Source organism: Streptomyces sp. NPDC001351, assembly GCF_042896045.1.
Lineage (GTDB): Bacteria > Actinomycetota > Actinomycetes > Streptomycetales > Streptomycetaceae > Streptomyces.
Genome location: NZ_JBIAWS010000001.1, coordinates 1 through 55,860 on the forward strand (window position 1 = coordinate 1; position 55,860 = coordinate 55,860).

Annotated in this window: 50 protein-coding genes (1 of these 50 only partly in view); 25 read left to right on the forward strand and 25 right to left on the reverse strand. The window is 70.8% G+C overall.

What is annotated here, in order from left to right:
- Positions 1-300: 300 nt before the first annotated feature.
- On the reverse strand, positions 301-810 hold the full coding sequence (locus ACFY1U_RS00005; protein WP_390691851.1) for a MarR family winged helix-turn-helix transcriptional regulator: 510 nt from the start codon (positions 808-810) through the stop codon (positions 301-303).
- Positions 811-964: 154 nt separating this feature from the next.
- On the opposite strand from ACFY1U_RS00005, the gene ACFY1U_RS00010 reads away from it, so the two are divergent.
- Genes ACFY1U_RS00010 through ACFY1U_RS00020 form a run of 3 tightly spaced genes read left to right on the forward strand, consistent with a single transcriptional unit; the run spans position 965 to position 3,762 of the window.
- Positions 965-1,897, forward strand: coding sequence for an EamA family transporter (locus ACFY1U_RS00010; protein WP_390691852.1), 933 nt, complete (start codon positions 965-967; stop codon positions 1,895-1,897).
- A 35-nt stretch (positions 1,898-1,932) separates the two neighbouring features.
- Complete coding sequence (locus tag ACFY1U_RS00015) at positions 1,933-2,826, forward strand: DMT family transporter (RefSeq protein ID WP_390691853.1); 894 nt, start codon at positions 1,933-1,935, stop codon at positions 2,824-2,826.
- Positions 2,827-2,835: 9 nt separating this feature from the next.
- On the forward strand, positions 2,836-3,762 hold the full coding sequence (locus tag ACFY1U_RS00020; RefSeq protein WP_390691854.1) for a LysR substrate-binding domain-containing protein: 927 nt from the start codon (positions 2,836-2,838) through the stop codon (positions 3,760-3,762).
- On the opposite strand, the gene ACFY1U_RS00025 is transcribed toward ACFY1U_RS00020, so the two are convergent.
- Positions 3,752-4,657, reverse strand: a complete 906-nt coding sequence (locus ACFY1U_RS00025; protein ID WP_390691855.1) for an SDR family oxidoreductase — start codon at positions 4,655-4,657, stop codon at positions 3,752-3,754. The genes ACFY1U_RS00020 and ACFY1U_RS00025 overlap by 11 nt on opposite strands.
- A 129-nt stretch (positions 4,658-4,786) precedes the next feature.
- Here ACFY1U_RS00025 and ACFY1U_RS00030 point away from each other — a divergent pair, with 129 nt between their 5' ends.
- The 3 genes from ACFY1U_RS00030 (at position 4,787) to ACFY1U_RS00040 (ending at position 7,916) form a co-directional block, all read left to right on the forward strand.
- Positions 4,787-5,674 (forward strand): LysR family transcriptional regulator, encoded by an 888-nt coding sequence (locus ACFY1U_RS00030; protein ID WP_390691856.1) that lies wholly within the window; start codon positions 4,787-4,789, stop codon positions 5,672-5,674.
- 85 nt (positions 5,675-5,759) lie between these two features.
- On the forward strand, positions 5,760-7,082 hold the full coding sequence (locus ACFY1U_RS00035) for a sigma-70 family RNA polymerase sigma factor (RefSeq protein WP_390691857.1): 1,323 nt from the start codon (positions 5,760-5,762) through the stop codon (positions 7,080-7,082).
- A 75-nt stretch (positions 7,083-7,157) separates the two neighbouring features.
- Complete coding sequence (locus ACFY1U_RS00040; protein ID WP_390691858.1) at positions 7,158-7,916, forward strand: SDR family NAD(P)-dependent oxidoreductase; 759 nt, start codon at positions 7,158-7,160, stop codon at positions 7,914-7,916.
- Between the two features lie 87 nt (positions 7,917-8,003).
- Here ACFY1U_RS00040 and pepN (ACFY1U_RS00045) read toward each other — a convergent pair whose 3' ends face one another.
- Positions 8,004-10,574, reverse strand: a complete 2,571-nt coding sequence (pepN, locus tag ACFY1U_RS00045; protein ID WP_390691859.1) for an aminopeptidase N — start codon at positions 10,572-10,574, stop codon at positions 8,004-8,006.
- A 157-nt stretch (positions 10,575-10,731) separates the two neighbouring features.
- Here pepN (ACFY1U_RS00045) and ACFY1U_RS00050 point away from each other — a divergent pair, with 157 nt between their 5' ends.
- Positions 10,732-11,202: a DUF1203 domain-containing protein gene (locus ACFY1U_RS00050; RefSeq protein ID WP_390691860.1), complete on the forward strand. Its 471-nt coding sequence runs from the start codon at positions 10,732-10,734 to the stop codon at positions 11,200-11,202.
- Here ACFY1U_RS00050 and ACFY1U_RS00055 read toward each other — a convergent pair.
- Positions 11,199-12,215: an aspartate-semialdehyde dehydrogenase gene (locus tag ACFY1U_RS00055; RefSeq protein WP_390691861.1), complete on the reverse strand. Its 1,017-nt coding sequence runs from the start codon at positions 12,213-12,215 to the stop codon at positions 11,199-11,201. The two genes, ACFY1U_RS00050 and ACFY1U_RS00055, sit on opposite strands and share 4 nt — an antisense overlap.
- A 307-nt stretch (positions 12,216-12,522) precedes the next feature.
- Here ACFY1U_RS00055 and ACFY1U_RS00060 point away from each other — a divergent pair, with 307 nt between their 5' ends.
- Positions 12,523-13,050 (forward strand): sigma-70 family RNA polymerase sigma factor, encoded by a 528-nt coding sequence (locus ACFY1U_RS00060; RefSeq protein ID WP_390691862.1) that lies wholly within the window; start codon positions 12,523-12,525, stop codon positions 13,048-13,050.
- A gap of 1 nt (position 13,051) precedes the next feature.
- The gene (locus ACFY1U_RS00065) at positions 13,052-13,777 is read left to right on the forward strand and encodes a hypothetical protein (RefSeq protein WP_390691863.1); all 726 of its coding nucleotides are present in this window, start codon (positions 13,052-13,054) and stop codon (positions 13,775-13,777) included.
- A 66-nt stretch (positions 13,778-13,843) separates the two neighbouring features.
- Here the strand turns inward: ACFY1U_RS00065 and ACFY1U_RS00070 are convergent, their stop codons facing one another.
- On the reverse strand, positions 13,844-17,146 hold the full coding sequence (locus ACFY1U_RS00070) for a S8 family serine peptidase (RefSeq protein WP_390691864.1): 3,303 nt from the start codon (positions 17,144-17,146) through the stop codon (positions 13,844-13,846).
- Positions 17,147-17,329: 183 nt separating this feature from the next.
- Between ACFY1U_RS00070 and ACFY1U_RS00075 the strand changes: the two genes are divergently transcribed.
- The 3 genes from ACFY1U_RS00075 to ACFY1U_RS00085 all read left to right on the forward strand — a co-directional run bounded on the left by ACFY1U_RS00075 (position 17,330) and on the right by ACFY1U_RS00085 (position 21,038).
- A complete protein-coding gene (locus tag ACFY1U_RS00075; RefSeq protein ID WP_390691865.1) occupies positions 17,330-17,797 on the forward strand; it encodes an NUDIX hydrolase in 468 nt (155 codons plus the stop codon).
- 212 nt (positions 17,798-18,009) lie between these two features.
- Complete coding sequence (locus ACFY1U_RS00080; protein ID WP_390691866.1) at positions 18,010-19,761, forward strand: TIGR03767 family metallophosphoesterase; 1,752 nt, start codon at positions 18,010-18,012, stop codon at positions 19,759-19,761.
- Positions 19,762-19,880: 119 nt separating this feature from the next.
- Positions 19,881-21,038: a serine hydrolase domain-containing protein gene (locus tag ACFY1U_RS00085; protein ID WP_390691867.1), complete on the forward strand. Its 1,158-nt coding sequence runs from the start codon at positions 19,881-19,883 to the stop codon at positions 21,036-21,038.
- Here ACFY1U_RS00085 and ACFY1U_RS00090 read toward each other — a convergent pair.
- Positions 21,026-22,444 carry a PLP-dependent aminotransferase family protein gene (locus ACFY1U_RS00090; RefSeq protein ID WP_390691868.1) on the reverse strand — a complete coding sequence of 473 codons (1,419 nt, stop codon included), beginning with the start codon at positions 22,442-22,444 and terminating at the stop codon, positions 21,026-21,028. The two genes, ACFY1U_RS00085 and ACFY1U_RS00090, sit on opposite strands and share 13 nt — an antisense overlap.
- A gap of 46 nt (positions 22,445-22,490) precedes the next feature.
- On the opposite strand from ACFY1U_RS00090, the gene ACFY1U_RS00095 reads away from it, so the two are divergent.
- Together ACFY1U_RS00095 and ACFY1U_RS00100 are read left to right on the forward strand one after the other, a co-directional pair.
- Positions 22,491-22,733: a hypothetical protein gene (locus tag ACFY1U_RS00095; protein ID WP_390691869.1), complete on the forward strand. Its 243-nt coding sequence runs from the start codon at positions 22,491-22,493 to the stop codon at positions 22,731-22,733.
- Between the two features lie 73 nt (positions 22,734-22,806).
- Positions 22,807-23,991: a glycosyltransferase gene (locus ACFY1U_RS00100; protein WP_390692811.1), complete on the forward strand. Its 1,185-nt coding sequence runs from the start codon at positions 22,807-22,809 to the stop codon at positions 23,989-23,991.
- A 273-nt stretch (positions 23,992-24,264) separates the two neighbouring features.
- On the opposite strand, the gene ACFY1U_RS00105 is transcribed toward ACFY1U_RS00100, so the two are convergent.
- The gene (locus ACFY1U_RS00105; RefSeq protein ID WP_390691870.1) at positions 24,265-25,311 is read right to left on the reverse strand and encodes a hypothetical protein; all 1,047 of its coding nucleotides are present in this window, start codon (positions 25,309-25,311) and stop codon (positions 24,265-24,267) included.
- 213 nt (positions 25,312-25,524) lie between these two features.
- Positions 25,525-28,101, reverse strand: a complete 2,577-nt coding sequence (pepN, locus tag ACFY1U_RS00110; protein WP_390691871.1) for an aminopeptidase N — start codon at positions 28,099-28,101, stop codon at positions 25,525-25,527.
- A 150-nt stretch (positions 28,102-28,251) separates the two neighbouring features.
- Here pepN (ACFY1U_RS00110) and ACFY1U_RS00115 point away from each other — a divergent pair, with 150 nt between their 5' ends.
- Entirely contained in the window at positions 28,252-28,914 is a 663-nt protein-coding gene (locus ACFY1U_RS00115) for a DsbA family protein (protein WP_390691872.1), read from the forward strand.
- Between the two features lie 63 nt (positions 28,915-28,977).
- Here the strand turns inward: ACFY1U_RS00115 and ACFY1U_RS00120 are convergent, their stop codons facing one another.
- The 4 genes from ACFY1U_RS00120 to ACFY1U_RS00135 all read right to left on the reverse strand — a co-directional run bounded on the left by ACFY1U_RS00120 (position 28,978) and on the right by ACFY1U_RS00135 (position 32,704).
- Positions 28,978-29,208: a hypothetical protein gene (locus ACFY1U_RS00120; RefSeq protein ID WP_390691873.1), complete on the reverse strand. Its 231-nt coding sequence runs from the start codon at positions 29,206-29,208 to the stop codon at positions 28,978-28,980.
- A gap of 67 nt (positions 29,209-29,275) precedes the next feature.
- Positions 29,276-30,700 (reverse strand): FGGY family carbohydrate kinase, encoded by a 1,425-nt coding sequence (locus ACFY1U_RS00125; protein WP_390691874.1) that lies wholly within the window; start codon positions 30,698-30,700, stop codon positions 29,276-29,278.
- 101 nt (positions 30,701-30,801) lie between these two features.
- A complete protein-coding gene (locus tag ACFY1U_RS00130) occupies positions 30,802-31,824 on the reverse strand; it encodes a 2-hydroxyacid dehydrogenase (protein WP_390691875.1) in 1,023 nt (340 codons plus the stop codon).
- Between the two features lie 43 nt (positions 31,825-31,867).
- Positions 31,868-32,704, reverse strand: a complete 837-nt coding sequence (locus ACFY1U_RS00135; RefSeq protein WP_390691876.1) for a DeoR/GlpR family DNA-binding transcription regulator — start codon at positions 32,702-32,704, stop codon at positions 31,868-31,870.
- Between the two features lie 285 nt (positions 32,705-32,989).
- Between ACFY1U_RS00135 and ACFY1U_RS00140 the strand changes: the two genes are divergently transcribed.
- Together ACFY1U_RS00140 and ACFY1U_RS00145 are read left to right on the forward strand one after the other, a co-directional pair.
- On the forward strand, positions 32,990-34,438 hold the full coding sequence (locus ACFY1U_RS00140; protein WP_390691877.1) for an FGGY-family carbohydrate kinase: 1,449 nt from the start codon (positions 32,990-32,992) through the stop codon (positions 34,436-34,438).
- Positions 34,435-35,049, forward strand: coding sequence for a histidine phosphatase family protein (locus ACFY1U_RS00145; protein ID WP_390691878.1), 615 nt, complete (start codon positions 34,435-34,437; stop codon positions 35,047-35,049). Before ACFY1U_RS00140 ends, ACFY1U_RS00145 begins: the two co-directional genes overlap by 4 nt.
- Before the next feature lie 159 nt (positions 35,050-35,208).
- Here the strand turns inward: ACFY1U_RS00145 and ACFY1U_RS00150 are convergent, their stop codons facing one another.
- The 3 genes from ACFY1U_RS00150 to ACFY1U_RS00160 form a co-directional block, all read right to left on the reverse strand.
- A complete protein-coding gene (locus ACFY1U_RS00150; protein WP_390691879.1) occupies positions 35,209-36,486 on the reverse strand; it encodes a VanZ family protein in 1,278 nt (425 codons plus the stop codon).
- 87 nt (positions 36,487-36,573) lie between these two features.
- Complete coding sequence (locus ACFY1U_RS00155; RefSeq protein WP_390691880.1) at positions 36,574-36,981, reverse strand: hypothetical protein; 408 nt, start codon at positions 36,979-36,981, stop codon at positions 36,574-36,576.
- 190 nt (positions 36,982-37,171) lie between these two features.
- Complete coding sequence (locus ACFY1U_RS00160; RefSeq protein ID WP_390691881.1) at positions 37,172-37,576, reverse strand: ATP-binding protein; 405 nt, start codon at positions 37,574-37,576, stop codon at positions 37,172-37,174.
- 211 nt (positions 37,577-37,787) lie between these two features.
- Between ACFY1U_RS00160 and ACFY1U_RS00165 the strand changes: the two genes are divergently transcribed.
- Together ACFY1U_RS00165 and ACFY1U_RS00170 are read left to right on the forward strand one after the other, a co-directional pair.
- Positions 37,788-38,669 carry a helix-turn-helix domain-containing protein gene (locus ACFY1U_RS00165; RefSeq protein ID WP_390691882.1) on the forward strand — a complete coding sequence of 294 codons (882 nt, stop codon included), beginning with the start codon at positions 37,788-37,790 and terminating at the stop codon, positions 38,667-38,669.
- Complete coding sequence (locus ACFY1U_RS00170) at positions 38,666-38,872, forward strand: DUF397 domain-containing protein (protein ID WP_390691883.1); 207 nt, start codon at positions 38,666-38,668, stop codon at positions 38,870-38,872. The genes ACFY1U_RS00165 and ACFY1U_RS00170 overlap by 4 nt, the downstream gene beginning before the upstream one ends.
- Positions 38,873-39,012: 140 nt before the next feature.
- Here the strand turns inward: ACFY1U_RS00170 and ACFY1U_RS00175 are convergent, their stop codons facing one another.
- The 7 genes from ACFY1U_RS00175 to ACFY1U_RS00205 form a co-directional block, all read right to left on the reverse strand.
- Complete coding sequence (locus ACFY1U_RS00175; RefSeq protein ID WP_390691884.1) at positions 39,013-39,654, reverse strand: superoxide dismutase; 642 nt, start codon at positions 39,652-39,654, stop codon at positions 39,013-39,015.
- A 212-nt stretch (positions 39,655-39,866) separates the two neighbouring features.
- On the reverse strand, positions 39,867-40,763 hold the full coding sequence (locus ACFY1U_RS00180; RefSeq protein ID WP_390691885.1) for a TauD/TfdA dioxygenase family protein: 897 nt from the start codon (positions 40,761-40,763) through the stop codon (positions 39,867-39,869).
- 15 nt (positions 40,764-40,778) lie between these two features.
- Entirely contained in the window at positions 40,779-42,119 is a 1,341-nt protein-coding gene (locus tag ACFY1U_RS00185) for an LLM class flavin-dependent oxidoreductase (RefSeq protein WP_390691886.1), read from the reverse strand.
- A gap of 121 nt (positions 42,120-42,240) precedes the next feature.
- Positions 42,241-42,957 carry an ABC transporter ATP-binding protein gene (locus tag ACFY1U_RS00190; RefSeq protein ID WP_390691887.1) on the reverse strand — a complete coding sequence of 239 codons (717 nt, stop codon included), beginning with the start codon at positions 42,955-42,957 and terminating at the stop codon, positions 42,241-42,243.
- Positions 42,933-43,784: an ABC transporter permease gene (locus ACFY1U_RS00195; RefSeq protein ID WP_390691888.1), complete on the reverse strand. Its 852-nt coding sequence runs from the start codon at positions 43,782-43,784 to the stop codon at positions 42,933-42,935. Before ACFY1U_RS00195 ends, ACFY1U_RS00190 begins: the two co-directional genes overlap by 25 nt.
- Positions 43,781-44,848 (reverse strand): ABC transporter substrate-binding protein, encoded by a 1,068-nt coding sequence (locus ACFY1U_RS00200; RefSeq protein WP_390691889.1) that lies wholly within the window; start codon positions 44,846-44,848, stop codon positions 43,781-43,783. The genes ACFY1U_RS00195 and ACFY1U_RS00200 overlap by 4 nt, the downstream gene beginning before the upstream one ends.
- Before the next feature lie 245 nt (positions 44,849-45,093).
- Positions 45,094-46,260 (reverse strand): ROK family protein, encoded by a 1,167-nt coding sequence (locus tag ACFY1U_RS00205; protein ID WP_390691890.1) that lies wholly within the window; start codon positions 46,258-46,260, stop codon positions 45,094-45,096.
- Between the two features lie 423 nt (positions 46,261-46,683).
- Here ACFY1U_RS00205 and ACFY1U_RS00210 point away from each other — a divergent pair, with 423 nt between their 5' ends.
- On the forward strand, positions 46,684-47,262 hold the full coding sequence (locus ACFY1U_RS00210; protein WP_390691892.1) for a biotin transporter BioY: 579 nt from the start codon (positions 46,684-46,686) through the stop codon (positions 47,260-47,262).
- Here ACFY1U_RS00210 and ACFY1U_RS00215 read toward each other — a convergent pair.
- Together ACFY1U_RS00215 and ACFY1U_RS00220 are read right to left on the reverse strand one after the other, a co-directional pair.
- Positions 47,246-48,580, reverse strand: coding sequence for an FAD-binding oxidoreductase (locus tag ACFY1U_RS00215; protein ID WP_390691893.1), 1,335 nt, complete (start codon positions 48,578-48,580; stop codon positions 47,246-47,248). The two genes, ACFY1U_RS00210 and ACFY1U_RS00215, sit on opposite strands and share 17 nt — an antisense overlap.
- Positions 48,581-48,670: 90 nt before the next feature.
- Positions 48,671-49,402, reverse strand: a complete 732-nt coding sequence (locus tag ACFY1U_RS00220; RefSeq protein WP_390691894.1) for an LPXTG cell wall anchor domain-containing protein — start codon at positions 49,400-49,402, stop codon at positions 48,671-48,673.
- 259 nt (positions 49,403-49,661) lie between these two features.
- On the opposite strand from ACFY1U_RS00220, the gene ACFY1U_RS00225 reads away from it, so the two are divergent.
- From ACFY1U_RS00225 to ACFY1U_RS00235, 3 genes are all read left to right on the forward strand, one after another.
- Positions 49,662-51,650, forward strand: coding sequence for a protein kinase (locus tag ACFY1U_RS00225; protein ID WP_390691895.1), 1,989 nt, complete (start codon positions 49,662-49,664; stop codon positions 51,648-51,650).
- A 54-nt stretch (positions 51,651-51,704) separates the two neighbouring features.
- Positions 51,705-52,190 (forward strand): ribose-5-phosphate isomerase, encoded by a 486-nt coding sequence (locus tag ACFY1U_RS00230; protein ID WP_390691896.1) that lies wholly within the window; start codon positions 51,705-51,707, stop codon positions 52,188-52,190.
- Between the two features lie 94 nt (positions 52,191-52,284).
- Positions 52,285-53,094 carry an Fpg/Nei family DNA glycosylase gene (locus ACFY1U_RS00235; RefSeq protein ID WP_390691897.1) on the forward strand — a complete coding sequence of 270 codons (810 nt, stop codon included), beginning with the start codon at positions 52,285-52,287 and terminating at the stop codon, positions 53,092-53,094.
- A 7-nt stretch (positions 53,095-53,101) separates the two neighbouring features.
- Here ACFY1U_RS00235 and ACFY1U_RS00240 read toward each other — a convergent pair whose 3' ends face one another.
- Entirely contained in the window at positions 53,102-54,331 is a 1,230-nt protein-coding gene (locus ACFY1U_RS00240) for a GNAT family N-acetyltransferase (RefSeq protein ID WP_390691898.1), read from the reverse strand.
- Between the two features lie 162 nt (positions 54,332-54,493).
- Here ACFY1U_RS00240 and ACFY1U_RS00245 point away from each other — a divergent pair, with 162 nt between their 5' ends.
- Positions 54,494-55,684 carry a PP2C family protein-serine/threonine phosphatase gene (locus ACFY1U_RS00245; protein WP_390691899.1) on the forward strand — a complete coding sequence of 397 codons (1,191 nt, stop codon included), beginning with the start codon at positions 54,494-54,496 and terminating at the stop codon, positions 55,682-55,684.
- Positions 55,685-55,688: 4 nt separating this feature from the next.
- Positions 55,689-55,860, forward strand: the 5' end (the start) of a protein-coding gene (locus tag ACFY1U_RS00250; protein WP_390691900.1) for an HD domain-containing protein. 296 nt of this gene lie beyond the right edge of the window; the window shows 172 of its 468 coding nt (coding positions 1-172); the start codon lies at positions 55,689-55,691; its stop codon lies off the right edge, out of view.

Consider the following 55,860-nt stretch of genomic DNA (forward strand, 5'->3'; position numbering starts at 1 on the left):
GCCGCCTTCGCATGGATGAGGTTGCCGATGTTGTCGGGCAGCAGCCCGCCGATGTTCCCGATGTCGCCGAGCCCGGGGATGTCGACGCCGCCCCCCCCCCCCCCCCCCCCCCCCCCCCCCCCCCCCCGGGGGGGGGCCCCCCCCCCCCCCCGGGCGGCCCCCCCCCCCCCCCCCCGCTGTGTTCTCACGGGTTCGGCGGCCCGGCGGCGGGCGGCCCTCCCCGGGGTACTGACCACCCCCGAGGCCGACGAGGACCAGGTGCCCGCAAGGACCGGTGGAAGCGGTGGCCCGGTACGTGGGCTAGTGCTCGGCCTCCTGCGCCCCCGCCAGCAACTCCCGTAGCAGGTCGGCCAGTTGGCCGGCCTGTTCGTCATTCATGGTGGACAGCGCCGCGGTCTGGACGGCCAGGCCCGCGCCGACCGCCTCGTCGATGACCGTCAGCCCTTTCTCGGTGAGCGTCACCTGGAGGGCCCGGCGGTCGTGCGGGTCGGGGGAGCGGCGCAGCAGGCCCGCGCGTTCCAGTTTGTCCAGGCGGCCGGTCATGCCGCCCGTGGTGAGCATCAGGGCCGCCGAGAGCTGGCGCGGCGAGAGGGTGTACGGCTCTCCCGAGCGGCGCAGGGTCGCCAGCACGTCGAACTCGCCGCGTGAGATGCCGTGCGGGGCGTACGCCTTCTCCATGCGGTCGCCCATGGTGCGGGAGAGGCGGTAGATCCGCCCGAAGACCTCCATCGCCCTGGTGTCGAGGTCCGGTCGCACCTCCGCCCACTGCTCGATGATCGCGTCGACGGCGTCCTTGCGCTGTGCACTCATGTCCCGAGTATCCGCATCAGCAGAGTCACTCGCAAGAAAGTAGCTTGACGGAAAGTTGCTTAGCGCTAAGCTAATCACTGCCAAGTCAATCGGCGACAGGCTGCCCCTGATCCGCACGGAACGCCACCTTCCGTCACTCCGAAGGGACCCGGTCATGAATCGGACCGCGACCGTCCTGCTCACCGCCCTCGCCCCCGTCTCCTGGGGCACCACCTACGCCGTCACCACCCAGTTCCTCCCGGCCGACCGTCCCCTGTTCACCGCTCTGGCGCGGGCCCTGCCCGCCGGTCTGCTGCTGCTGGCCGTCACCCGGGTGCTGCCGCGCGGTGCCTGGTGGTGGAGGGCGGCCGTGCTCGGTGCGCTGAACATCGGTGCCTTCTTCCCGCTGCTGTTCCTGTCCGCGTACCGGCTGCCCGGCGGCATGGCGGCCGTCGTCGGCTCGGTCGGGCCGCTGTTCGTGGTCGGGCTGTCGGCGCTGCTGCTGGGGCAGCGGCCGACGGGGCGGGCGCTGACCGCCGGGGTCGTGGCGGCGTTCGGCGTGAGTCTCGTCGTCCTGAAGGCGGCCGGAGCGCTCGACGCCGTCGGTGTGCTGGCCGCCCTCGCCTCGTCGGCGTCGATGTCCACCGGCACGGTGCTGACCAAGAAGTGGGGGCGACCGGAGGGTGTGGGCCCGCTGGCGCTCACCGGCTGGCAGTTGACGGCCGGCGGGCTGCTCATCGCCCCGCTCGCCCTCCTCGTCGAGGGCGCCCCGCCCGCGCTCGACGCCCGCGCGATCGGCGGCTATCTCTACCTCGCCCTCGCCAACACGGCCGTCGCCTACTGGCTCTGGTTCCGCGGCATCGGCCGCCTCACCGCCACCCAGGTCACCTTCCTCGGCCCGCTCTCCCCGCTGACCGCGGCGGTGGTCGGCTGGGCGGTCCTCGGTCAGGCGCTCACCCCGGTCCAGCTCGCGGGCATGGCGCTGGCGTTCGGCGCGACGGTGGCGGGGCAGGCGACGAGGCCCGCTCGCCCTCGATCGTTCAGTTCTGCTGAAATGAATGGTCGAAAAGATTCGATGGACCTGACAGGTGTGTCCCTGCGACGGTAGATCGACCGAGATCACCCGTCGCCGAAAGGACCTCCGTGGCCGTCGCCCTCGACCGGACCGCCCCCACTGTCACCACCCGCTCGCTGCGAGGACTCGCCCTCGCCGCCCTCGCCACTGTCGTCTGGTCCGGCAGCTTCGTCACCTCTCGGGCGCTGCACGACAGCGTGCCGCCGGTGCAGCAGGCGTTCTGGCGGTGGGTGGTCGCGCTGGTCTCTGTGGCGCCCTTCGGGGCGCGACGGGCCTGGCGGCAGCGGGAGCTGGTACGACGTCACCTCGGGTTCGTGCTGCTGGCCTCGCTCCTCGGGGTCACCGTCTACAACACCCTGGTCAACCAGGCCGCGCTGACCGTCCCGGCCGCCAACATGGGCATGATCATGGCCGCCTCGCCCGTGCTGATGGCGGCGTTCGAGCGGGTGGGCGGAGGGCGGCTGGGAGCGCGCCGGGTCACGGGGCTGGCGACGGCCTGCGGGGGCGTCGTACTGCTGATGGGCGGGGGAGCCGGACTTGCCGCGGGGGACCTCTGGATGGTCACCGCCGCCTGCTGCTTCGGCTCGTACAGTGCGCTGCTGCGGCGCAGGCCGGCCGGACTCGGCGGTACGGCCTTCCTGTTCACGGCCTTCCTGTTCGGCACCGGCCTGCTGCTGCCCGCCCAGGCCGTGAGCGTGGCGGCGCAGGGTGCCTTCACCCCGACGCCCGGGACCGTCCTCCCGCTCCTCTACGTCGGCGTCGCCTCCTCCGCCGTCGCGTTCTTCGCCTGGAACAAGGCGATCGGCCTGGTCGGTGCGGCCCGGGCGGGAGCGGTCTACCACCTGCAGCCGGTGTGCGTGGCCCTGCTGTCCTGGGCGGTGCTCGGGGAGCAGGTCGGCCGGACGCAGGCCCTGAGCATGGCGCTGATCCTCGGCGGGGTGGTGCTGGGCGCCGCCGTATAGGTTGCCGCCATGGTCGAGTGGGACATCCGGAAGCTGCAGATCCTGCGGACGCTCAGGGAGCGGGAGACGGTCACCGCGACCGCCGAGGCGCTGCGGATGACGCCCTCCGCGGTGTCCCAGCAGCTGACCAACCTGGCCAGGCAGCTCGGGGTGCCCCTGCTGGAGGCGCAGGGGCGGCGGGTGCGGCTGACGGACGCGGCGCGGCTGGTGCTGCGGCACGCGGAGGCCGTGTTCGAGCAACTGGAGCGCGCCGACGCCGAGTTGGCGGCCTACACGCAGGGCGAGGCCGGCGAGGTGCGGGTCGGCGCCTTCTCCACGGCCGTACCGGCTCTGGTCGTACCTGCCGTACGGGCGCTGCGCACCCGGCACCCCGGCGTGACCGTACGGGTGCGGGAGGCGGAGGCGGGGGAGGCGTACGAGCTGCTGGCCGCAGGCGACGTCGACCTCGCGCTCTCCCTCGCCGCCCAGGCCCCGACCGCCGCCGACCCCCGCTTCACCCGTGTCCCGCTGCTCGCCGACCCCCTCGACCTGGCCCTGCCCCGCGACCACCCGCTCGCTGCCGCCGAAGGGCTGCGGCTGGCCGACCTCGCCGGGGAGCCGTGGATCTTCGGCGGCAGCGGGCCCTGGTCGGACATCACCCGCGGGGCCTGCGAGGCGGCCGGGTTCAGCCCCGTGCAGGGCCATTCGGCGGCCGGGTGGACCGCGATCCTGGCGATGGTGGAGGCCGGCATGGGCGTCGCGCTGGTGCCCCGCATGGCGGTCGTGGGGAGGGAGGGCGTCGCGATGCGGCAGCTGACGGAGGACCGGCCCCGACGGCACGTGGTGGCGGCCGTCCGGAAAGGGGCGGGGGAAGGAGCGGCCGTCGGGCGGGTGCTCGGGGCCTTGCGGGAGGTGGCGGGGGAGCTCTCCGAGGGGGCGCGGGCCGTCACGCGCTGAAGTAGTGCCCCTCCTCCAGGTCCTCGATCAGGCCGGGTCCCGTCGGCTCCCAGCCGAGCCACTTGCGGGTCAGCGTGTTCGAGGCCGGAACGTCGAGGCCGACGACGTGCGCCAGCCAGCCGAAGTGGGCGGGCGCCTCCTCGGCGGTGATGCTCCTGACCGGGACGTCCAGGTGGCGGCCGATGACGGCGGCGATGTCCCGGAACCGGACGCTCTCCTCGCCCACGGCGTGCAGACGGGTGCCGGCGGGCGCCGACTCCAGGGCGAGGCGGACCACACGTGCCGCGTCCGTGCGGTGCACGGCCGGCCAGCGGTTGGCGCCGTCTTCGACGTACGCCGCGAAGCCCTTCTCGCGGGCGGTGGCGATCAGCATCGAGACGAAGCCCTTGTCCCCCCGGCCGTGCACGGTCGGGGAGAACCGGACGGCCGCCGACCTGACCCCGCGGTCGGCCAGCGCCACGGCCGCGTCCTCGCTGCGCGCGCGGACCGCCCCGAACGACTCCGGCGGGGCCGTGTCCTCCTCGGTGTTGAGCCTTCCCGGCTGCAGCAGCGCCGTACCGGAGGACATCACGAAGGGCTTGTCCGAGCCCTCCAGCGCCGCCCCGATCGCCTCGACGGCCCGCAGGTCGGCCGCGCACGCGGCGGCGAAGTCGAAGGTTCCCGAGAAGTCGTGGATGAACGCGAGGTGGGCGACGGCGTCGGCCGCGGCCGCCCCCTCGGCGAGACCTGCCGGGTCGGCGAGGTCCCCGCGACGCACCTCGGCTCCGGCGGCCCGCAGGGCCTCGGCGGAGGCGTCGGAGCGGGCCAGCCCTGTGACCCGGTGCCCGGCGTCGAGGAGTTCGCGGACGACCGCGGAGCCGATGAAACCGGTCGCGCCCGTGACGAATACGCGCATGGTGCAGCCCTTCGAAGGTGGTGAGTGGATGTGCCTCCATCCTCCGAAGGACACGGTGGCCGCGTCCAAAGCCTGTTCCGCATCGAGCAATACGGTTCGGGCATCACCGCAGGTGAGTAAGGTGGATGCATGGCTGACCTCGACCTCCGTCTGGTCCGGTACTTCACCGCCGTGGCCGAACACCGCCACTTCGGGCGTGCCGCCGAGGCCCTGCACATCACCCAGCCGTCCCTGAGCCGGCAGATCGCGGCCCTGGAACAGCAGCTCGGCGCCCGGCTGCTGGACCGCACCCCGCGCGGCACCCGGCTCACCGAGGCCGGTGAGGTGTTCCTGCCGCGTGCGCGGGCGTTGCTGGGCGCCGCCGAGCAGGCGGCCGCGGAGACCAGGGCCGCCGCCGAGCCCAGCCGGTTCACCGTCGGCTTCACCAGCGGTCTGATCGTCACCGCGGCCGTGCGCGAGCTACGGCGCCGGCATCCGGACGCCGACGTACGCAGCCGGCATCTGCGCTGGGACGGGGCGCGCGCCGCGCTGCTCGAACGCCGGGTGGACGCCGTGGTGACCCGGCTGCCCTTCGCCACCGACCAGTTGGAGGTGACCGTCCTCTACGACGAGCCCAGGGCCGTGGTGGTCCCCGTCGATCACCGCCTGGCCGGCAAGGAGTCCGTCACCGTCGACGACATCGCGGACGAGCCGATGCCCCGGATCACCGGCGCCGACCCCGCCTGGGCGTCCTTCTGGCGCCTGGAACCCCGGCCGGACGGCCGCCCCGTGCCCGACGGCCCGGAGATCCTGGACCTGGAGGACAAGTTCGAGGTCGTCGCCGCCGGGGAGGCCCTGGTCATCACGGCCTACCCGACCGGCGTCCGGCTGCGCCCCGACCTCACCGCGATCCCGCTGCACGGCGTGGCACCCAGCCAGGTCGCCCTCGCCACCCGCGCCGGGGACCGCAGCCGACTGGTGTCCGCGTTCCGCAAGGTCGCCCGCACCCACCTCACCCGGCCGTCCGAACCGGCGTGACCGGAGGCCCCCCGGGGCCCCCGTATCGCGATAGCGTCACACCGTCCCCGCGTGACGCAATGCCTTCACCACCCCGGAGGTGCCCGTGGTCGCCGACACCTGTGCCAACTGCGGCAAACCGCTCCCCGCACGGGCGGGCCGCACCGGCCGCAGCTCCGTGTACTGCTCGGCCGCCTGCCGGCAGAAGGCATACCGGGAGCGGCAGGGAACGGGGACGGGGGCCAGTGTGCAGGGCCTGATCGACGACATCGGGCGGCAGGTCCAGGAACTCACACCGCAGCCGCCGTCGGTCCTGTACTCCGGGGTGGCCGACCTGTCGGCCGCCGTGGCGCGTTTGCGGCGGGTCGCCCGGACCGCCCGCGACACCGCGAAGGAACACCCGAGGCCCACCGAGCCCTCCGTAACACGGAAGGCCGTTACGGAAATCCCCCTCACGGAAGCCGACTTCGCCACCCTCACCGAGTCCCACCGCCGGGAGATCCACGTCCACTGCTACCGCATGACGGGCTCCTACGACGACGCCGAGGACCTGGTGCAGGAGACCTTCCTGCGGGCCTGGCGGGCCCGGGAGTCCTTCGAGGGGCGCGCCGGCGCCCGCACCTGGCTGTACCGCATCGCCACCAACGCCTGCCTGGACTTCCAGCGCCGCACCGCCCGCCGCCCGCAGCGCTACGAGCCCATCCCCGGCATGAACCACGGCACCGGCGAGGCACCCGCACGCATCACCTGGCTGCAGCCCTACCCGGACGACGAACTGCCCACGGCCGAGGAGGACCGGCCGGACGTCGCCGCGGTCTCCCGCGAGACCCTGGAGCTGGTCTTCCTCACCGCCATCCAGCACCTCCCGCCCCGCCAGCGGGCCGTACTGATCCTGCGGGACGTGCTCGGCCTCACCGCCGCCGAGACCGCGGAGGCCCTCGACCTGACCGTGGCCTCCGCCAACAGCGCCCTGCAGCGCGCCCGGCCCACCCTCCGTGACCATCTGCCCGGGCAGCGCGCCGAGTGGAGCGCGGGCGAGCCGACGGAAGCCCAACGCACCGTACTGCAGCGGTACATGACCGCCGCCGAGCAGCTCGACTTCGCCGCGATGACCGACCTGCTCAGCAAGGACGTCACGCTCACCATGCCGCCCAACCCGTTCTGGTTCACCGGCCGGGACGCCCTCGTCGAGTTCCTGCGCCCCACCCTCGACCCCGCGTCCCCCATGTTCTTCGGCCACTGGCGCCATCTGCCCGCCCGCGCCAACGGGCAGCTCGCGGCGGGCGGTTACGTCCGCAGACCCGGTACGCACGTTCACCGCGCCCAGGTCCTCGACGTCCTGCGCTTCGACGCCGACGACCGGATCGTGGAGATCACGTCCTTCGAACCGCATCTGTTCCCGGCCTTCGGACTGCCGCTGCGGCTGTGAGGACCGATGAGTGATCGGGGCGCGGTGCGTCTGTATGACCGACCGATACGGAACACCTCCACCGAGGAGATCACCATGCTGCTCACCGACAAGACCGCGATCATCTACGGCGCCGGCGGCTCGATCGGCGGTGCGGTCGCCCGCGCCTTCGCCGCCGAGGGCGCACGCGTCCACCTGGTCGGACGGACCCGGGAAACGCTGGAGGCCGTGGCCGCCGACATCAAGGACGCCGAGGTCGCCGTCGTGGACGCCCTCGACGAGGCGGCCGTCGAAGAGCACCTCGCGGGCGTCGGGGACGTCGACATCTCGTTCAACCTCGTCACCCGCGGCGATGTGCAGGGCGCCCCGCTCACCGACATGCCCGTGGACGACTTCCTGCGGCCGTTGCTGGACGGCGTCCGCGCCAACTTCATCACCGCGCGTGGCGCCGCCCGCCGGATGGCCGAGCGCGGCTCCGGCGTGATCCTCACCCTCAACAGCGGCTCCGCGCACGGCAGTCCGATGATGGGCGGCACGGGACCCGCCGATGCCGCCATCGACACCCTCGTCCGCAACCTGGCCCTGGAGTGCGGCCCGCGTGGGGTGCGCGCCGTGGGCCTGTGGGCGGCCGGCGTACCCGAGACCTTCACCGTCGAGAAGCTCTCCGCGGTCAACCCGGCGATCGACGAAGCGGCCGTCCAGGGGATCGTCGACAACCTCGCCGGAATGCGGATGACCCGCCGCAACCCGACCCTCGCCGAGGTGGCCGCCACCGCGGTCTTCCTCGCCTCCGACCACGCGGCCGGCATCACCGGCACGTTCGTCAACGTGACGGGCGGGATGGTCGTGCGCTGAGCGCAGGAACGAGAACCTGAGCGCGGACACGAGGAAGGGCGCCCGGTGTGACACCGGGCGCCCTCGTTCTCGTACTGCTCGGGGCGACTACGCCTGTGCGTCCGCCGCCTGCGCCTTCAGCGCGCGCTCCACTCCCGACCGGGACTCGGAGACCAGGCGCCGCAGGGCCGCGCTGGGCTCGGCGGAGGCGAGCCAGGCGTCCGTCCGGTCCAGGGTCTCCTGCGACACCTGGACGGACGGGTAGAGACCGACCACGATCTGCTGGGCGATCTCGTGCGAGCGGGCGTCCCAGATGTCCTTGACCACCTCGAAGTACTTCTCGGCGTACGGGGCGAGCAGCTCGCGCTGGTCGGTCTGGACGAAGCCGCCGATGACCGCCTCCTGGACGGCGTTCGGCAGCTTGTCGGACTCCACGACCTGCGCCCAGACCTCCGCCTTCGCCTCCACGGTCGGCCGGGCAGCACGGGCGCTGGCCGCATGGCGCTCACCCGCGGCGGTCCTGTCCCGCTCGTACTCGCCGGCGATCTCCGCCTCGTCGTAGCGGCCCACCGCGGCCAGCCGCTGCACGAACGCCCAGCGCAGCTCGGTGTCGACGACCAGACCCTCGATCGTCTGCGAACCGTCGAGCAGCGCCTCCAGCAGGTCCAGCTGCTCGGGTGTCCTGGCGGTCGCCGCGAACGCCCGCGCCCAGGCCAGCTGGTGGTCGCTGCCCGGCTCGGCCGCGCGCAGGTGGGCCAGCGTGGCGTCGGTCCAGCGGGTGAGCAGGGCCTCGCGGGCCGCCGGGTCGGCGTACAGGTCGATCGCCAGCTTCACCTGGCGGTGCAGCGACTGCACGACACCGATGTCGGACTCCTTGCCGATGCCCGACAGGACCAGCGAGAGGTAGTCGCGGGTGGCGAGCTCCGCGTCCCGGGTCATGTCCCAGGCCGACGCCCAGCACAGGGCGCGGGGCAGGGACGACGCGAAGTCGCCGAGGTGCTCGGTGACGAACGCCAGGGACTCCTCGTCGAGGCGGACCTTGGCGTACGACAGGTCGTCGTCGTTGAGCAGCACGACGGCCGGGCGGCGCCTGCCGACCAGCTGCGGTACGGCGGTCAGCTCGCCGTCGACGTCCAGCTCGACGCGCTCGTCACGGACCAGCTTGCCGCTGTCCTCGTCGAGCTCGTACAGGCCCACCGCGATGCGGTGCGGGCGGAGCGTCGGCTCGCCCTTGGCGCCCGCGGGGAGCGCCGGGGCCTCCTGGCGGATGGCGAAGGAGGTGACGACACCGGCGGCGTCCGTCTCGATCTCGGGCCGCAGGACGTTGATGCCCGCCGTCTGCAGCCATTTCTCCGACCAGTTCTTCAGATCGCGCCCGGAGGTCTCCTCCAGCGCGCCCAGCAGGTCGGACAGGCGGGTGTTGCCGTACGCGTGACGCTTGAAGTACGCCTGCACACCACCGAAGAACTCGTCCATGCCGACGTACGCGACCAGCTGCTTCAGGACGCTGGCGCCCTTGGCGTAGGTGATGCCGTCGAAGTTGACCAGGACGTCGTCCAGGTCGTTGATCTCGGCCATGATCGGGTGGGTGGAGGGCAGCTGGTCCTGCCGGTAGGCCCACGTCTTCATGGAGTTGGCGAAGGTCGTCCACGAGTGCGGCCAGCGGGACTCCGGGTGGTACGACTGGCATGCGATCGACGTGTACGTGGCGAACGACTCGTTCAGCCACAGGTCGTTCCACCACTCCATGGTGACCAGGTCGCCGAACCACATGTGCGCCAGCTCGTGCAGGATGGTCTCCGCGCGCAGCTCGTACGACGCGTCGGTGACCTTGGAACGGAACACGTACTGGTCCCGGATGGTCACCGCACCCGCGTTCTCCATCGCGCCCGCGTTGAACTCCGGCACGAACAGCTGGTCGTACTTCTTGAACGGGTACGCGTAGTCGAACTTCTCCTGGAACCACTCGAAGCCCTGCCGGGTGACCTCGAAGATCGCGTCGGAGTCGAGGAACTCGGCGAGCGAGGGCCGGCAGTAGATGCCGAGCGGCACGCTCTGCCCGTCCTTCTCGTACACGCTGTGCACGGAGTGGTACGGGCCCACGATCAGCGCGGTGATGTAGCTGGAGATCCGCGGCGTCGGCTCGAAGACCCAGGTGTCGTCCTTGGGCTCGGGCGTCGGCGAGTTGGAGATGACGGTCCAGCCGGAGGGGGCCTTCACCGTGAACTGGAAGGTCGCCTTGAGGTCGGGCTGCTCGAACGACGCGAACACGCGACGGGCGTCCGGGACCTCGAACTGGGTGTAGAGATAGGCCTGCTGGTCCACCGGGTCGACGAAGCGGTGCAGCCCCTCACCCGTGTTGGTGTACGCGCAGTCGGCGACGACCCGCAGGATGTTACGGCCCTCGAGCAGTCCCGGAAGGGCGATCCGCGAGTCCTTGAAGACCTCGGCGGGGTCGAGGCTGTCGCCGTTCAGCGTCACCTCGTGGACGGTCGGGGCCACCAGGTCGATGAAGGACTCGGCGCCGTTTTCGGCCACGTCGAAGCGCACCGTCGTCACAGACCTGTAGGTGCCGCCCTCCTGCGCGCCGGAGAGGTCGAGATCGATCTCGTACGAGTCAACGGTGAGCAGCTTCGCCCGCTGCTGCGCCTCGTCGCGGGTCAGGTTTGTGCCAGGCACGGGGTCATCTCCTCGTCATGTGTCGGTTCAGCCATCCTTCCACGGGACCGTGGGGAGGGCGACGAGGGTTTTCCCGATGGAACACCGGTCGACGCCCCCGGACCGCCACGTCCGAATCCCGCCGGTCCCGCGGCTCCGTCCGCGCCAGCCTGGGGGCATGACGACGTACACCGCACGACCCATCGCCCCGTCCGTCCTCAAGGAACTGCGCACCACCGACGACGCGGGCCGTCCGATGATCCCCGTGGCCGACGACGAGGGCGGCGCCCCGCTGCGCTGCTGTCTGCGCCGCAACGAGCCGGGGGAGCGGATCGCCCTCGTGTCGTACGCGCCGTTGCGCCGGTGGGCGGCCGAGACGGGCGCCGAGCCCGGGGCCTACGACGAGCAGGGGCCGGTCTTCATCCACGCGGACGAGTGCCCGGGCCCGGACGGCGACGGCTACCCCTTCGCCGACGCCCACCGCACGGTCCGCCGCTACTCCGCCGAGGGGCACATCCTCGGCGGCGAGCTGGTGGAGGCCCCCGACGACGCGGCCTTCCACAACGCATTCGACGACCCGTCCGTGGCGCTCGTCCACGTCCGGGCCGTCGAGTACGGCTGTTTCCTCTACGAGGTCAGGAGGCCTTAGCCCTTCAGCTCGGCCGCCACCAGCTCCGCGATCTGTACCGCGTTCAGGGCCGCGCCCTTGCGGAGGTTGTCGTTGGAGATGAACAGCGCGAGGCCGTTGTCCACCGTCTCGTCGCGGCGGATGCGACCCACGTAGGACGGGTCCTGGCCGGCGGCCTCAAGGGGGGTCGGGATCTCGGAGAGCGCGACGCCCGGGGCGCCCGCCAGCAGCTCCGTCGCGCGCTCCGGGGAGATCGGGCGGGCGAAGCGGGCGTTGACCTGGAGGGAGTGGCCGGAGAAGACCGGGACGCGGACGCAGGTGCCGGAGACCTTGAGCTCGGGGATCTCCAGGATCTTGCGGGACTCGTTGCGGAGCTTCTGCTCCTCGTCCGTCTCGTTCAGACCGTCCTCGACGAGGTTGCCCGCGAAGGGCAGGACGTTGAAGGCGATGGGGCGCTTGTAGACGCCCGGCTCCGGGAAGTCCACCGCCGAGCCGTCGTGCGTCAGCTTGTCCGCGTCGGCGACGACCTTCTGCGCCTGGCCGTGCAGCTCCGCGACGCCCGCCAGACCCGAGCCGGACACCGCCTGGTAGGTGGCGACGACCAGCGCTTCGAGGCCCGCCTCCGCGTGCAGCACCTTCAGGACCGGCATCGCGGCCATCGTCGTGCAGTTCGGGTTGGCGATGATGCCCTTGGGGCGGTCCGCGACCGCGTGCGGGTTCACCTCGGAGACGACCAGCGGGACCTCGGGGTCCTTGCGCCAGGCCGAGGAGTTGTCGATCACGACGGGGCCCTGCGCGGCCACCTTCTCGGCCAGCGCCTTCGAGGTCGCGCCGCCCGCGGAGAACAGCACGATGTCCAGGCCGGTGTAGTCGGCGGTCGCCGCGTCCTCCACCGTCACACCGTCGAGCTCCGTGCCGGCCGAGCGGGCCGAGGCGAACAGGCGCAGCTCGGTCACGGGGAAGTCGCGCTCCTTGAGGATCCTGCGCATGACCGTGCCGACCTGCCCGGTGGCTCCGACGATTCCGACCCTCACGGCGACTCCTTCTGCGTGTTCCTGTATGTCTGCGGCGTTTCCATCATGCGGCCGACCCGGGTCCGCCTGTCCAATTCTTTGCGCTCCATGCCCGAAACCTGGGACGCCGCACCGCGATCAACAGTTCCGGAACTCCGCCCGCACCCGCGCTGAGCTGGAGAAATTCGCTCTACGACGGCCCGGTGCCGCAAGCTGTGCTGGCCGCGCACGTCGGTGTGACGTACACCTCTGCACGATTTCCCATGGCCCGGCCGAACGTTTCCGCCGCCTCGGGCGTCGTAGAGGAAACGCGGTGAGGGGGTGGCTTGTGCTGCGCAGAAAGGCCCGCCGTGGCCAGGAGGACGATCATGGCGATCCTCTGGACGCGGCTCAGGAACGCCGGGTGCGGGCGGTGCTCGCACTGGGCGGGGTGCCGCAGACGGACCTGCCGGACGGGGTGCAGCAGGTCCGTCTGCGGCTGCTGGAGCGGGCGGCGAAGGGGTACGAGGCCCCGCGCGACGTCTCCGCATGGGCCGCCGTCGTCGCCTCCAACCTGGCCATGGACTGGCACCGGGCCAAGAAGCGGCAGGAGCGGATCGGCGAACGGCTCGCCTCCCTGCGCCAGCTGGAGCACCCGTCCGGAGAGGACACCAGCGTGCTCTCCCTGGCTGTCGCCCAGGGCCTCGACGAGCTCCCCGACTCCCAGCGCCAGGTCCTCGTCCTGCGCTTCTATGCCGACCTGCCGGTCCGCTCGATAGCCCACGAGCTCGGCATCCCGGAGGGCACGGTCAAGAGCAGGCTGCACACGGCGGTACGGGCTCTGCGCGCCCGCCTGCACGAGGACGAGGTGGTGTGAGATGACCGCCGAACACAACGGCGTCGACGCGCTGATGGCCGTGATCACCGGCGAGGAACTGCCGGAGGAGGCCCGCGCGGACGCCGGCTTCGCCGCCGAGCACCGCAGGGCGAGGGCCGATGTGGCGCTGCTGCGGCAGCAGCTCGGGATCATCGGGGACGCGCTGGCCGGGGAGTCGCGGCCGGAGCGGACGCCCGCTCCGGTACGGGTACCGCGGGACTGGCGCCGGGCGCGCAGGTTCGCCTACGGCTCCCTCGCCGTGGCCGCCGTCGCGACCGTGCTGTCGGGGCTCGGCTGGCTGTTGGTGCAGGCCAACAGCGGAGTCGACACCATGTCGGGCGGCAGCGCCGACTCGGCAGCCTCCAAGGCGGACCGCAAGGCCGAGGCAGGCTCCGCCTTCTCCAGCCCCGGCTACCTCGCCTGCACCCGCCTGGTCGCCGAGGGCGAGGTGACGGCGGTGCAGCCGGTCCACGGCACCGCCGGGCAGGAGCGGATCACCCTGGACGTGACCCGCTCGTACAAGCCGGAGAAGTCCCAGAAGGCGATCACCCTGGTGATCGAGGACGAGACCCTCCGCAAGGCCCTTCACAAGGGCGACCACATCCTGGTGGCCGTCCCACCGCAGTCCACCGTCCCGGACCAGGTGATCGTCGGCGAGAAGTCGATCGCCCGTGAACGCGCCGGGCTCACCCGTGCACTGCCCGAATCGGCCGGGGTCACCTGCTGAGGTGGCCCGCTGACGGGAAAGGGCGGGCGCCCGTACGGACGCCCGCCCTCACCGCCGTACCACCGACTACGGAGTGACCTTCTCGATCTTCACGCTGCCGGTGCCCGCGGCCGTGCCGCGTGCGTTCACCAGCTGGACCTGGCCGAAGAACTCACGGCCCTCAGGAGCGGCCGCCGCGGCGGTGACGCTGCCGGAGACGGTCGCCGAGTCGCCCGTGCCGAGCTTCACCGGCGCCGACTCGTCGACGCTGACCGTGCCCAGGGACGCGGAGAAGAAGACGTCCCGGTAGTCGTAGGCGGTGGAACCGGACGGGACCGAGTAGCCCGCGACCTCGATGGTGTACGTGCCGGCGGCGGGCGAGGCGATGGAGACCGCCTCCTCCGAGTCGCCGTCGGCGGACTGGCCGACGACCGTGCCGGCCGCGTTCTTCACCGTCAGGTCGAGGTCGGCGGACGCGTCCGACACATTGCCGATCGCGACGTCCAGCGACTTGGCGCCCGCGGGCACCTCGACCGTGGTGGTCTGCGTCTCGCCCTGCTTGATGGTCGGGCGGGTCGTCTTCGACGAGCCGAGCGGGCCGCCGACCAGCTTGCCGTCGAGCGCGGCGAGCTTGTTGGTCACCTTCCAGGAGACGGCGGCCGGGGTACCGACCTTGGCCTCGGGGACGGTCACGGTCTGCGGGTCGAAGGCCGCGCCGAGGACGGCGACGTCCAGCTTGTACGGGTTGTCGAGCAGCGGCGAGGTACGGCGCGACTCGACCTCGATCTCCCAGACGCCGGCCTGCGGGTCCGCGTACGCACGCACGTCGGGCTTGCAGCCGTTGCCGTCGAGGTAGTTCGGGTAGCAGTACGGGGTGCCGGTGTTGTCGACCGGAGTGCCGTACGGGTGGATCGCGATGAACCGGGTCTGGCTCTTGTCCTGCAGCCCGCCGAGGGCGACCTCGAGGGACTTGGCGCCCTCGGGCACGGTCACGAAGTACGACTGCGTGCTGTTGCGCTGCACCGTGTTCGAGGCGGTGAAGGTGTACTTCACCGGCGTCGAGACCACGACCGTGGCGAGGATCTGCTTGTCGACGCCCTCGGTGCTCGGGTCGTCGACGTCGAGGATCGCGCTCTTGATCCCCGCGGACCTCGGGTTCGCCTGCACCTTGACGGTGACCGGCTGGTTCAGCGGCAGCTTCACCCAGTCCTTGCCGACGATCCGGAAGGTGTCACCGGCGTTGTTCTCGATGCTCAGCTCGTGCCAGAGCGCCTTGGCGGAGCCGGAGGTCCGAGTGATCGTGACGTCGTACGTCTTCCTGTCACCCGCCTTGAGGCCACCCTCGCGGTCGTACAGGCCGGTGCCGAAGCCGGGCGTCTTCAGGGCCTGGTCGAGCGCGGTGTCGACCGGGGCCTTCACGACGTAGTCAGAAGGCACGGCGTCATGCGCGGTGGCGCCGTCGCGGATCGCGTCCCAGGCGTCGACGACGTCGATGCGGCCCGCGCCCTCCTCGTATGCCTGAACGCCCTTGATGTGATGGGCGGTCGAGGTGAGAGCCGTGCGCAGGGCGGCGGGCTTGAGCTCGATGCCCTTCTGCTTGGCGGCCGACAGCAGCAGCGCGCTCGCGCCCGTGGCCTGCGGGGAGGCCATGGACGTGCCCTGCAGCATGGAGTAGCCGGCCGGCAGCGAGTAGCCCGCCTCGGCGACCGGGGAGCCCGGCAGCCAGGTCTGGGTGGTGTTGATCGCGGCACCCGGCGCCACGAGGGTCGGCGTGAAGCCGCCATCCTCACGCGGGCCGCGGGAGGAGAAGGGCATCATCGCGTACTTCTTCTCCACGACCGAGCCGTAGTTGGACGCCCAGGTGGCCTTGGAGATGGCGGCGCCCACGGAGATCACCTTGTCGGCGAGACCGGGGTCGCCGATGGTGTTCGCGCCCGGGCCGGAGTTGCCCGCCGAGATCACCAGCTGCACGCCGTAGGTGTCGATGAGCCGCGTGTACAGCTCGGCGCGCGCGTTGTTGCCGTCGTTGAGGGCCGGCAGGCCGCCGATGGACATGTTGACGATGTCGACACCGCGGTTGACGACGAGGTCGATCATGCCCTCGGTGAGCGCGACGTTGGTGCAGCCGCCGGTCCAGGTGCAGGCACGGGAGGAGACGATCTTCGCACCGGGGGCCGCGCCGTTCATCTTCCCGCCGAACAGGCCGTTGGCGGCGGTGATGCCGGCGACGTGCGTGCCGTGCTCGGACTCGATGACACCGATGTTGACGAAGTCGGCCTTCTTGCCGACCCAGTCGCCGCCGTAGGGGTCCATCGGCACGTCCTTGCGGATCTGCACGACGAACGGCTGGCGCTCCACGACGTCGGTCGACGGGTTGTCGGTCCCGAAGTAACCGATCTGGTAGCCGTCCTTGTACGGCTTCATCGGCGTGTCGTCGGAGAAGTCGTAGTTGTTGTTGAGGTCGACGCGCACGGTGCCGGCGGCGGCGTCGTAGAGGACGCCCCACTTGTCCGTGGTGTCCCCGTCCCGGTTGGCGTCGCCCTTCGCGTCGCCGCCCGCGGTGGCGGACTCGCTGAAGGTGCTGACCTGGTACGACCCGGCGGGCGCCGTCCACGTCTTGCCACCGTAGGTGAAGGTGGGCCCGGAGACGGAGGTCACCATCGGGCGCCAGGTGGCGTCGCTGTCGACGATCGGGTCGGTCGCCGTCACCCAGTCGACGATCTTCCGCTCACCGGTGGTGGTCTTCTGCAGCGCCGGGTGACCGAGGTCGACACCGGAGTCCAGGATGCCGATGGTGACGCCGCGGCCGTCCGCCTTCGGGTGGTCCTTCACGAAGTCGACGGCGCCCGTCTCGAAGGACGGGTTGTACGGGTTCTCGGCGGGCGTGTTCTTGTCCGGCGCCGGGTAACTGACCGTGCCCGAGGCCGACTTGGAGCCGCCCGTCGCGCTCGGGTCGTCCAGCGGTATCTCCTTGCGCAGGTCGATGCCGTGCACGGAGGAGAGCTTCGCGGCGGCGGCGATGGCCGCGTCCGCCTGCGAGGTGGGGACGGTGGCGCGGACGTAACCGAGCTTGTCGTACGTCCGGCCGACCGAGCCGCCCCTGACCGCGTCCAGCTTCCCGGCGACCTGCCCGGTCTGCCCCGGGGCGGTGGCGATCATCATCGTGACGTTCTTGTCGCCGTCGGCCTTGGCCTCGGCGAGCAGGTCCGCGTCGTCGGAACCGAGCTTTTCCTGCGCGGACTTGACGCTGCCGTCCGAGGGGGCGGTGGAGCCCGGGGACGGCGCGTCGGCGGAGAAGGCCATGGGTATCGGCCCGGCCGCGGAGAGCGCGGCGACGAGACCGGCGGCCACGGCTATTCGGGCCACGGGTCTGAGGGGGGTGAGGGTCATCGGCATCCCTAGGAGTGAAGATTTTCAGTGCCGGACGAGCGCACAGCTTTACCCAAGGGACAGTTGTTTGGGAAGTGTTGACCGAAACGATATGGACGTATGGGGAAAACCCCCGATTCCCTTTACGGGGATGAGTCCCCAATAGTGCTAAATGAACCGGCGGTTCCGGACTAACGTCCCTACGTGCGCAGGAAATTGAGGGTGGCGGCCTACGCCATATGCGTCCGCGACGACGAACTCCTTCTGGCCCGCTGGATCGACGACCGGGGCCGCCCCGAGTGGACCCTGCCCGGCGGCGGCGTGGAACACGGCGAGGACCCCTACGACGCCGCCCTCAGGGAGGTCGAGGAGGAGACCGGCTACCACGTCGACCTCACCGCCCTCCTGGGCGTGGACTCGATCCGCCGCACCGCCCCCCGCCGCTTCGGCCGCTCCGTCGACCACCACGGCATCCGTCTGGTGTACGAGGGCCGGGTGACCGGCGGCGAACTCCGCCACGAGATCGGCGGCTCGACGGACATGGCGGCCTGGCATCCCCTGGAGACGGTGCCCGGGCTGCGCCGGGTCACATTGGTCGACGTGGGTCTTGCACTGTGGCGGGAGCGGCCGGCGGCGGGGCGGGTGAACTGCTTGCAGTACCCAGAAAGATGAACGCTGAGTGACTGCCCCCGGGCCGCCCGACGAGCGGTCGTGAACGCGGAGGGTGGCCCAAGATCCACGTACGGTGATCGGCGTTGGCCGTTGCCGCCTCGTTCACCAGCAGGTCATCCCCGGTGCCAACCATCCAGAGCGAGCGGGTTGTTCGCGACAGCGAAACAGCCCGCGACCACTGCCGACGCGTTGCCACTCGGGGAGATCGCGCCATGCCGCGCATACGCTCTGTCGCCGCCACCAGCCCGGCGATCAACCGCCGTACCGTCCTCGCCGCCACCGGCGCGGCGGCCGTCTCCGCAGGCGTCGGCTACGCCCTGCGGCCCACCGACAGCCAGGCCGCCACCACCGACACCACCAAGGTCGTGGCGCAGTCCCGCAAGGCCCCGGCCGCCCCCCTCGCGCCCTACACCAAGGGCACCACCCTCGCCACGGTCGCCGCCCCGCGCAACTCCTCCGGCTTCCGCCGCCTCGGCGACGGCCCCGGCTGGTCCCGCGTCGTGCGCAGCGAGCTCGCCGCCCCCAAGTCGGGCCGCGCCGGCCGCCGTACCGCGCTCGCCTCGTTCGTACAGCTCACCGATCTGCACCTGACCGACGTCCAGCACCCCTCGCGCCTGGAGTGCCTGCGCTCCACCGACAAGGGCGCCTGGCGCCCGCACGAGGCGCTGACCGTGCAGGGCGCGATCTCGCTGGTCGAGCGGATCAACGCGCTGCGCGGCGCCCCCGTCACCGGCACCCCGCTGCACTTCGCGATGACCACCGGCGACAACACGGACAACAACGCCAAGTCCGAGCTCGAGTGGTACATGAAGATCATGAGCGGCGGCCGGATGACCCCCAACTCGGGTGACCCGCGGCACTACGAGGGCGTCCAGAACAGTGGCCTCAAGCTGTACTGGCAGCCCGAATCCACGGTCCGCGACGGCGACAAGCAGCTCGGCTTCCCGCATCTGCAGGGCTTCCTGGCCGCCGCGATCCGCGAGGTGCAGAGCCCCGGCCTGAACCTGCCCTGGTACTCCACGGTCGGCAACCACGACGCCCTGCCGCTCGGCTGCTTCGGCCAGGGCGACTCCTGGCTCGCCGAGTACGCGGTCGGCGGCAAGAAGCTGATGTCGCTGTCCGCCGCCGAGGGGAAGAAGCTGCAGGACGCCATCAGGGCGAACAAGGACCCCAAGGGCACGGCCTACCGGGACCTGCTCAAGGCCCACGCGCGCGACATGCGCTCGGTCACCGCGGACGAGAGCCGGGCCCCGTTCACCCGGGCCGACTACCTCAGGGCCCACCTCGACCCGGCCTACCGCGGCAACGGCCCGGTCGGCCACGGCTACTCCACCGCCAACCTCGACGCGGGCACGCAGTACTACACCTTCCGCATCGCCGACGACGTCGTCGGCATCAGCATCGACACCACCGACCCGGGCGGCCACTACAACGGCTCCATCGGCACGGCCCAGTTGAACTGGCTCGACAAGCAGCTGCGGGACAACAAGGACTCGCACGTCATCGTCTTCAGCCACCACACCAGCCAGTCCATGGCGAACACCTCGAACGTGGACCCGGCCCACCCGAACGAGCGCCGGCACAACGGCCAGGAGGTCGTCGCCCTCCTCGGCAGCCACGCCAACGTCCTGGCCTGGGTGAACGGCCACATCCACCGCAACTACATCACGCCGCACAAGGGCTCCGGCGGCCACTCCTTCTGGGAGATCTCCACCGCCTCCCACGTGGACTACCCGCAGCTGGCGCGCGTCATCGAGATCACCGACAACAAGGACGGCACGCTCTCCCTGTTCACCACCCTCGTCGAGTCCGCGGCCCCGCACCGCACGGACTTCGCCGACCTCTCCCAGACCGGCCTGGCCGCCCTCTACCGCGAGCTGTCGTACAACGTCCCCGACCGCAACGCGATCCTCGCCGGCCACCCGGAGGACCGCAACACGGAGCTGGTCCTCAAGAAGGGCTGAGCAGCTGAACAAGGGCCGAAAGCGGCTCAACCGGCTCGCGGTGCATCAACCTTCACCCCGCGGGCCGGGTCTGCTCCCCCGACCGAGCTCGGCGACGAGCGAGCGAGATGGGGGAAGACATGACCGTACGTACGACCCTGGTGGCGGCCACCGCGGTGGCGCTGTCCGCCGCCCTGGCCGGTCCCGCCCTTGCGGCGGGGCCCACCCGCGCCGGAGCCCACGACGCGACCCGCAGAGCGGTCGAAGCCGTGGTCGAGGACGGCATTCCCGGCGTCACGGCGACGGCGAAGGACGCCCACGGCACCTGGTCGACGACCGCCGGCGTGGGCAACATCCGTACCGGCAGGCCGCGTTCGGCCGAGGACCGCTTCCGGGCGGGAAGCATCACGAAGACGTTCGTCGCGACGGTGGTGCTGCAGCTGGAGGCCGAGGGCCGGCTGTCGCTGGACGACACGGTGGAGAAGTGGCTGCCGGGCGCGGTCCACGGCCACGGCCACGACGGCAGCCGGATCACCGTCCGCCAGATCCTCAACCACACCAGCGGCATCTACGACTACACCAACGACGAGACGTTCGTACGGTGGTACTTCAGCAAGGACGGCTTCCTCAAGCACCGCTACGACCGCTGGACGCCCGAGGCCGAACTGGCGGTCGCCATGCGCCACAAGCCGCTCTTCGAGCCCGGCACCTCCTGGAGCTACTCCAACACGAACTACCTGCTGGCCGCGATGGTGGTCGAGAAGGTCACCGGCCACGCGTACGCCGAGGAGATCCGCCGGCGGATCATCGACCCGCTCCACCTGACCGGCACCTCGGTCCCCGGCAACCGGGTCACCCTCCCGCAGCCCAGCAGCCGTACCTACTCCAAACTCGCGGACTCCACGACGGGCCCGACGTACGACGTCACGACCGTGAACCCCTCTCTGGCGTACGGTTCGGGTGAGTTGATCTCCGACACCTCCGACCTGAACCGCTTCTTCAAGGCCCTGCTCACCGGACGGCTGCTGCCGCCCGCGCAGCTGAAGGAGATGAAGACCACGGTCAAGGCCGACGTCCTGCCGAACGCCCGCTACGGCCTCGGCCTCATCGACCGCAGGCTCAGCTGCGGAGTCCACGTCTGGGGCCACGCGGGCGGCATCTTCGGCTCCCTCTCGGAGGCGGTGACGACGGCGGACGGCCGCCACTCCCTGTCCTTCAACCTCAACGGGGACTGGACGGACGTGTCCCACACCCAGGCGGTGATCGAGGCGGAGTTCTGCGGCGGTCAGGACCGCTGACGGCACGCGTCGATCGCGGCGCGCAGCCGGCCGACCGCCTCCTCGACCACCCCGTCCGCGAGATTGCCGTACCCGAGGACCAGGCCGTGGTCGGCGTGGTCCTCGGTGGCGTGGTAGGCGGCGAGGTCGGCCACGCGCAGCGAGCGGGCGGCCGCCGCCCGGACCACGGCCGCCGGGTCCACGGCGGCGGGCAGCCGCAGGAGGAGATGGAGGCCGGCGGCGATGCCGGAGACCGGGGCGTGGGGCAGCTGGTCCGCCAGGGCCCGGACGAGGGTGTCGCGGCGGTCGCGGTAGCGCCCACGGCAGGCCCGCAGATGGCGATCGTAGGCGCCTGATTCCAGCAGGTCGGCGAAGGCCAGCTGGTCGAGGGGCGGGGGCTGGGTCGCCGTCTGGTCGGTCCTGTGCAGGTGTTCCGTCCAGCGGCCGGGCGCCACGATCCATCCGATGCCGAGCGCGGGGGAGAGGATCTTGCTGAGCGACTTGAACAGGACCACCCGGGACGGATCCATGCCCTGCAGGCTCGCGACCGGCCGGCGGTCGTAGCGGAACTCGGCGTCGTAGTCGTCCTCCAGTACGACGCCGTCCACCTCGCGGGCCCACCGCAGCAGGGCCGCGCGCCGCTCGGGGGCGAGCACCGTGCCCAGCGGGAACTGATGCGCCGGGGACGCCAGCACCGCCCTCAGGCCGGGGTGTCGGGTGAGCTCGTCGGTGCGCAGGCCGGCGCCGTCCACGCGGACGGGCACGACGTCCAGGCCAGCGGCGCCGATCACCTCGCGCAGCCGGGTCCAGCCGGGTTCCTCGACTGCGACGGCGGTGATGCCGCGGGCGCGCAGGGCCTGGCAGAAGCGGCGCACTCCGTCGGTCACGCTCGTGCACACCGTCACGTCCTGCGGGCTCGCGGAGACGCCGCGGGAGCGGCCCAGGTACTCGGCGAGCAGCCGTCTGAGCCGGGGGTGGCCGCCGGGCGGCGGGTAGCCGAACTCCGTGAACGCCACGGTCGTCGTCTGCGCGCGGACCGCGTCGGCCCAGTGGCGCCGCGGGAACGCCCGCAGGTCCGGCAGGCCCGGGGCCAGGTCGTAGCGGGCCGCCGGGGCCTGGTGCGGCGCGCGCGGTGCCGAGCCGGCGTCGGGGCTGTTCGACCAGCGCACCCGGGTCGCGGAGCCGGTCCTGGCCTCCAGATATCCCTCGGCGACCAGCTGGCCGTACGCCTCGGTCACCGCCCAGCGCGAACAGCCGAGGTCGGCGGCGAGCCGGCGGCTTGGCGGCAGGGCGGTGCCCACCTCGATACGGCCGTCCCTGATCGCCGAACGCAGCGCTCGCTTCACCCGTTCGTGCAGCGGGCCGTCGGCGGCCTGCCCCAGGTGGAGCAGAAGATCGCCCGCCGGATTGGTCTGTGATTCCTGCATGCCATTGGACAGTAGCAGCGAGCCATTTCTCAGTAGCTTCGCAGGCATGAGGGACGTACCTGAAACCCACCAGTTGTTCCGCGGAGTCTTCGAGGGCTGGCAGACCAAGGCGGGCGTCCTGTCGGCGACACCGGACGCGCCGGTCGTGGCGGACGACTCCCCGTCTCTGCGGCTCGCGCTGCGCCGGTTGCGGGCCCGCTTCGAGAGACCACCCGGTAATTCAGCCGACTCGGACACGAGACGTCGAGTTCATCCGTACGAAACGTCCATGCCGCCTCATAACGGCTAACCCGCACTCACACGGGGGATGGCTCGATTTGTGCAAGGCGGGTGGTCGTATGCCCACGAGGCGCGGACTGCACGTGCTCTCGGTCTACGAGGGTTTCTTCTCCGGCGGGGCCCGGATCGTTCACAGTGACGTCGTACTCGGACTTCAGGAGGGTGACCAGCAGCATCGCGTGCTGAGCCTCCATGGCGAGGTGCACCGGGAGGCCACCCGGCAACGGATGGAGGACGATGCCTGCTACCGGTCGCTGACCGCGGCGGGCGTGGGCGTCACTTCCCTGGGCCGGGTCTTTCCCGCAAGCGGTGATCCGGCCACCTTCACCGGGCCGGAACTGGCCGACACGGCGCGGGCGACGGCGGAGGCGGACGTGATCCTTTCGCTGAAGGAACAGCCTCTGCGCCTCCTGAACCAGGCCGGCCTGCCCCGCCGCCCCGTCGTGGTGTGCCTGCACCGCTCCGACCCGGAGAACCAGGGGGCGGCCCTCGACGAGCTGAAGGCCGCCATCGCCGACGGCAGGGTGGTGGCGTGCGTGTGCTGCGCGGAGTCGACGCGGGCGGCCTACGAGGCCGCGGGGATCCCGGCCGAGCTGCTGCACGTCATCCCGAACGGCGTGGACCTGCTGCGCTTCCGCCCCGACGCGGCCCGGCGGCTGGCACTGCGGGCCTCCCTGGAGATCCCGGCCGCGGCACCGGTGGTCGTCTTCGCGGCCCGCTACGACGCGATGAAGAACGTCCCGCTGTTCCTGCGGGCGGCACGGGAGTGGCTCGAGCAGCAGCCCGACGGGCATGTACTGATGTGCGGCGCGGGCATGACCCCGGCGAACCCGGGACTGGAGGCGGACATCGAGACCGCGTTCGGTCCGCAGCGATCACTGACGAACCGGGTCCACCTGCTCGGCGTCCGACACGACATGGAATCCGTGTACGCCGGTGCCGACGTCGTCGCGCTGACCTCCTCCTGGGGCGAGGCGGCCCCGCTGTGCCTGGTGGAGGGCATGATGTGCGGCGCCGTACCGGTCGCCACCGACGTCGGCGACAGCGCGGCGATCGTGGCGGGCCACGGCTTCGTCACCCCGCCCGACCCGACGGCGATCGCCCGGGCCTGGACGGAAGCGGCAGCCTCCCGCACCGCCCTCACCCCGTCCCTCACCGCAAGCCGCGAACGCTTCAGCCGCACCCGCATGATCGCGTCCTACGCCACCCTCCTCGACTGGGTCGCGGCAGGCGCTGCGGCGAGGCCGGCCCTTCCGGAGCCGCACTGAGCGGCGAGGAGTGGCGGCCGGGGGCCTGATCCCGGAGGCGGAGGGCCCGCCGCCCTCTTGGGCGACCGCTGGGGGGCTGTCACCGGGTCACCGCGCCCGGTGCGGGAGCCGCTTGCGGCGCTTGCCGGTGCCGCTGCGCCCACCCGTGCCGCCCTGAGCGGCACGATTGCCCGCAGCTACGCGGGCCGGGGGCCTCCCGACCGCACATGAGGTGGGGCCACCGGCACCCCGGTGGCCCCACCTCTCCCCTCCTGGTCCCGCCCCGGTCCGTCACTACCGCGGCAGCACCACGACATACGCGGCGGGCTCCCGGTCGCCGGAGGCCATCAGGGCCGTGCGGACGACCGCCGCCTGTTGTTCCATCGAGTCGCGGAGCTTCTTGGGGGTGATGTGGACGACCGTGATGCCCAGGCGCTCCAAGTGCTCGCGCTTGCGGGCGTATTCGGACCACAGCGCGTCCTCGTCCTGGCGCGGGGCCCGGGTGTCGAGCTCCACGGCCACCGCCTGCTCCGGCCAGTACGCGTCGAGGCCGCCGAGGTGGGGGCCGCCCGGCAGACGGAGGTCCACGTTCCAGACCGGGTCGGGCAGGCCGTAGTCGCGGACCATGCGGTACAGCCGGTCCTCCGCGATGGCGCGGCCCTCGGCCAGCAGCGAGTCCACCGCGTCCACCACGTGCGGGCGGCTGAGCAGCTTCGCCTGGTTCAACGCCCGTACCACCGAGGCCGGTTCGCAGTGGCCGGCGCGTACCGCCTCCGTCAGCAGCCGGCGTACCGCGCCCGCGTCCGCGAGTTCCGACACCGCGTCGGCCAGGGCGCGCGGCACCGGCGCGATCGGAACTCCCGTCACCTGCTGGGGGGTTGGCAGCGTGTGCGTGCGGAGGATCCGGGCGCAGCCCGCCGAGCGCAGCCGGCGCAGCCGCGGGACCAGGACGTCGATCTTCTCCAGTGACAGCAGCGGCGGCGCGGACGTGAAGCCGTGCAGCGTCAGGGCCGCCAGGCCCGTGATCATCGCCTCCGCGTAGACCGGCCGGTGCGGGCTCTCCGCGCCCGGCTGTGTCGGCACTCCGGGGGTCGACTCCCGCGCCGCGTACATCAGCACCGCGTGCAGCCGCTCCTCGCTGGTCGGCGGGCCCGGGTGGAGCAGGAAGACGCCCGGGAGGAACTGCTGCCAGGGGCCGCCGGTGCGGCACTGCTCGGTCATCTCCGCGGACGAGACGCCGTGCGCCCGGAGCTGAGCCGTCGTCAGCACTCGGCGGTGCACCTCGGCGAGGTGGCTCAGGGGGCGGGGGGAGGCCGCGGGGAGAGGGGTGTTGTGGTTCATGCCGGGGGGTTTCCCGCGCTGGAACCGCCCTCTAACCGCTGTTACACGCTCGTCGACAAAAACGGACAAGATGGCACTAAAGGACGCTTGTTCGGATGCCGATAGGGCAGGCAAAACCCCTGGTCCGTTCGGGTCGGACCAGGGGTTACGGGTGTGATTGACCGGATTCCGTAACGGTCACGGGCGGATCAACCGTTGGCCAAAGCTCGCGTCCTAGGCGCCCGCGGCCTGGGCCCGCAGCGCCCGCGCCAGATCGTCGCGCGCCTCGAGGACCAGCCTGCGCAGCGCCGGTGCCGCGTCCTCGTGGGCCGCGAGCCACGCGTCCGTCGCGTCCAGCGTCGACTGCGCGCCCTGCTCCGTCGGGTGGGACGGGAACAGTCCCCGGACCACGTCCATGCCGATCTGGATCGACCGCTCCCGCCACACCCGCTCGATCGCCGCGAAGTACTTCGCGGTGTAGGGCGCGATCAGCTCCCGCTGCGAAGGCTGCGCGAAGCCCGCGATCGTCGCCTCCACCAGGGCGTTGGACAGCGCGTCCGACTCCACCACCTGCGCCCAGGCCTGCGCCTTCACCGCTTCGGAGGGGCGGGCGGCCAGACAGCGGACCTGGTGGCGCTTGCCGGACGCCGTGTCGTCGCGGGCCAGCTCCGCCGCCAGCACCGTCTCGTCCGCGGCCCCGTGCGCGGCCAGCGGCTCCAGGAACGCCCAGCGCAGCTCCTGGTCCACCTCGAGACCGTCGACCTTCTCCGTACCGTCCAACAGGCCGCGCAGCAGCGCCAGTTCGTCCGGCCCTGCCGCCACCGTCGCGAGGAAACGGGCCCAGGCCAGCTGCTGCTCGCTGCCCGGCTCGGCCGCCCGCAGATCCCGCAGGGCGACCTCGGCCAGCAGCCGCTCGCCGGTCGGCCGCCAGGCCGGTGGCGCATAGTTGACCAGCGCCGAGTTCGCCCAGGCGTGCAGCATCTGCAGCACGCCGATGTCGGACTCGCGGCGCGCGAACCGCGTCACCAGCTCCACGAAGTCGGCGGCGGGCAGCAGCGCGTCCCGGGTCAGGTTCCACAGCGCCGACCAGCACAGGGCGCGGGCCAGCGGATCGGTGATCGCCCCCAGGTGCTCGCGCAGGGTGGCCAGCGAGGTGCCGTCGAAGCGGATCTTGCAGTACGTGAGGTCGTCGTCGTTGACGAGCACCAGCTCCGGAGCCTCGGCACCCGCCAGCTCCGCCACGACCGTACGCGGACCGTCGACGTCCGCCTCGACCCGGGCGTACCGCTCCAGGGCGCCCTCGGGCGTACGCCGGTACAGACCGACCGCCACCCGGTGCGGCCGCAGCTCGGGGTGAGACTCGGCCGCCTCCTGGAGCACCGCCAGCTCGTCGACCCTCCCCTCCGCGTCCAGCAGCACCTGCGGGGTGAGGGAGTTGACGCCGGCCGTCTGCAGCCACTTCAGCGCCCAGGCGCCCATGTCCCGGCCGCTGGTCTCCTCCAGCACCGACAGCAGATCGCCGAGGCGCGTGTTCCCGTACGCGTTGCGCTTGAAGTAGCGGCGCGCGCCCTCCAGGAACGCGTCCTGCCCGACGTACGCCACCAGCTGCTTCAGCACCGACGCGCCCTTGGCGTACGTGATGCCGTCGAAGTTGAGCTTCGCGTCCTGCAGGTCGCGGATGTCGGCGGTGATCGGGTGGGTGGAGGGCAGCTGGTCGGCCCGGTACGCCCAGGCCTTGCGGCGGTTGGCGAAGGTGATCCAGGCGTCGGTGAAGCGGGTCGCGCCGACGTTGGCGAAGGTGCCCATGAAGTCCGCGAAGGACTCCTTCAGCCACAGGTCGTCCCACCACACCATGGTGACCAGGTCGCCGAACCACATGTGCGCCATCTCGTGCAGGATGACGTTGGCCCGCCCCTCGTACGAGGCCCGGGTGACCTTGCCCCGGAAGATGAACTCCTCGCGGAAGGTGACCAGACCCGGGTTCTCCATCGCGCCGAGGTTGTACTCGGGGACGAAGGCCTGGTCGTACTTCCCGAAGGGGTACGGGTAGTCGAAGTGGTCGTGGAAGAAGTCCAGGCCCTGCTTGGTGACGAGGAAGACGTCGTCCGAGTCGAAGTAGGGCGCCAGGCCCTTGCGGCACAGGGCGCCGAGGGGGATCTCGAGACGCGTACCGTCCTCGAAGGTCCGCTCGTAGGAGTCCGTGACGTAGTGGTACGGCCCCGCCACCACGCACGTGATGTACGTCGAGATCGGCTTGGTCTCCGCGAACCTCCACACCCCGTCCGCCCGCTCGCCGACGCCGTTGCTCCAGACCGTCCAGCCCTCCGGCGCCCGCACCTCGAAGCGGAAGGGGGCCTTGAGGTCCGGCTGCTCGAAGCCCGCGAAGACCCGGCGGGAGTCGGCCGGCTCGTACTGGGTGTACAGGTACACCTCGCCGTCCTCGGGGTCGACGAAGCGGTGCAGGCCCTCGCCGGTGCGGGAGTACGCGCACTGCGCGTCGACGACCAGCTCGTTCTCGGCGGCGAGGTCCTCCAGCAGGATCCGGGAGCCGTCGAAGACCTGGCCGGGGTCGAGATCCCTCCCGTTGAGTGAGACGGAGGTCACACTCGGTGCGATCAGGTCGACGAAGGTGGCGGCGCCGGGCTCGTTGCTGCGGAAACGGATCGTGGTGACGGACCGGAAGGTCCGCGGACCGTCCCCGCCCTGTTCCCCCACCGCCGTACGCAGGTCGAGGGACACGTCGTACCCGTCGACGGACAGCAGGGCGGCCCGCTCCCGGGCCTCGTCGCGGGTCAGATTCTCACCGGGCACGGGCGGTACTCCCTCTGGGGCATATCGGACATCGACGGGTACGGCGGAACAGGACCGATCCTGCCATGTGCCCCTGACCCCGGGCACCCGGGAATGGGCTCGGTGATGGCCGGTGTTGCCTGGGGAAACGACCGTATTCCTGGGAGAGCCATGTCCGAGACCGCGACCACCTCCGCCAAGACCCCCGTCGACTTCTGGTTCGACCCGCTGTGCCCCTGGGCCTGGATGACGTCCCGCTGGGTGCTCGAAGTGGAGAAGGTCCGGGACATCGAGGTCCGCTGGCACATCATGAGCCTGGCGGTGCTCAACGAGAACCGGATCGACGAGCTGCCCGAGGAGTACCGGGAGATGCTCGCCACCAAGGCATGGAAGCCGGTGCGCGTGGTGACCGCGGCCTGGCAGAAGCACGGCGAGGACGTCGTGGGCCCGCTCTACACCGCCCTCGGTACCCGCATCCACAACCAGGGCGAGGGCCCGACGGTCGAGGCGATCGTGGGCGCCCTGGCCGACGTCGGCCTGCCCGCCGACCTCATCGACTACGCCGACCAGGAGGACTTCGAGTTCGACGCCGAGCTGCGCGCCTCCCACAAGGAGGGCATCGAGAAGGTCGGCCAGGAGGTCGGCACCCCCGTGATCGCCGTCCCCGGCTCCGACGGTGAGCAGATCGCCTTCTTCGGCCCGGTCGTCACCCCGGCCCCCAAGGGCGAGGACGCCGCCAAGCTCTGGGACGGCACGCTGGCCGTCGCCTCGGTGCCGGGCTTCTACGAGATCAAGCGGACCCGGACGGCGGGGCCGGACTTCAGCAACCTCTAGGGGTACTCGGAGTCGGCCGTCGCGGCAGCCCGGAATCCGTCCCGCCAGGGCGGATTCCGGACGTCATTCCCCGGCCGCCGCCTCCTTCCGGAAACTCTCGGGGAGGAGGTCGCCCTTTGCCCTGTTGAGGTACGGCTGGTACCAGAGGCACTTCTCGGCGGTGCAGCGCCAGAGGTTCCCCACGAAGAAGCGTGGACCCTTCTTCTCCCGTACGGCAGCCTTCTCCGCGCCGTTGAGCCGCCGGAACTTCTGCCTGCTCCGACACGTCGGGCACTCCCGCTCGATCTCGGTCATGAACGGTAGTACAGCGCGTACACGGCGTACGCGTCCCCGGAATCGTCGGGTCCCGGTGGTGCGACGTTCACGCCCGCGCCCTTCCCCGCGCTTGCGCGAGCCGGGCCAGATGGTCCTCATAGGCCTTCGCGTAGTACGCCGCCCGGCCCGCGTCCGGCTCCACGACCGCGGTCGGCTCGGTCCACGCCGCCGCGTCCAGCGCGATCCCGTACCGCTCCGCCGCCGCCAACACCGCGCCCCGCGCGCCCACTTCGCCCTCGACGACCCGCAACGGCCGCCCCAGGACATCGGCGAGCAGCCGCATCCAGGCGGGACTGCGCGTACCCCCGCCGCAGACGGCCAGGGAGCCCGTAAGTCCTGCCGCCTCCAGGCAGTGGCGGGCGGCGTACCCGATGCCCTCGCAGGTGGCGCGGACCAGGTCCGCCTTCGTCGACTCAAGGGAAACGCCGGTGAGCTCCGCACGCAGACGCGGCTCGACGAAGGGGGCGCGCTCGCCGGACGGGGCGAAGTACGGCAGGACGCGCACGCCGTTCGCACCGGGCGGGGTCCCGGCGAGCAGACCGTCGACCTCCTCGTGCCGCACGCCCGTCGTCGACAGCACCCAGTCCAAAGCCGCCGTGCCGACCATCGCGGGCATGGCGCGCAGCCAGTGACCGGGACGGTCGGTGGAGATGTACAGGCCGGCCGGCTCGCCGGTCAGGTCGAGATCGGTCGTGGCGACCAGGCTGGCCAGGCAGGTGCCGACGATCAGCAGACCGTCCCCCGGGGTCGTGACACCCGCGCCGAGCGCACACGACGGGAGGTCGTACGGGCCGTTCGCCAGCCGCGTGCCGGCCGGCAGCCCCTCCCCGCGTGCCTCCGCCGTCGCGATCGGATCCCCGATGGGGGCGAGCAGCCCACGGCGGTGGGTCAGCCCCAGCAGCTCCATCACCCGGTCGTCGTACGCCCGCGTCCGCGGATCGAGGAACGGCATCGACGCGTCCGACACATCCGTCGTCACCGGCGCCCCCGTCAGCCGCCGGAACACCATGTCCTTGCAGTACAGGGCAGTCGCCGCGGCGTCCAGGGACTTCGGCTCGTGACGATCGAACCAGGCCAGCAGAGGCCCTGGACACCCGGGGAACATGGCACTCCCCGTCCGCCCGAACACCGTCTCGAAGGTCCCGTCCGCCAGCCACTGATCGAGCAGCTCATGCGCCCGCCCGTCCATCCAGGAGGCAGCGGCCCGCACCGGCCGCCCGTCCTTGTCGACCAGCCACACCCCGTCGCCCTGCCCGGTGAGCCCGGCGAGCTCCACCGGTTCGCCCACCCGCGAGGTCACCGCCTCCAGCACGCCGACGACGGCCGCATACACCTCCTCCATGTCCTGCTCGACGACACCCCCGTGCAGGGCGAGTCCTACGGGCCGTGCCTCGACGGCGAGTTCACGCCCCGCACCGTCGAACGCGGCGGCCTTCACCATGGACGTACCGACGTCGATACCGACGTACATCACGTATCTCCTTTGCGGCTCGACACTGCCCTAAAGGGGCGCGGGGAACTGCGCGACCAGCCACAACGCAGCCGCAGACGCACAACGGCAAACCGCGGCACTCACGTCAGCGCATGCGCAAGTGGCTCCCCGCGCACCCAGCGGCCCACTTCAGCGGCAGCGATATCCGCAGCCTTCTCCGCCACCGCCCGAGAAGCCCCACCCAGATGCGGCGTCATCACCACCCGCTCCCGCAGCCCGAACAGCCGCGACCCCTGCGGCACGGGCTCCGTCGCGTAGGTGTCGAGGGCGGCGGCCGACAGCCGCCCACTCTCCAACGCGTCGCACAACGCGTCCTCGTCCAGCAGCGGTCCGCGCGCCACGTTCACGACCACCGCCCCCTCCGGCAGCAGCGCCAGCTCACCCGCACCGATCAGACCGCGGGTCTCAGCGGTGAGCCGCGCATGCAGGCTGATCACCCGGGACCGCCGTAGGAGTTCGTCCAGCGAGGACACCCGCAGCCCGTGGATCTCGCCCCGCACATACGGGTCGTAGACCATCACCTGCGCCCCGAACGCACACAGCGCCCGGGCGACCCGGCTGCCCACAGCCCCGTAGCCGACGAGCCCGACCGGCAGGTCCTCCAGCTCCAGTCCGCTGTGTTCGTACGTGTAGTACGTCGCTCCCTGCCAACTGCCCTCCCCGGCAAGCAGATGGTGGGCCTGCGGGATGCGCCGCAGGGCCGCCAGCATCAGGCCGACGGTGAACTCGGCGGTGGCGGCGGCGTTGCGCCCGGGGGCGAAGCAGACGCGGACGTCGTGCCGTTTGGCCGCGTCCAGGTTGACGTTGACCGGGCCGCCCCGGCACACGACCACCAGCCGCAGGTCCGGGCAGGCGTCCAGGACGCGCTCCGTCACCGGCCCCATCTGGGTGACCAGCACCTGAGCCCCCGCGAGCGCGTCGATCAGCTCGTCCTCGGCGTCGCTGGCCTCCGTCACCTCGGCCACCGGACCGAAGGGCTCCAGAGGCCAGCCGAGAGTCAACTCGCGTACCTCGCAGGCGAGTTCCTGGCGCACCGCCGCCGTGATGAGCGGCGGCAGGATGAAGTGGTCGCCGGCGGCGACGACACGCACGGGTTCGCTCATCGCAGCAAGTCTCCTGTCTCGAGGCCGCACCCGGAGGCGCAGATCATGTGGCTCCGGCTCGGTCGTCGCTGCCCTTCGTCGCGCAGACCTGATAGGTGACCTTGTGCTCGTCCAGGTCCCGCAGCGCCTGAGCCGACGCCCCGTCGTCCACGAGGAGCAGGTCGAAGCGGGAGAGCGGGACGACCCGGTGCAGGGCGGTCCGGGCGAGCTTGGTGTGGTCGATGAGCAGGACGTTGCGGGCCGCCGAGTCGAGCATCGCCCGCTTCACCGACACGATGTGCTGCTCCTGGTGGTAGGCGTGACCCCCATGCACGGCGGATGTCGACGCGAAGCACACATCCACCCGGAGCGACTGCACCGCCTCCACGCAGGACACCCCGAGGAAGGACGAGTGCAGGGGGTCGTAGTCGCCGCCGAGGGCCATCAGACGGATGTCCCGCTGGTCGGCGAGCAGGTTGATCGCCTCCAGGAAGTTGGTGACGACCGTCAGCGGGGTGATCTCACCGAGCCGCAGCCTGCGGGCTATCTCCAGCGCGGAGGTGGAGTCGTCCAGCATGATCGCCATGCCGGGCTCTATCGACCTCAGCGCCTGCTCGGCGACGGCGGCCTTCTCCGCCCGCATGGTCTTCAGCCGGTACTGCACGTTCGACTCGAACACACCGGACGGCTGGGCGGTCACCCCGCCCCTGAACTTCCTCACCAGGCCCTGCCGTTCGAGTTCGTCGAGGTCCCGGTGGATGGTCATCAGGCTCACCCCGAACCGCTCGGCGAGCTCGGCCGCGCTCGCCGAACCGTCGGCCAGGACCAGTTCGGCCATGGCGGCCTGCCGGGCCGCCGGCCCCTGCTGGTGTGCGCTGCCCCCGCTGCTGTTGCTGCTCATCGCGCCCCGATCAGTCGTCCTGGACCCTGGGGCCCGTCGGCCTCGAACAGCAGCAGGTTCTCAGGCCGGAACCTCAGCCGTACCGGATCGTCGGACCGCAGCCCGGTCGTGTCGGCGCGCGGCGCGACCGGCGAGCCCCGGTGTGCGGTGCGGGGTGACACGTCGCGTCGGCCCGCTCACCGAGGGTGTAACAGCGGAAGATGGCCGTCAATCCCTCGCGCAGTCGAAAATCTCAGGGCAGAGTGAGAAGTTCACATCCCGGGTCGCGATCCGTGGGAGGTCCGGATGGGGTATGAGGGCGAGGCCTGGCTGGGCATCGACCTGGGCACGCAGAGCGTCCGTGTGCTGCTCGCCGCCGCCGACGGCACGGTCCTGGGCGCCGGTTCGGCTCCCTTGGCGGGGATGCGTGACGGGGTGCGGCACGAGCAGGATCCGGGGGAGTGGTGGACCGCGCTGTGCACGGCGTGCCGGGGCGCCCTCAAGGACGTCGAGGACCCGGCTGCCCGTATCGGCGGGCTCGCGGTGTGCGGCACGTCCGGGACCGTGCTGCTGACGGATGCGGCGGGGCGGCCGGTGAGCCCCGCGCTGATGTACGACGACGGGCGGGCCTGGGCCGAGGCGGAGCGGCTGCGGAGCGCGGGGCTCACCGTGCAGAACACGTGGGGGCTGCCGAAGGCGCTGTGGCTCCTGCGCACGCATGGGCGGGGGCGCGTCACCCACCAGCCCGACCTCGTCGCGGCCCAACTCGTCGGCCGTCCCGTCCCCACCGACTCCAGCCACGCCCTCAAGACGGCCTACGACGTGGAGCGCGAGGCCTGGCCGGACATCCCCGGCGTACCCGAACTGCCCGACGTCGTACGGCCCGGCACCCCGCTCGGCGAGGTCTGCCCGGCCGCCGCGCAGGCCACCGGGATCCCCGCCGGCACCCCGGTGATCGCCGGGATGACCGACGGCTGCGCGGCGCAGATCGCGTCCGGGGCGCTGCGGCCGGGTTCCTGGAACTCGGTGCTCGGCACGACACTCGTCCTCAAGGGCGCCTCCGCCGAGCCCGTCCGCGACCCGACCGGCGTGGTCTACAACCACCGTGCCCCGGACGGTAGTTGGCTGCCCGGCGGGGCGTCCAGCGTGGGCGCGGGGGTGCTGACCGCCGCCTTCGCGGGCGCCGACCCGGCCGCGATGGACGCGCGGGCGGCCGCCCATGAGCCCTCGGGCGCGGTGGCGTACCCCCTCGTGTCGCCCGGCGAGCGGTTCCCGTTCCTGGCGCCGCACGCCTCCGCCCTGGTCCTGGGCGAACCTGACGGGGAGGCCGACCTGTGGGCCGCACTGCTCCAGGGCGTCGCCTTCGCCGAGCGGCTCTGTCTGGACTACCTGCACCACCTGGGCGCCCCGATGGACGGCCCGCTCACCTTCACCGGCGGCGGCGCCCGCAGCCCGTACTGGAACCAGCTCCGCGCCGACATCCTCGGCCGCCCGGCCCGCGTACCGGAGCAGACCGAGCCGGCCCTCGGCATGGCCGCCCTGGCCGCCCACGGCACGGGCTCGGGCCCCCTGACGGACGTCGCCGACCGCATGGTCCGCATCCACACCGTCCTCGCACCCCGCCCCGGCCGCACGGCCCTGTTCGCCGAGCCGTACACCCGTCTCGTCGACGAACTGGCGGCCCGCGGCTGGCTGCCACCACCGGTGGCGGCACACGCACGCGAGCGCCTCGGCCGGGATACTGCGGGTTCATGACCACGACCCTGCTGCTGGCCCGTCACGGCCAGACCGTGTGGCACGCCGAGAACCGTTACGCGGGCGTGAGCGACGTCGCCCTCACGGAGACCGGCCGCGCCCAGGCCGAGGCCCTCGGGCGCTGGGCCGCCGCCCACCCCGTCGACGCGATCTGGACGTCCACCGTCTCCCGTGCGATCGCCACCGCCGAACCCGCCTGCCGCGCCCTCGGCCTCACCCCGCGCCGCGAACCCGACCTGCGGGAATGCGACTTCGGGGTGGTGGAGGGCCGTACTCTCGCCGAGTTCGCGGCCGAGGACCCGAAGGCGGCGGAGGCCTTCCGTGCCGACCCCGTGGCCCACCCCTTCCCCGGCGCCGAGGACCCGACGGCCGCGGCACACCGTGGCGCCGCCGCCCTGCATCGCATCGCCGCCGCCCACGACGGCCAACGCGTCCTGGTCGTCGCCCACAACACCCTGCTCCGGCTGGTGCTGTGCGAGCTGCTGTCCATTCCGCTGGGCGAGTACCGGCGGGTCCTTCCGCGACTGCGGAATGCGGCGGTCACCGAACTCCGTATGGAAGCCGGGGCAGTTGGGCTGATCTCGCTGAATGTCCCTGTGGCTTCCTCGTAGCCGGGCGGTCCCTGCGATTCAGGGGTGCAACCTGCGGACACGAAGACGCCCCCGTATTCGTACCGGCTCCGGCCCAGGCGCTATGTCCTCCAGCCCCTTGACCAGCCGGACCATGGGCCACCCCTTGAGCACCCTCGAACGGCACCGCCCCGATTCACGTCAACGGACCAGACTGCTCTGGGGTATCTGGCGGCCGGTGACTGCATCGACGAACACATCGCTGGTCTCAAGGCCCATCATCCACACAGGCCGCCATCCCTGGCCTTTGACTTTCTGTGCAAGGAGCACTGCACCCTGCGTCGTTCGGCCTGAGTACTGGTGGGCCAGTTGCGCCGCTTTGCTCTCGCTGACCGTGGTCTTCGGCAGTTGGGGGTCCTGTATGGCTCGGGCGGTGAAGTTCATGATGCGACCGGCCGAGGTCACTGTGATGTCCAGCCGCATCGGCATCATCAAGCCCGCCTTGTAACGCCGATAGATGAGTATGTAGACGGCGGTGCTCCCGGATCCGCTCACGCGAACCTTGCGGTGCGCGCCGCGGACTTCATCCGGGAACCAGCGCTCGGCAAAACGGGTGCCGACCGACTCCGCCTGTTTCTGGTTCAGAGATCCTTCTTCGGCCTTGTTGTCCTTGAACGCGGCCTGTTCCAGTTTCTTGTCGGGCCACCAGCCGGAGATGTCTCCGAGGTCGGTGGAAGCCGTCACCAGAATGCGTCCATCCCGCTTTACGCTCACTGTCGGCCCCATGTTGGCCTTCGGGCCGAACACATACCTTGCCGCTCCGGTGATCCAAGCGTCCGAACCATCCAGGGCCCTCGCTTCGGCTGCGGCGTTGTGACGTTCCGACACCGGAACGTATGGGTTGACCGACGAGCGAAACACACCGATCAGGGCCAAAGACCCGACCGTGGCAAGGCTTATGCCCCAGAAGATGTCTTTCTTCCCTGGCCACCCCGCTTGCCCACGGAACTGCAGCCAAGCCGCGGCTCCCACCACGCCGAGCAGCGCTCCCGTCGCGTTGGCGGCGAGATCGGTGGCACTGCACGAGCGTCCCATCGCCCCTTCCGCCTGCACCAACTCGATCACGCCGCTGGAAATGACCGTCACCGCCGCAACGGTCAAAGGCCGCCGGAAGACGAGTACAGCGAAGAACGGCGCCGGGATGAACAAGGCGACGTTCAGCAGCGCACTCGATGACTGGAACATCTGAGGGAACGGCGAGCTCAGATCACAGATGGCGCCCTGCCCGACAGGGCCACCGTCGGTCGGCAGGAGGGTCACCGCAAAGATTCCGGCGACGCTGCTCGCACACAGCACACGCACAGTGACCGGCTTCTGCCGTATCCGGGCAATCAGCCCTGTGGGCAGCGCCAGGATCAGCGCAAGCACTCCGAACGACAACAACAGGCCAGGAACAGCTTTGATGGACGCGTCAATCAAGTGAGCGACCCTTTCACAGCAAGTGACACGGCGAGAGACACAGGGAAGGGCCCGCAGTGACGGGCCCTTCCCACATCACCAGACGGTTCAGCAGAAGCTGATGTTCGGCGTGTAGTACTGGCCCGTGGAAGCATCCATCAGACCCGCCGCATCGCAGTCCGGAGCATACTTTGCAATGGACTGGCCGCCGAAAGAGTACGAAATCGACTGCCCCGCCGACACTGTCTTCAGCGGGCTGGTGAAGACGGCCTCACTCGTGGACATCTTCAGGTAGGCGGTCACCTTACTGCCGCCGGTCTTTGTGTACTTGGTCGCACCGTAGAAGAGGCTGGAGTTGCCGGTCACCACGGATCCGTTGTGCGCTTCGAAGTACAGGGTGCCGTTGCTCAGTGCGGTGCTGGTGGTCCCCCCGGTGCCGGCGAAGGCAGCCGTAGAGCCCCCGATTACCAGCGCGGCGGACACGGCGGCGGTGGTCAAGACGCGGCCGATAGCCATGATGTGGAGCCTTTCTCGATAGGTCCCGCCAATAGAGGCGGCAGCTGAGCAACGCACTCAACCAGCACTGTGATCTTGCGACCATGATGAAGATCATATGATGTGCTTGAAACCTTGGCCACTGGTTTGAACCTGCGTCACCAGGCGGGATAGACAAGGGACTTGGGTGACCTGGACTGGTGAAGCAGGCTCACGGCTGCTCCCTGGGATGGACCGGCAGGTGCGCCCATACGGTCTTGCCGGTGCTGCGCGGCCGGACGCCCCAGGTCTCCGAGAGGGCGTCGACGAGGAACAGGCCCCGGCCGCCGAGGTCTTCAGGGCCGGGCTTCTGGAGTTCCGGCATCTGCCACTGGTACGAGTCCGACACTTCAAGTACGAGGACGCCGTCGCGGCGGCGTAATGCCAACTCGAAGTAATCGCCGGTTCCTTTGGCGTGGTTGACGACGTTGGTGGCCAGTTCGCTGGTGATGAGGACGGTGTCGTCGACGAGGCCTCCGAGTCTCCATTCGATCAGAACCTGTTTGACGTGCCGCCGTGCTGCAGCGACGGAGTCCCTGCGGACTCGGAACCTTGTTACGTGCGTACGCCCGGACATGCGTCCCCCAAGGGTTGATGGGCAGGCGAGGTGACGGCTACGGGGCGTCTCGGCCCGACGACGTCAAGTGACCGCAACTCACGGTAGAGCGCGACTGGTTGGACTCGCAACTGGAAGAAACGCAAAATTGCGAGCTGCGTTGAGTTGCCAACTTGCTGGCATGTAGCGTCAGCTGACGTGCAGACTGGTTGCACGCAGTGGAGGAGGGGACATGCCCGCAGGTGGACGCCCTACTGTGCGGAGTCGACGGCTGGGCGCGGCGCTCAAGCGATATCGCGAGGCGGCCAAGCTGGATCAGCAACAGGTGGCCGAGTACATCGCCGGTTCAAAGACCAAGGTCAGCAGGATCGAGAGCGGGCAGGTCTCGGCCAGACCCGGTGACGTTCGCCTGATGCTTGAGCTGTACGGCGTCGAAGACCGGGATGTGTACCAGCAGCTTGAGCAGCTAGCTCGAGACTCCAACAAGCGAGGCTGGTGGCTCAATTATGGCTGGGTCGCCAAGGATCCTGGTTTCGCCGACTTCATCACGCTGGAGACCGACGCGACCTATATCCGTACCTGGCAACCACTCTTCCTTCCCGGTCTGCTGCAGACCGATGACTACCTCAAGACCCTGCTGGGGTCGGGCTTGACGGTCCACTCGCCGGAAGCGATCGAAGAGGCAGTCGCCATCAGGCAGATGCGCAGAAAGCTCATCGAGGAGGACGGCGCTCGATTCGCGGCCGTCATCTGGGAGCCGGCGCTCACAGCACCTATGCCGTCCCGGAAAGCGCACCGTGAGCAGTTGCTCCATGTGCTGAATGTGGCGCAGCGGCAGAACGTGAGCATCCAGGTTCTTCCTGTGTCCGAGTGGCGAGCCGCGCACCTGTCCTCTCACTTCGTCATGCTCAGCTTCGGCCCCGAACCTGGCCCGGAAGCTGTCGCTTACGACACCACCAGCAGCACGGTCGTGCTCGAAGAACCGGCGGACATGGGTACCCATGCGCGAATCTTCGAGGCCCTAGCGGCCGCCGCCCTGACTCCGGACCAGAGCCTCTCGTTCATTCGAAGGATGCTGCGGGAGATCCCGGAGGGAGAGAAAGAAGAGGAATGAAGAACCAGGACATAGTGACGGCGTTCAAGAAGTCCACTGCCTCTCAGGGTGGAGGCCAGGACTGTGTGGAAGTCGCTCACACCGCCGAGGGCGGCCGCGCCGTCCGCGACAGCAAGAACCGCGACGGTGGCATTCAGTTCTACTCGGCCGGTGGATGGGCCGAGTTCGTGGCGGGCGTGAAGGCCGGAGCGTTCGACGTCTGACCTGCTCCGGCCTCGCGACGTAAAGGCCGCATGGCACAAAGAAGGCCCTCGCGAGTCACGTCCTCGCGAGGGCCTTCCTCTTCATCCGCCTGCCATGTGAAAGGTGAGAAGACGATCACGAGGCAGGACGCTTCACCGGGTCAGAGGGCCGGCAGCAGTACGTCCGCACGGGACTTCGCGGCCTCGTAACGGCGCGCCACGTCCTGCCAGTTGACGACCCGCCACATCGCCTCGACGAAGTCCGCCTTCTGGTTGCGGTACTGGAGGTAGAAGGCGTGCTCCCAGGCGTCGAAGACGAGGAGCGGCACCGAGCCCTGCCCGACATTGCCCTGGTGGTCGTAGACCTGCTCGACGATCAGCCGACCGCTCAGCGGCTCGTACGCGAGGACGCCCCAGCCCGAGCCCTGGGTGCTGGCGGCGGCCTTCGACAGCTGCGCCCGGAAGCCGGCGAACGACCCGAAGGACTCGGCGATCGCGTCCGCGAGCTCGCCCACGCCGTCCGCAGCCAGCGGCTCACCGCCGCCGTCACCAGTCATGTTGTTCCAGTAGATCGAGTGCAGGATGTGCCCGGACAGATGGAACGCCAGGTTCTTCTCCAGGCCGTTGACGGCCGCCCACGACTCCTTGTCCCGCGCCTCCGCGAGCTGCTCCAGCGCGTCGTTGGCGCCCTTCACATACGCGGCATGGTGCTTGTCGTGATGCAGCTCGATGATCTCGGGGCTGATCACGGGCGCGAGCGCGGAGTAGTCGTACGGCAGGTCGGGAAGCGTGTAGACGGGCATGGGCGGGGTCCCCTCCGGAGATCTTATTGCAAGTAACTTGCAACTACACGCTAACAACAAAAAGCCCCCGTGCGTACACGGGGGCTTCTGTGCGAGGCGGCCGTCGTCAGCGCCTGGCCCGCTGCCAGGCGTACCCGACCGCCGCCAGGGCGGCCTCTCCGCTCAGAAGGAGAGGCCGCCCATGATCCGGACAGGCCCGGAACGTGCTGTGACTATGCGGCTACGGAGGTGTAGTGCGAGGCGTCGCCCTCGATCGAGTAGCTCTCCTTGCCCTCGATGCCGACCGGGACGTCACCGGCGACGGTCACCCGGTGCAGACGGCGCGGCAGACCGTCGTAGTTGTCGACGGCGTAGTGCTGGGTGATGCGGTTGTCGAAGAGGACCAGCTGGTTCTCCGACCAGCGGTGGCGCAGGATGTTCTCCGGCCGGGTGACGTACGCCTGGAGCAGGTCGAGGATCTTGCGGGACTCGCCCGGGGAGAGGCCGACGATCCGCTGCGCGAACCCGCCGATGAACAGGCCGCGCTCACCGGTCAGCGGGTGCACGCGGACCACCGGGTGGATCGTGCGGTACTTGATCGAGGTGAACTGGGCGCGCTGGGCGGCCTGCTGTTCGTCGAGCTCCTCCTCCGGTACGGCGTAGTCGTAGTCGTTGGTGTGCTCCGCCCACAGGGTGTCCGCCAACTGACGCAGAGATTCGGGGAGTTGGCGGTAGGCGGCCGCCGAGTTGGCGATCAGGGTCTCGCCGCCGTACGGCGGGATCGTGATCGAGCGCAGGGTGCTGGCCTGTGGCGGGTTCAGCACGAAGGTGACGTCCGTGTGCCAGTGGTTGGCGGCGCGGCCGCGCTCGCTGTCGACGGGCAGCACGTTCGGGACGCCGTCCACCGAGGAGACCGTCGGGTGGGCGGTGGTGAGGTCGCCGAGATGGCCGACGAAGGCCTGCTGGCCTGCGTCGTCGAGGTTCACGTCGTCGAAGACGAGCGCCTTGTGGACGTTGAGGGCCTCGCGGACCGCGGCGGTCGTCTCCTCGTCGAGCGGCTTGGAGATGTCGACGCCGGAGACGCGGGCGCCGATGTGGGCGGTGACCTTCTGGATTTCGATGCCTGACATGTGCTGGCCGTCCTTTCAGACGAGGGCGGGTTCCTGGGTGGAGTACTGGTTGGCGGGGCGGGGGAGGCCGTAGCGCTCCCGGAGGGTCTGGCGGGGGCCGTACTCCGTGCGGAGCAGGCCCCGGGTGCGGAGGATGGGGACGACCTGGTCGACGAAGGCCTCGAGCCCGGAGGGCAGCACGGCGGGCATGATGTTGAACCCGTCGGCGGCGCCCTGTGTGAACCACGTCTCGATCGCGTCGGCGACCTGCTCGGGCGTGCCCGCGAAGGTGAGGTGGCCGCGTCCGCCGCCGAGCCGGCCGACCAGCTGCCGGACGGTGAGGCGCTCGCGCCGCGCGAGTTCGACGATCAGCGTGTAGCGGCTCTTGGCGCCCTCGATGGCGTCCTCGGGCGGCAGGTCGGAGGGCAGTTGCGAGTCCAACTCCAGTGTGCCTTCAGGGAGTTGCAGGAGCCGCTCCAAACGGTCCACGCCGTGCGTGTACACGATGTGGTCCTCCAGGACCTGCTCGTTCGCCCGCGCCTCGGCCTCCGTGGACCCGATGACCGGCACGATCCCGGGCAGCACCTTGATGAGCCCGGGGTCCCGGCCGGCCGCCGCCGTACGGGATTTGAGGTCGGCGTAGAAGGCCTGCGCGTCGGCCAGGGTCTGCTGGGCGGTGAACACGGCCTCCGCGTAGCGCGCGGCGAACGTCTTCCCGTCCTCGCTCGACCCCGCCTGCACGAGCAGCGGGTAACCCTGGGGCGAGCGGGGCACGTTGAGGGCGCCCTCGACGCTGAAGTAGGTCCCCTTGTGCCGGGGCGGATGGATCTTCGCGTCGTCGCCCCAGACGCCGGCCGCCTTGTCGCCGACGATGGCGTCGTCCTCCCAGCTGTCCCAGAGCTTCAGCGCCACGTCGAGGAACTCGGCGGCGCGGGCGTACCGGTCGGCGTGGGCGGGCTCGTGCTCCAGACCGAAGTTGCGCGCGGCCTCGGCACCCGCCGTGGTGACGATGTTCCAGCCCGCCCGGCCGCCGCTGATGATGTCCAGGGAGGCGAACTTGCGGGCCAGGTTGTAGGGGGAGTTGTACGAGGTGGAGGCGGTGGCGATCAGCCCGATGTGCTCGGTGGCCGTCGCCAGCGCGGTCAGCAGGGTGAGCGGCTCCAGGGCTCCCGCGGGGCGCTGGGCGAGATTGCCCCACAGCTGCGGCCCGTCGGCGAGAAAGAGGGAGTCGAAGGTGCCGCGTTCGGCGGTCCGGGCGAGCCGCACGTAGTGGTCCAGCTCGACATGCGCGTACGGATCGCTTTCGGGCAGCCGCCACGAGGCTTCGTGATGGCCGGTGCTCATGAGGAAGGCGTTGAGGTGGAGCTGGCGGGGCATGGGGTGTCCTTTGCTAAGGGAACTTGCGAGCGCCGGGTGCGCAATTCAGCCCGTCCGGCGTTTGAGGACGAGGCCGTTCAGGCCGAAGCGGGGGTCTGGGGGCGGCAGCCCCCAGTGACGGTCACCGCACCCCCTCGGTGACGCCCAGCGCCGCAAGCAACCGCTCCCGGTACTCGCCGCGCGCCGCCGCATCCCGGTCGATGGCCAGATCGAGCGAGATCCGCCCGGAGTCGAGCACAAGCACCCGGTCGGCGAGCACGATCGCCTCGTCCACGTCATGGGTGACCAGCAGCACGGACGGCTGATGCCGCGTCCACAGCTCCCGCAGCAAGGCGTGCATCTTGATGCGCGTCAGCGCGTCCAACGCCCCGAACGGCTCATCGGCCAGCAGCAGTTCGGGCTCGCGGACCAGCGACCGCGCCAGCGCCGCCCGCTGTGCCTCGCCACCGGACAGCTCGTTCGGCCAGGCCCGTTCGCGCCCCTTCAGGCCCACCTCGGCGAGGGCCTCGCGGCCCTTGTGCTCGGCGTCCTTGCCGTCCAGGCCGAGGAGTACGTTGTCCAGGACCCGGCGCCAGGGCAGCAGCCGGGAGTCCTGGAAGACCACGGACACTTGCTCCGGGGCCGTGAGCTGCCCGCTGCCCGCGACCTTGTGGTCCAGACCGGCGATCGCCCGCAGCAGTGTGCTCTTTCCGGAGCCGCTGTGCCCGAGCAGGGCCGTGAACTGTCCCGCCGGGATATCCAGGTCGATGCCGTCCAGGACGGTCCGCCCCTCGAACGACCGTGTGAGCCCCCGGAGCTGGACGGCGGGCCGGGTCAGCTGCTCAGTGTGCGGCGCCATGACAGCACCCTCCGTTCGATGAGACGGACCGCGCTGTCGGAGACCAGGCCGAAGATCCCGTAGACGAGCAGGCCCACGAGGATGACGTCGGACTGGCCGTAGTTCTGGGCCTGGAACATCATGTAGCCGAGCCCGCTGGTGGCGTTGATCTGCTCCAGGACCACCAGGCCCAGCCAGGAGCCGGTCACCCCGAGCCGGAGTCCCACGAAGAATCCGGGAAGGGCGCCGGGGATGACGATCTGGCGGATGAACCGGAAGCGGGACAGCCCCTGCACCTCGGCGAGTTCGACGTAGCGGCTGTCGATGCCGGACAGCGCGGAGTGCGTGTTCAGATAGATCGGGACGTAGACGACGATCGCGATGATCGCGATCTTGAACGCCTCGCCGATGCCCAGCCAGAGGATGAACAGCGGGATCAGACCGAGGGTCGGGATCGCCCGGTTGAGGTTCACCGTTCCGTCGATCAACGCCTCGCCGACCCGGCTGAGCCCGGCGGCCAGCGCCAGCACGACCCCGGCCGCGAGACCGATCGTGAAGCCGTACGCGGCCCGTTCGAGGGAGGTCAGGATGTCCGTGGGCAGCGTCCCGGCGCTCCACAGCCGGCCCGCGGTCCGCAGCACCGTCCAGGGCGCCGGGATCGCGGCCGGGTCGAGCTGTCCGGCGGCCGAGGCGGCGGCCCACAGGGCGAGGAAGAGGGCGGGGCCGATCAGCCGGGAGGCGGGCAGCCGCCTGCCGGGGGACAGGCCGCGGCGGCGCCGTACGGGATGGCTCCGTTCCTGAGCCTGTGCCGGGAGCGCGGTGGCGGTGGTGGTGGTCACGGCGGTCACCTCCGGTACTCCGCCGGCACGGCCTTGGCGGCGATGGACTCGAAGCGGTGGTCGAAGAGCGAGGAGACGTCGAACTTCTTCACGAAGCCGCCCTCGGCCAGCAGATCGGCGGTCTCCTGCTCCCACTTGATCGCCTCCGCCCAACTCGGCGGGAACAGCGGCTTGTTGGCGAGCTTGCTGATGCCCCGGGCCTGCGCGAGGGTCAGGTTCTGGGTCTTGACGTAGAACTCCTCGTTCCAGGCGTCGGGGTTCTCGTACGTCCAGACCTGGCCCTTGGTCCAGTACGGGATGTACGCGGCGACCGCGGCGGCCTTCGCGGGGTCGTTGAGCACGGAGACCGGCGCCCACAGCAGGTTGAGGAGGTCGACGACGTCCGTGGTGATGGCGTGGGCGCCCTTGGACGCGTACTGCCCCAGATAGGCGGGCGCCTGCTGGTTGGCGAGCGGCGCGATGTCCACCTGGCCGGACTGCAGGGCGGTCAGGAACTGGTTGCTGGTCAGCGGGACGAGGTCGACCTCGTCGTACTTGAGGCCCGCCTTCTTCAGCGCCCGCAGGAGTACGACACCCTGGGCCTGGCCCTGCGAGAAGGCGAGCTTCTTGCCCTTGAAGTCGGCGACCGACCGGATGTCGCTGCCGGGCTTGGTGGCGAAGAGGTAATTCGGCTTGCGGGTGATGTTGATTGCGACGATCTTCGCGGCGAAGCCCTGGTAGTGCGCCTGGATCGGCGGGATTCCCGCGTTGTTGGCGACGTCCAGGGATTTGGCGCGGAAAGCGTTGATCACATCCGGGCCCGCACCGATGTTCAACCAGTTCGACACCTTGAACGGCAGGTCGCCCAGCTTGGCCAGTTTGAACTGGAGTTGCTCGGTGTTCTGATAGGAGGCGATCTTCAGGCTCGTACCGGCCGGAACCTTGTCGGCGAGCGGCGCGGTCGAGACGCCTTTGCTGTCGGCGGATGCACTGCCGCCCGCGCAGCCGGTCAGACCGGCGACACCGGCTGCGGCACCGAGCACTGAGGTGAGAAAGAGCCGTCGGTCGAGACCCGGCACGGGAGAGGAAGGCATGGCAGGACTCCGTGACTTTCAGAGGGAAGGAGTGCAGAGGGGGAGAGCGCAGGCGGAATTCCGGGCAGGGTGGGCCGGAGAAAGGAATTCGCAGAATTAACGCAGAAAGAAATGAGCGCTTCACACGCGGCAACGTGTCAGCAACAAAGGGTGCGACAGCTCACGATCGGGCTCATGAGGACGATGTTCCTGGCCGGCGCCGATCCCTGTCAATATTCGGCGATTCTGAATTAAATAGCCTCAGGTCAAGCGGCCAGCGGATCCCGGTAGAGCACGTCGAGGGCCACCGAACCGCCCGCCACCGCGAGCACCGAATCCGGGAAACTCGTCGGCACCACGGCCGCCGCACGTTCGTCGCCGACCCCTTCGCGCAACGCGTTCAGGCAGTCCTCCCGGTGAATGATCCCGACCTCCGTCACGACCACCGTCTCCGGGTTGAGCACATCGAGCAGCAGCCGCGCCGCCCGCCCGATCGCACCCGCCCGCTGCACCAGCAGCCGTACAGCCTCGGGATCGTCCGCGGCGGCCGCCGCGACCACATGCATGGGATTCACGCCGTCCGTCACGCCCGCCTCCCGCGCCCGCCGGCACAGCGTCCGCTCGCTCAACTCGGCCTGCAGGCAGCCGGTCCGCCCGCAGGCACAGGGCTCCGTGCCGCCCGGCACCGGCAGATGCGCGATGGCGCCCGCCTGGGAGCGGGGCCCGTGGTGCACCTCGTCATGGGTGGCGAACGCCGCGTCGACGACGTTGCCGACGAACAGATGCAGCATGCTCCCGCTGCCCCGCGCCCGCCCGAACAGCCGCTCCGCGTTGACCAGCGCGCGTGCGTGGCCGTCCACATGGACCGGCAGCCCGGTGCGCTCGCCGAGCGCCTCCCGCACCGCCACCTCCCGCCAGCCGAGCAGCGCGTGCTCCACGACGGTCCCGGACTCCCGGTCCACCCAGCCGCCGACGGCCACCCCGACACCGAGAGCTCTGCAACGGGGGTTTCCGGCCAGCAGCGCTCCGAGCCCCTCGGCGGCCCGGGCCAGTACCCACCCGGGATCGGTGCGCTCGTGCTTCAACTCGCGCCGCGCCACCACCCGGCCACGCAGATCGAGCAGCGCGACCGTGGTGTACGGCACCGCCACATGCACCCCGCCGACCACGAACCGGGAGTCGTCCAGGTCGACGGGGACATGCGGGCGGCCCACCCCGTTCGAGCGCCGGGGTGCGGCCGACTCGCGGATCAGGCCCAGTTCGGCGAACCGGGCGCAGTAGTCCGTCACCGACGCGGGGGACAGACCGGTCAGCCGGGCGATGGTGCTGCGGGCCACCGGACCGTGCTCCAGCACGGACCGCAGCACGACGCTCGCGCTGGTGCGGCGGCGGGTGGAAGGGGACGAAAGAGTGGATGCCGTGGCAGAGGGCATGGGAGACCGTCCTCGGGAACGGGGCCGACACGTCTCGGAGGTCGAGGCGCGCCGCGGCCCGCCTCACACCGGACGGCGACAGGTGGCAGCACCCTGGCGTCGCAGGTCGACATAGCGACGCGACGTGAAGTTCCGGGCCTGGGCAACCATGGCTCGAAGGGTAGGCCAGAAAAGGTGAATCCGGCCAGACCACTAGGATTCATTTGGTGAGACCCTACAGACCTGTCTGCCTCCGGCCGGGTGAGCGCGGCCTCCCTGCCTCAGTGACTGGCATCACGCCGAACCAGGTGTAACCAGCACTCTTTGTCCGGAGCCCACCAAGCCCCTGTCTCACCCTTTGTCGATCGCTGACGGTGATCGGCTGAAGGCCGCTGGGATAGCGTCACCGTGTCCCAGCATGTCCCCGTCACCCGCGGAGTCCCCATGAGCACCGCTGCCGCCACCGCCCGCCCCCGCGAGGTCCTCGCCGATCTCCTGCCTGCGTCCCGCGTCCGGGACGTGGCACTCGTGCTCGGCGGTGCCGCGCTCACCGGCCTCGCGGCCCAGATCTCCGTGCCCGTTCCGGGCTCCCCGGTGCCGGTCACGGGCCAGACCTTCGCCGCGCTGCTGGTCGGCACGACGCTCGGCGCGAGCCGGGGCCTCGCCTCGCTCGTCCTGTACGCGCTGGCCGGACTCGCCGGGGTGCCGTGGTTCGCGGGCGGCAGCTCCGGTGTCTCCGTCTCCTTCGGCTACATCCTCGGCATGCTTCTCGCCTCGACCGTCGTGGGCGCCCTGGCCCGCCGCGGCGCCGACCGCTCCGTGCTGCGCATGGCCGGCACCATGCTGCTCGGCGAGGCGATCATCTACGCCGTCGGCGTCCCCTACCTGGCCTACGCCGCCGACATGTCCGCGTCCGCGGCGATCGCGGCCGGTCTCACCCCGTTCCTGATCGGCGACGCCCTCAAGGCCGCCCTGGCGATGGGCGTCATGCCCACCGCCTGGAAGCTCATCGACAAGCGCTGAGGCTGTAGTTCCTGCGGAAGAGGTGCGCCGGGTCGTACGACGACTTCAGCTCGGCGAGCCTCTTTTGCGTTCCGGCGTCGTACAGCCCGTCCGTCCGGTCCCCGGCTCCGAAGGCGAAGTTGAGCGCACGCCCGATCGTGACCGGGGCGAGCAGGGCGAACGCCGGATCCAGCACCGCGCGCGCCGCGTCCCGGTCGCCCACCGTCAACAGCCGTACCAGGAAGCGCCCTTCGCGGTACGGAACCGAGTTCGGTGCGGGCCGGGCGAGCGCCCCGCCCAGGTGGTTGATCTGCAGGACACACATCGGACGACCCGCATCCGGCCCCACGGCGGCGAGCACCTCACCGGCCCGCTCCACGTCCAGCTCGCTCAGCACCGCGCTGTCCCCGTAGTACGCGTGCGGGAAGTCCGGATCGCTGTGGATGGTGTGGCTCTCGGCATACGGCATCTCACGCAGGGAGTCGGCGAGCACGGGCCCCGACTCCCGCAGCGGGGCGACGAGTTCATCACCGCCGGCCCCGGTGTACGCGACGCGCACGGAGACCACGTACCGGCCACGCAGATGCGGCGGCAACGCCGGCACGTCCGGATACGGTACGGCCGCGAAGGACGAGGTCAGCCCCTCGGGCACGGTCCGCGTCCACTCCTCGTACGCCCGCAGCAGGGCCGCCCCGTCGACCTGGCGGCCGTCGAACGCGAGGGAGCCGCCGTAGAGCGTCCGCACGGGTACGAGGCCGATCTCCAGCTCGGTGACGATGCCGAAGTTGTGGCCGCCGCCGAGCAGGGCCCAGTACAGGTCGGGGTCGGACTCCGGGGTCACATGCCGGAGCCGGCCGTCGGCCGTGACGAGGTCCAAGGAGCGCACGTGGTCGGCCGCGTACCCGAACTCCCTTGCCAGGATGCCCAGTCCGCCGCTCAGTGTGTAGGAGACGGCGCCGACGCTCGGCGCGGAGCCGTTGAGCGGGGCCAGGCCGTACGGCTCGGCGGCCGCCACGACCTGCCCCCAGCGGACGCCCGCCTGGACGCGCGCGGTGCGCGCCTCGGGGTCGACGGTCACCCGGTCCATCCGCTTCGTCGTCACCAGCACCCCGCCCTCACAGGCGCCGGGCAGCCCGTGCCCGGTGGCCTGGACGCCGATCGGCAGGTTGTGTTCGGCCGCATACCGTACGGCCGCGATCACGTCCTCGGCCGAGGCGGCGGCGAAGACGACAGCGGGACGCTGGGCGAACCCGGTCTGGAAGCCGGCGAGTTCGTCGTCGTAGCCGGGCTCGCCGGGACGGAGAATGAGCAGGTCAGCGGTGTGGTCGGCGAAGTTCATGAAACGCATCGTGCCCGCATAACCTGACAAGTTCCGTCAGGTTATGCGGGCGAAGTGGCGAGAAGTGGGGACCGGTGTGCCCGAGGGGGCTCAGCCGCGCAGCCGCTGCGCGGTCGGCCGCCGGGAGGACCACCACAGCCCCGCCGCACCGGCCGCGATCAGCGACGCGCCCGCCGCCCCCAGCGGCAGGACATCGCGTCCGACACCGGTCTTGGGCAGCTCCTTGCTACCGCCCGGCGCCACCGGCTTGTTGTCGGTGCCGAGGAGCAGCGGGGTGGCCGGGGCGTTCGGCGACGGGTTGGTCGTACCGAACGGAACCGGGCCCTGCTGCCAGTACGTCTTCTTCCCGTCACCGGACTGCACCGGCAGGCAGATCTTGCCGGTCTTGTGCACGTCGTATGTGGCGTCGACGGCAAACGACTTCGACTTCCCGGCCGCGAGATTGTCGATCGGGCAGGAGAAACCGCTGTTCGAGCCGGCCGGAAGGTTCTTTCCGTCAATCTGGGAGCAGCCTTGGACACCCTTGACCGTGAGGCCGTCGAAACCGACGACCAGAAGCTGGATCTTTCCGCTGTCCTTGGTCCCCCCGTTCTTCACCGTGGCGGTGAGCGCCGTCTTTTGCGAGCCATTGTCGACCGAGATCCGGGAGGGCAGGAGCGTGGTCAGCTTCACACCTGCCGGTGCCTCGTCGACGGCCTTTCCCCCCTTGCTGCTGCCGGGCCCCTGGTCGTCCGCGCTGGCGGTGAAGGAAAGGATCATCACCGCCGAAAAAGATGCCGCGACCAGCGATCCCGCGATGGTCGTCGTGCGACGAGAACTCATGTTCACATCCCCCTTGGCTGCGCCTGAATTCGCAGTACTTGAAGAGCTACCACAAGATTTCTCCGCACTATGCTGGTACGCCGTGAAGTGTGACCATTGTGTTTCAGTCGGGGCGCAGTCGAGATAATTGAGGTAGTTGAGAAAATTTCGGTGGCTGAGGGGGTGCAGCGGATTGCCGGGGAATACGAGGAGTGGCGGCGTTCCAGGGCTACTGGTGACGGGGCGCTATCGGTTGGTCGAAAGCATCGGCCAGGGAGGAATGGGGCGGGTGTGGCGAGCCGCCGACGAGATGCTCGACCGCCCGGTCGCCGTCAAGGAGATACGCATAGACGGCCTGGACGCGGAGGACATCCGCACCCGCCGCGAACGCACGCTGCGGGAGGCAAGGGCCACCGCACGGATCGACCATCCGAATGTCGTGCGGGTCTACGACGTCGTCGACGAGGGCGAACGCCTGTGGATCGTCATGGAGTTGGTCGTCGGCCGCTCCCTCGAACGGATCATGGTGGAGGAAGGGCCGCTGGGGCCGGCCGAGACGGCACGGATCGGGCTCGGTCTGGTGGCGGCGCTGCGCCAGGTGCACGCTCGCGGGGTCCTGCACAGGGACATCAAACCGGGGAACGTCCTGGTGGAGGACGGCGGCCGGCGCGTCGTCCTCACCGACTTCGGCATCGCCGCGATCCAGGACGCCAAGGCGCTCACCATGGTCGGCATGCTCGTCGGCTCCCCCGACTACATGGCCCCGGAACGCATCTCCGGCCACCCCCAGGGCCCGCCGTCGGACGTGTGGTCCCTCGGCGCGACCCTCTGCGCGGCCCTGGGCGGCCGCTCCCCCTTCTCCCGCGACACGACCCTGGCCACCCTGCACGCGGTCCTCTACGAGGAGCCCGAACTCCCCGCCGCGGCAGGCCCCCTGCGTGACCTCCTGGCAGCCCTGCTGGAGAAGGAACCGGCGGTCCGCCCCGCCCTGCCCGACCTGGAGGAGGCCCTGCGCCAGGTCGCGCACCCGGCACCCACGCCGACTCTTCCGGTGGGCGGGGGAGAGGGCGATGCCGCGGCGGCGGACGAGGAGGGGCGCGGGACGGAGACGGAGCCCTCTCGACCGGCGGATGCGCAAGAGCCGCCCGGGCCTCAGGAGCCACCCGGGCCCGAACCGGTCGAGGGCGCCGATCCGAGCCCGGGGGGTGCTGCCGCGGCCGAAGGCACGGTGCCTGCCGAAGCGGAGCCGGAGCCCGAGCACCCCGGCGGGGCCGAGGAACCCACCCCGGCCTACCTGGACACCCGTCTGGTACGCGCCGCACGCGACCCCAGGCAACCCGCACCCGTACTCGCTCCCGTCGAGGACGCGGTACCGCAAGAACCGCCGAACACCCACGACTTCCGCCGAGCCCACCCCCCGGCCCCGTCTCCGGAAGCGCCTCCCACCCCTTCCGCACCCTCCGTACCCGTGCAGTTCCCCAACGCCTCCACCGAAGTCCCCTCCGAACTGCGCTCGGAGGTCCGCTCGGAGACCTCGTCCGCCCCTTCCGCGCCCCCTGCACCCCAGGGGCCCGGCGTCTCCCTCGTCCGCCCCCATCCGCTCACGGAACAGCGCCCCGCGCACCCGAACGGCTCCGACGGCCCCCCTCGCAGTCGCCACCTCGCCGTAGTCGTGGCCGCGGTCGGTGTGGTGGCGGCCGGTGCCGTCGTCGCCGTACTCCTCCTGACGAACTCCGGATCACCCGGCGGCGACCAGGCGGGCTCCTCGACCGCACCGACGACATCCGCCACCACACCCGCCGGCAGCCCGTCGCCCACGGTGAAGGGCACGTCCAGGCCGCAGAGCCTGCCCCCGGGTGCGCACCGGGAGGGCGGCGGATTCGCGTGGGCGCCGCCGCAGGGCTGGCGGCGGGACGTGAAGACGGGGGCGGAGGTGCACTACACGTCCCCCGACGGTGCACAGGAACTGGTCGCCAAGTCGTCCCTCGCCCGCGGCGACCTCATGGAGACCTGGCAGAAGTCGGAGCGGGACGCCCACCAGGGCCAGGACTACCGGAAGATCCGCCTGGAGAAGACGACGTTCCGCGGCAACCCGGCCGTGGTCTGGGAGTACGCCTTCACCCTGAAGGGCACCCCCTGGCACGCCCGGCTGCTGGGCTTCGACCAGGACGGGAAGTCGTACCAGATCAACACCTGGTACCAGCCGGACACCGAAACCCAGGCCCTCAGGACCTACGACGAGGTCAAGGACAGCTTCGTGGTGCTGTGACGGGTGCGGCACCCGAGGCTGCCGCCCGGAAACAGCCATGTCACACTCGGAGCCATGCGCGTGTATCTCGGCTCCGACCATGCGGGCTTCGAACTCAAGAACCACCTCGTCGAGTGGCTCAAGGCGGCAGGCCACGAGCCCGTCGACTGCGGCCCCCACATCTACGACGCCCAGGACGACTACCCGCCCTTCTGCCTCCGCGCCGCGGAGCGGACGGCCGCGGACCCCGACTCCCTCGGCATCGTGATCGGCGGCTCGGGCAACGGCGAGCAGATCGCGGCGAACAAGGTCAAGGGCGTCCGCGCGGCCCTCGCCTGGAGCGAGGAGACGGCGTCCCTCGGCCGCCAGCACAACAACGCCAACGTCGTGGCGGTGGGCGCCCGCATGCACACCCAGGAGGAGGCGACCAAGTTCGTCGAGACCTTCCTGGGCACCCCCTTCTCCGAGGACGCCCGCCACATCCGCCGAATCGACATGCTCGCGGCCTACGAGACGACGGGCGACCTGCCCCCGATCCCGCCCCACCACCCGCAGCAGTAATTACCAGCAGGTCCGGAGCCTGAGGACGAGGCCGTTCAGGCCGATGGGGGTCCAGGGGGCGAAGCCCCCTGGGCGCGTACGAACAGGAGCCACCGTGCCAGAGGGGCACACGATCCACCGCCTGGCCAAGGACTACGCCACAAGATTCCTCGGCACGAGCCCCCACGTCACCAGCCCCCAGGGCAAGTTCTCCGACGCCGCACAACTCCTCGACACCGCCGAACTCACCCACACCGAAGCCCACGGCAAGCACCTCTTCCTGGGCTTCCGGGACACCGACTGGGTCCACATCCACCTCGGCCTCTTCGGCAAGGTCGCCTTCGGCGACGCCCCGGCGCCCCCGCCCACGGACACCGTCCGCCTCCGCCTCGCGAACAGCACCTCGTACGTCGACCTCCGCGGCCCCACGACCTGCGCCCTGATCACGGACGCCGAGAAGAACGCGATACACGGCCGCCTCGGCCCCGACCCTCTCCGCGAGGACGCCGACCCGCAGACGGCGTACCGGCGCATCACCCGCAGCCGTACGACGATCGCCGCACTCCTCATGGACCAGAAGGTGATCGCAGGCGTCGGCAACGTCTACCGCGCCGAGGTCCTCTTCCGCCACGGCATCGACCCCTACCGCCCCGGCCGGGACATCACCTCCGCCGAGTGGGACGCGATCTGGTGCGACCTGGTCGAGCTGATGCACGAGGGCGTCCGCAACAACCGCATCGACACCGTCCGCCCGGAACACACCCCCGAGGCCATGGGCCGCCCGCCGCGCGTCGACGACCACGGCGGCGAGGTCTACGTCTACCGCCGGGCCACCCTCCCCTGCCACATCTGCGCCGGCGAGATCCGCACCGCCGACCTCGCCGCCCGCAACCTCTTCTGGTGCCCCACCTGCCAACAGCGCTGACGCGCCGCTAGAACCCGTGCGGCAGCCAGGGCGCCACCGCCGAGCCGAACGCGAGCGACGCCTCCGCCAGCGCGCCCTGGCGCAGCTCGCGCACCCGGCCGGCCGCCGCCAGCGACGCGAGCGATACACCGCCGAGGTACGCCGAGCCCAACTCCCGTACGGACAGGGCGAGATCGGCCGCGTCTGTCGTACGCTCGCAGGACGCGCCCTTGGGGTCGCCGGTCAGTCGCAGGCGGCCCTCGTTCCAGGGGCAGAAGGCGTCCTCGACCTCCAGCACCACGTCCACCGGCGCCTGGTACGTGCGCGCCTGCAGCGCGGCGCCGACGTCCACCAGCCGTACGTGCAGCGAGTCCCGGACCAGCAGCGAGCAGCGGCGGATGTCGGACACCATGTGCTGCCACGGCTCGTCCAGCGGCCGCCGCCGCGCGTCGATCCTGGACGTCAGGTCGATCTCGAACAGGAACCGCCAGAGCGCCGCGTGCGCCGCCGGGTCCAGCGCGTCCACGTCCTGTACGACGACCGTCCCCTTGGGGCCGGCGGCCTCCCAGTCCCCCTTGATGCGGAAGCGGGCGTACCCGACGACCTCGCCGTCCCGCTCCGCGAGCACGCACTGCAGCGGCGACGCGCCGTCCCGCTCGCTCTCCGGGTCGAGCAGCCACAGCCGCTCCCAGCCCGGAATGCGCGCCACCATCCCGGGCCGCCGCGCGACCAGTTGGGCGTACACCGCCTCGCACGCGTCGATTGCGGCCGCCGGCTCGGCGTACCGCAGCCGTACGTCGTCGGTGCCGGGCGGCACGGACAGCCGTACACGAGTCGTGTCGATCTCGGCGTTGACGTGGTACGTCCCGACGCCGTACCCGAACCGTCCGTAGATCGCGGGTTCGGAGGCCGTCAGGACGGCCAGCGGCTCGCCCCAGGACCGTACGTCGTCCAACTGCCGCCGCATCATGGACCTCAGCACCCCGCGCCGCCGGTGCGTGGCGGCCACGGACACCATGGTCACGCCCGCGGCGGGCACCGCGGCCCCGCCGGGCACGGTCAGCCGGAAGGAGAACGCGCCCGCCGTCCCCACACACGCATCACCGTCCCAGGCACCGATCGAACGGTCCGTCTCGGTGAGCTCACGAAACAGCGCCCGCTCCTCGGCCGACTCCGGAATCCCGCCGAAGGCGCGGATCAGGTTGTCGTACCACTCGTCCCACTGTTCCCGGCGCAGTACCCGCAAGTCAGTCCCCATGAACCATGCCTACCAGGGCATTGCCGGACGAGCGAGGGAATTTCGCCTTGGCGGACCCGCGACGGCTTTCTGTGAAGTTCACTGTGAAGTTGAACCTCGGACGGGGGACAAGTGGGACCTCCCGTGCCAAGCAGCTGGTCCGATGGATAGGGTCCCGAACTAATGGCAGCAGGACGAGAGCGGCGCGCAGCAGCCGAGACGTTCACGGCCCGGTTGAAGATGCAGTGGCACCGGGTCCGCGTCGGCCTGCGCAGAAGCGCCGTGGACTACTTCCGCGGGGACGGCTCGGACTGGGTCGCGCTCGCCGGACTGCTCCTCACCGTCCCGCTGATCGCCGCCGTCACGCTCGCCAACTCCGTGTGGTGCTCCCCTGCCGTACTGGTCCTGCCGATCGTCGCGGGCGGCCTGCTGCTGCGCCCCGCGAGCCTGCTCGGGCTGTACGCGGCCGCGGCCACGGCGCTGATCGTGGAGTCGGTGAAACTGGGGCCCTACACGGAGGGCCCTTCCCGTGTCACCCCCGGCGTCGTACTGGTGGTCGCCGCCTGCGGGTTCTTCGGTCTGCTCATCGCCCAGTTCCGCAGCCGGGTCGGCGTGCCCTGGCGGCGCGGCGGCACCATGCTCTTCGACCTGCGCGAACGCATCCGGGTGCAGAGCAAGCTGCCGCTGCTGCCGGTGGGCTGGCACCGCGAGATGGCGCTGCGTCCGGCGGGCGGCCAGTCCTTCTCGGGCGACTTCGTGGTCGCCGCCCGCACCAACGGCGGCCGCACCATGGAGGTCGTCCTGACGGACGTCTCCGGGAAGGGCATGGACGCGGGCTCGCGCGCCCTGCTCCTGTCGGGTGCCTTCGGCGGCCTCCTCGGCTCGCTGCCCCCGCACGCGTTCCTCCCGGCGGCCAACGGCTATCTGCTCCGCCAGGACTGGGACGAGGGCTTCGCGACCTCGATCCACCTCGTCCTGGACCTCGACTCCGGCGACTACGAGCTCTACTCCGCGGGCCATCCGCCGGGTCTCCAGCTCAGCGCGGGGAGCGGCCGCTGGGAGGAGAAGGCGGCCGAGGGCCCGCTCCTGGGTGTGTACGACGGTGCGCAGTTCGACCCCGTGAAGGGCTCGCTCCGCCCCGGTGACGTGTTGATGCTGTTCACAGACGGCCTGGTGGAGACCTCCGACCGGGACATCGTCGAGGGCATCGACCGCCTCACGGGCGAGGCCGACCGCTATGTCGCCGGCGGCTTCCACGGCGCCGCCTGGCATCTCATCGAGGCGGTCGCGAAGGACGTCAACGACGACCGCGCACTCCTGCTGATCTGCCGGGAGGGCCCGACGGCGACCTCCCAGCCGCCGACTTCGGGCTGAGCCGATGACCGAAACCCCTGACAAGCCGATGACTCTCGCCGAGGTCGAAGCCACCGCCCGCGCCGCCCATGAAGGCCAGACGGACAAGGCGGGACGCCCCTACGCCGAGCACCTCCAGGCGGTCGCGGAGGGCGTGCGCAACCGCGGCGGCGACGAGGAACAGATAGCGGCAGCCT

What these genes read in the sequence shown, in the direction of transcription:
- ACFY1U_RS00120 (WP_390691873.1), bottom strand. Translation starts at nt 29,208, where the DNA reads ATGACCGAGATCGAGCGGGAGTGCCCGACGTGTCGGAGCAGGCAGAAG.
- ACFY1U_RS00050 (WP_390691860.1), top strand. Translation starts at nt 10,732, where the DNA reads ATGACGACGTACACCGCACGACCCATCGCCCCGTCCGTCCTCAAGGAA.
- ACFY1U_RS00180 (WP_390691885.1), bottom strand. Translation starts at nt 40,763, where the DNA reads ATGTCAGGCATCGAAATCCAGAAGGTCACCGCCCACATCGGCGCCCGC.
- ACFY1U_RS00145 (WP_390691878.1), top strand. Translation starts at nt 34,435, where the DNA reads ATGACCACGACCCTGCTGCTGGCCCGTCACGGCCAGACCGTGTGGCAC.
- ACFY1U_RS00205 (WP_390691890.1), bottom strand. Translation starts at nt 46,260, where the DNA reads ATGCCCTCTGCCACGGCATCCACTCTTTCGTCCCCTTCCACCCGCCGC.
- ACFY1U_RS00155 (WP_390691880.1), bottom strand. Translation starts at nt 36,981, where the DNA reads ATGGCTATCGGCCGCGTCTTGACCACCGCCGCCGTGTCCGCCGCGCTG.
- ACFY1U_RS00225 (WP_390691895.1), top strand. Translation starts at nt 49,662, where the DNA reads ATGGGGCGGGTGTGGCGAGCCGCCGACGAGATGCTCGACCGCCCGGTC.
- ACFY1U_RS00010 (WP_390691852.1), top strand. Translation starts at nt 965, where the DNA reads ATGAATCGGACCGCGACCGTCCTGCTCACCGCCCTCGCCCCCGTCTCC.
- ACFY1U_RS00030 (WP_390691856.1), top strand. Translation starts at nt 4,787, where the DNA reads ATGGCTGACCTCGACCTCCGTCTGGTCCGGTACTTCACCGCCGTGGCC.
- ACFY1U_RS00135 (WP_390691876.1), bottom strand. Translation starts at nt 32,704, where the DNA reads ATGAGCAGCAACAGCAGCGGGGGCAGCGCACACCAGCAGGGGCCGGCG.
- ACFY1U_RS00065 (WP_390691863.1), top strand. Translation starts at nt 13,052, where the DNA reads ATGACCGCCGAACACAACGGCGTCGACGCGCTGATGGCCGTGATCACC.
- ACFY1U_RS00020 (WP_390691854.1), top strand. Translation starts at nt 2,836, where the DNA reads ATGGTCGAGTGGGACATCCGGAAGCTGCAGATCCTGCGGACGCTCAGG.
- ACFY1U_RS00175 (WP_390691884.1), bottom strand. Translation starts at nt 39,654, where the DNA reads ATGCCCGTCTACACGCTTCCCGACCTGCCGTACGACTACTCCGCGCTC.
- ACFY1U_RS00085 (WP_390691867.1), top strand. Translation starts at nt 19,881, where the DNA reads ATGACCGTACGTACGACCCTGGTGGCGGCCACCGCGGTGGCGCTGTCC.
- ACFY1U_RS00245 (WP_390691899.1), top strand. Translation starts at nt 54,494, where the DNA reads ATGGCAGCAGGACGAGAGCGGCGCGCAGCAGCCGAGACGTTCACGGCC.
- ACFY1U_RS00220 (WP_390691894.1), bottom strand. Translation starts at nt 49,402, where the DNA reads ATGAGTTCTCGTCGCACGACGACCATCGCGGGATCGCTGGTCGCGGCA.
- ACFY1U_RS00185 (WP_390691886.1), bottom strand. Translation starts at nt 42,119, where the DNA reads ATGCCCCGCCAGCTCCACCTCAACGCCTTCCTCATGAGCACCGGCCAT.
- ACFY1U_RS00170 (WP_390691883.1), top strand. Translation starts at nt 38,666, where the DNA reads ATGAAGAACCAGGACATAGTGACGGCGTTCAAGAAGTCCACTGCCTCT.
- ACFY1U_RS00070 (WP_390691864.1), bottom strand. Translation starts at nt 17,146, where the DNA reads ATGACCCTCACCCCCCTCAGACCCGTGGCCCGAATAGCCGTGGCCGCC.
- ACFY1U_RS00160 (WP_390691881.1), bottom strand. Translation starts at nt 37,576, where the DNA reads ATGTCCGGGCGTACGCACGTAACAAGGTTCCGAGTCCGCAGGGACTCC.
- ACFY1U_RS00165 (WP_390691882.1), top strand. Translation starts at nt 37,788, where the DNA reads ATGCCCGCAGGTGGACGCCCTACTGTGCGGAGTCGACGGCTGGGCGCG.
- ACFY1U_RS00005 (WP_390691851.1), bottom strand. Translation starts at nt 810, where the DNA reads ATGAGTGCACAGCGCAAGGACGCCGTCGACGCGATCATCGAGCAGTGG.
- ACFY1U_RS00210 (WP_390691892.1), top strand. Translation starts at nt 46,684, where the DNA reads ATGAGCACCGCTGCCGCCACCGCCCGCCCCCGCGAGGTCCTCGCCGAT.
- ACFY1U_RS00140 (WP_390691877.1), top strand. Translation starts at nt 32,990, where the DNA reads ATGGGGTATGAGGGCGAGGCCTGGCTGGGCATCGACCTGGGCACGCAG.
- ACFY1U_RS00025 (WP_390691855.1), bottom strand. Translation starts at nt 4,657, where the DNA reads ATGCGCGTATTCGTCACGGGCGCGACCGGTTTCATCGGCTCCGCGGTC.
- ACFY1U_RS00230 (WP_390691896.1), top strand. Translation starts at nt 51,705, where the DNA reads ATGCGCGTGTATCTCGGCTCCGACCATGCGGGCTTCGAACTCAAGAAC.
- ACFY1U_RS00095 (WP_390691869.1), top strand. Translation starts at nt 22,491, where the DNA reads ATGAGGGACGTACCTGAAACCCACCAGTTGTTCCGCGGAGTCTTCGAG.
- ACFY1U_RS00105 (WP_390691870.1), bottom strand. Translation starts at nt 25,311, where the DNA reads ATGAACCACAACACCCCTCTCCCCGCGGCCTCCCCCCGCCCCCTGAGC.
- ACFY1U_RS00115 (WP_390691872.1), top strand. Translation starts at nt 28,252, where the DNA reads ATGTCCGAGACCGCGACCACCTCCGCCAAGACCCCCGTCGACTTCTGG.
- ACFY1U_RS00125 (WP_390691874.1), bottom strand. Translation starts at nt 30,700, where the DNA reads ATGTACGTCGGTATCGACGTCGGTACGTCCATGGTGAAGGCCGCCGCG.
- ACFY1U_RS00080 (WP_390691866.1), top strand. Translation starts at nt 18,010, where the DNA reads ATGCCGCGCATACGCTCTGTCGCCGCCACCAGCCCGGCGATCAACCGC.
- ACFY1U_RS00200 (WP_390691889.1), bottom strand. Translation starts at nt 44,848, where the DNA reads ATGCCTTCCTCTCCCGTGCCGGGTCTCGACCGACGGCTCTTTCTCACC.
- ACFY1U_RS00240 (WP_390691898.1), bottom strand. Translation starts at nt 54,331, where the DNA reads ATGGGGACTGACTTGCGGGTACTGCGCCGGGAACAGTGGGACGAGTGG.
- ACFY1U_RS00215 (WP_390691893.1), bottom strand. Translation starts at nt 48,580, where the DNA reads ATGAACTTCGCCGACCACACCGCTGACCTGCTCATTCTCCGTCCCGGC.
- ACFY1U_RS00130 (WP_390691875.1), bottom strand. Translation starts at nt 31,824, where the DNA reads ATGAGCGAACCCGTGCGTGTCGTCGCCGCCGGCGACCACTTCATCCTG.
- ACFY1U_RS00190 (WP_390691887.1), bottom strand. Translation starts at nt 42,957, where the DNA reads ATGGCGCCGCACACTGAGCAGCTGACCCGGCCCGCCGTCCAGCTCCGG.
- ACFY1U_RS00040 (WP_390691858.1), top strand. Translation starts at nt 7,158, where the DNA reads ATGCTGCTCACCGACAAGACCGCGATCATCTACGGCGCCGGCGGCTCG.
- ACFY1U_RS00090 (WP_390691868.1), bottom strand. Translation starts at nt 22,444, where the DNA reads ATGCAGGAATCACAGACCAATCCGGCGGGCGATCTTCTGCTCCACCTG.